Below are 57,671 nucleotides of genomic sequence, written 5' to 3'. Positions count from 1 at the left end.
GATCCAGGCCGGCGCTCGGCTCGTCCAGGATCAGCAGGTCCCGGTCGCGGCGCAGGAACGCCCGGGCCAGCGCCACCCGCTGCCACTGGCCGCCGGACAGCAGCACGCCGGTGGAGGACCTGGCGTCCTCCGGTTCGGCGTCGAAGGCGCGGCTCAGCATCGTCCGGTACCCGCGGGGCAGCGCGGACAGGGTGTCGTGCACCCCGGCCTCCCGGGCCGCGTCGGCGACGCGCCGCGGGTCGGCGGCGGCGGACAGGTCGCCGACCGCGATGTTCTCGGTGGCGGTCAGCTCGTAGGACACGAAGTCCTGGAAGGCCGCGCCGATCCTGGCCCGCAGCTCCGCCGGCGGCACGTCCCGGATGTCCACGCCGTCCCAGCGGATCTCGCCGCGGGTCGGGTCGTAGAACCGGCACAGCAGCTTCACCAGGGTGCTCTTGCCGCCGCCGTTGCGCCCGACCAGGGCGACCGTCTGCCCGCACGGGATGGTCAGGTTCAGCCCGCGCAGCACCCACGGGTGGTCGGGGCTGTAGCGGAACCACACGTCGCGCAGCTCGATCCCCCGGCGCAGCCGCGGCAGCGGCCGGGGCGACGCCGGCACCGGCAGGTCGGGCTCGGCCGTGACCACCGCGACGTAGTGGTGGAACGTCAGCAGGTGCTCATAGGCCATCACCCCGGCCGACACGACCGTGCCCAGGGACGCCTGTACGCCGGCCATCGCGGCCACGAACATCGAGACGTCACCCACGCCGAGCCGGCCGTCGCCCGCGGCGAGGATCGCCCACACCAGGCCGGCCCCGGCGACCACCGCCGAGCTGCCCGCCAGCCCGCCCTGGACCAGCAGTTCGCGGCGGTCCATGCGGCGCCGGGCCGCGTCGGCCGTGCGCTGCTCGGCGAGCATCCGGCCGCGCAGGAAGCCGCCGAGGTCGAAGAGCCGGATCTCCTTGGCGGCGTCCACGGTGGACAGCAGGTTGGAGTAGAACAGGCCGCGCCGCTCCACGGGCCCGATCCGCCACAGCATGCCGGTCCGCTGGCGCGACAGGCGCAGCTCGATGAGCAGCGCCGGCACCGCCGAGGCGAGGACGACGCCGGTGAACGCCGGGCTGATCAGGGCCAGCGAGCCGACGAACCCGGCGACCGTCAGCCCGCTGCGGACTCCCGCCAGCGCGGTGTCCACGAGCCGCCCGGGGTTGGCCGCGCTGAGCACGCCCAGCCGCAGCCGGTCGAGGAACGCCGGGCTCTCGAAGCGGGCCAGCCCGGGAAGGCTCGACACCGCGGCGAAGATCTCGTCCTTGCCGCGCAACGCGGCCCGCCGATCCACCTCGCTGCGGAGGTACTCCGCGGCCTGCGCGGCGACGGCGAGGGCGGCACCGGCGGCGGCCAGGGCCAGCGCCAGCCCGAGCAGCCCCGCGGCGGCGCCCGGGCGGCCGGGCCCGGCGACCCGGTCCAGCACCTCCCGGGTGAGCCAGGCCATCGCGACCGGGGCGGCCGCGGTGACCACGGTCGCGGCGACGTACCCGAGGACGTGGCCGCGGGCCGCGCGCCAGACCATGCCGGCGGCCCGGCCGGCGGCGCCGGCGAGGGCGCGCCGGCCCGGTCGCGGTTCGGCTGCCGCAGCGGTCACGCCGCGGTGCCGACCGGGAGCCGGGACACCGCCGCGACGACCGCGGACAGCGTCGCGTCGGCGCCGAGCACGCAGAACCGGGGGTACGAGGTCACCCCGAACGCGCGGGCGACCGGCGGCCTCGCGCCTTCCAGGACCACCCGCGCCACCGGCGCGAGCTGCGCGATGAGGGCGTCCGGGTCGCTGTCGTGGGCGTTCACGACGGCCAGGACCCGCTGGCGGTCCTGGCCGCTGGCCCAGGCGAGGAAGTCGGGCAGCTGCGCCTGGCAGCCCTTGCAGTCCGCGGCGAGGAAGGCCACGACGGTCGACGGCGCCAGGTCGTCCCGGCCGACCGGCTGACCGTCGGTGGTGGTGGCGTGGAAGTCGGCGACGGTGTCACCGGCCACCGGGTCGGATCCGGCCGGGCCCGCGGCGGGTGCGCTGCCGACGAACTCGTACACCGCGTCGATCAGCTGCGTCTGCTCGCGCAGCCGGCGGATCATCCCGAGGCACAGCAGCAGGTTCAGCACGCACAGGGCACCGACGAGCGCCACGACGACTATGAGGAGGGGCATGGAAACCGCCTTTGCATCTGCCGGTCGACCGGCGAACGGGTGGGAAGGACCGGGCCGCAGACCGCCGGTGCCCGCGGACACCGGCGATCCGCGGGGCTCACTGCCGGTTCAGCACGGGATGTACGTGATGCAGCTGCCGCAGTGGTGGGAACCGTTCGGGTAGTAGCAGCAGTACCTGCCACTGTTCCGCGCACTGCAGCACTCGTAGTCGCAGTCCGCTGCCCGGGCCACGGTGTGTGGCACGACCATGCCGAGGATCCGGTCGGCTACCGCGCCGACCACCTTCTTGGCTGCACGCATGTGCACCTTCCCTTCCGTCGTACGGATGAGTGGAGGCGCCGACCTGTGATCTTCGGCCGGCTGCCCACAGCATGCGACGGAGACCGAAGTCGATTCGTTAATGAATTGTTGGCATCCGGCCAGCACGAGTGTTAGATAGACATCGCTGAGTCAGGCATTGACGCCGGGCGCTGCCAACGGGGGCGGTGGCATGGAGATTCGGTTGCTCGGTCCGGTGGAACTGCGGCTCGACCACCACGTGGTGGACGCCGGGCCACCGCAGCAGCGGCACGTCCTGGCGGTGCTGGCCGCCGACGCCGGCCGCCCGGTCACCACCGAGCTGCTCATCGACCGGGTGTGGGACGAGGCGCCGTCCGGTGCCCGGCGCACCCTCCAGGTCTACCTCACCCGGCTGCGCCGGCTGCTGGCGCCCGACGGCGACGCGCCCGTGCTGCCCCGCCGCTCCGGCGGCTACGTGCTGGACGTCGCGCCCGAGCGGATCGACCTGAACCGCTTCCGCGACCTCATCGACCGGGCCCGCGGCCGCCCGGACGGCGAGGGAGTCGCGCTGCTGCGCCGGGCGCTGAACCTGTGGACCGGCGAGCCGCTCGCCGGGGTGCCGGGGAGCTGGGCCGAGCGGATGCGCAGGGCGTGGCGCCGCCAGTACGTCGACGCCCTGGTGCAGTGGGCCGAGGCGGAGCTGCGCTGCGGCAACGCCGGCACGGTCCTCGGCCCGCTGACCGAGGCGATCGGCGAGTATCCGCTGGTCGAGCCGCTCACCGCCGTCCTGATGCGGGCCCTGCACCTGACCGGCCGGACCGTCGACGCGCTGGACTGCTACGCCGAGCTGCGCTACCGGCTCGTCGAGGAGCTCGGCGCCGACCCGTCGCCGGAGGTGCGGGAGGTGTACCGGGCGATCCTGCGGCACGACGCACCCGACGGCGGGCTGCCCCGCCCGACCTGGCGGACGCCCGCGCAGCTCCCGGCGGACGTGCCGGGGTTCGTGCCCCGCGACCCGGAGCTGGCCCGCCTCGACGAGCCCGCCGCCCTGCTCGTGCTCTCCGGCACCGCCGGGGTCGGCAAGACCGCGCTCGCGGTGCACTGGGCGCACCGGGTCCGCGACCGGTTCCCCGACGGGCAGGTCTACCTCGACCTGCGCGGGTTCGGCGCCGGCGCGGCCCCGATGGGCAGCGCCGAAGCGGTGCGGCTGTGCCTGGACGCGCTCGGCGTGCGGGCCGAGTCCGTGCCCTCCGAGCCGTCCGCCGCGATCGCGCTGTACCGCACCCTCGTCGCCGGCCGGCGGATGCTGATGCTGCTCGACAACGCCCGCGACGCCGCCCAGGTGCGACCAATGCTGCCCGGCACCCCCGGCTGCCTGGTCGTGGTGACCAGCCGGGACCAGCTCACCGGCCTGGTGGCGGCCGAGGGCGCCCGGCCGGTGCCGGTCGACCTGTTCTCGCCCGGTCAGGCGCGGCAGTTCCTGGCGCGGCGGCTCGGCACCGACCGGGTGGCCGCCGAGCCCGGCGCCGCCGAGCTGATCGCCGAGCGGTGCGCGCGGCTGCCGCTGGCCCTGGGGGTGATGGCCGGCCGGGCCGCCGCCCATCCGGACTTCCCGCTCGCCCGCTGGGCCGACGAGCTGCGGGTCGACCGCCTCGACATGCTGGACGCCGGGGATCCGGCCACCGACGTGCGCAACGTGCTCTCCTGGTCCTACCGGGCGCTGCACCCGCCGGCCGCCCAGCTTTTCCGGCTGCTCGCGCTGCACCCGGGCCCGGACATCGGCGCCGCGGCGGCCGCCAGCCTGGCCGGGCTGCCGGCCGAGCGGACCAGGTCCCTGCTGGCCGACCTGACCCGCGCGCACCTGCTCACCGAGCACAGCCCCGGCCGGTACGCCATGCACGACCTGCTGCGCACGTACGCGGCGGAACTGACCGGCTGCTGCGACTCCGACACCGAGCGGGCCGCCGCGGTGGGCCGGATGCTCGACCACTACGTGTACTGCGGGCAGGCCGCGGCGCTGCGGCTGGAGCCGCACTGTCCCCGCCTGGTCGCGGACCCGCCGCCGGCCGGGGTGCTGGTCGAGCCGTGCACCTGCGAGCGGCGGGCGCTGGCCTGGTTCACCGAGCACCGGCAGGCGATGCTGGCCGCGGCGACGCTGGCCGCCGAGGCCGGGTTCGCCCGGCGCGCGTGGCAGCTGGCCCGGGTGCTCGCCGGGCTGCTGCACAACCAGGGACGGTGGCAGGATCTCATCGCGGTCGGGCGGCTCGCGATCGAGGCGACCGAGCGGCTCGGCGAGCACCGCGAACGCGCCTGGGCGCAGCGGTTCCTCGGGTGCGCCCAGGCGCACCTGCGGCGGTACGGCGAGGCCGAGGCGGCGTACCGGGCGGCGCTGGACGGATACGAGCGGCTCGGCGACACCGCGGGCCGCGCGGGCGTGCACTTCGCGCTCGCCCGCCTCGCCGAGTCGCGGGGCGAGTGGCCGCTGATGCGCTCGCACAGCGCGTCCGCGCTGCGGCTCTACACCGAGGCGGGGCACCACCTGGGCCGCGGCCGGGCGCTGAACCTGGTCGGCTGGGTGCACGCCAGGCAGCGCGAGTGGGCGGACAGCCTGACCCACTGCCGGCGCGCCCTGGCCCTCCAGGACGAGCTGGGTGACCGCAGCGGCCAGGCGGCCACCCTGGACAGCATCGGGTACGTGCACCACCATCAGGGCGAGTACGCCCGCGCGCTGGAGTGCTACGAGCGGGCGCTGGCGCTGTGCCGCCGGTTCGGCGACCGGTTCAGCGAAACCAAGGTGCTCACCCACCTCGGCGACACGCACCTGGCGTCCGGCCGGCCGGACGCCGCACAGGCCGCGTGGCGGATCGCCGGCCAGATCCTCGCCGACCTCGGCGACGCCGACGCGGAGCAGGTGCGCGCCCGGCTCACCACCCTGACCGGCGTGGCCGGCTGACCGTTTGAAGGTGACGATGTCATACCTGTCGTTGGGACTGCTGGCGGCGCTGTGCTGCGTGTTCGCCGCCTCCGCCTGGAGCAAGCTCCGCAGCCGCGCCGCCCAGCAGGCGTTCGCGGAGTCCCTGCGCCCCGTGCCGCTCGTCCCGGCCGGCCACCTGACCGGCGTGGCGATGGCGGCCACGGTGGCCGAGGCCGGCCTGGTGGCGGGGCTCGCCGCGGCGGCGGTGGCCGTGACCGGCGGCTGGCCGCCCGCGCGGCCCCTCGCGATGGCGGTGCTCGCCCTCACCGGCGCCCTGCTGGCCGTGTTCACCACCGGCGTGGCGCTCGCCGTGCGCCGTGGCACCGGCGCCCGCTGCGCCTGCTTCGGCGCCGCCGAACGCCCGCTGAGCGCCCGCCACCTGGTCCGCAACGGACTCCTGCTGGCGGCGACCGGCACCGCGGCGCTCGGCATCGCCATGACCGGGACCCAGCCGCCCGACCTGGCCGGCACGACGGTGGCCCTCGCGACGGGCGCCGTCTGCGGCCTGCTGGTGATCCGCCTGGACGACCTGGTGGACCTGTTCACGCCGCCCCCGGCCCGCCGACCCGCCGCACGACCCGGGCAGGACCGCCGCGCCTGACCTCCACGGGGCTGTGCCTAGAGGCGGGTGGTGCAGGTGGCGGCGTGATCGGTCAGCCACTGCAGCGCGGGCGCTATCCCATCCACGTCCTCGTCCGCGCCGCATCCGGTGCAGCGCTCAGTAAGGTATCCGGAGAGGTTCATCTCGATCCACGCCTCTGCTCCGCCGGCCGTCGTGACAATGTCCGACACGATCTCCCGATATTCCTCCATGCCCTCATCGTGCCGCCGCAGCCGCCTGCTACACCGCCGGAGTCCAGCGTCGTGCGTGCCGGACGGCGCAGCCACCCGATGAATAGCCCGGACGTTCTGCATCGCCGACGCGGACATCAAGGCCGGCGGCCGGGGTAGCTCCGACGGATGAAGACGATTGGTGGCGCAGCCTCGGCGATCGTCCTCGGGCTGCTGGGAACCTCGCTCACCGCCTCCGCGGCCCCCGCGGCGCCGGCGGGGTGCGGCGGGAAACCGACGATCGTGCTGGTGCACGGCGCGTGGGCGGGCACGTCAAGCTGGAGCGGGGAGGTCTCCCGCCTGCAGGGCAAGGGCTACACGGCGCGGGCGATCGCCAACCCGCTGCGCGGGCTGACCGGTGACGCGGCGTCCGTCTCCGAATTTCTCAAGTCGGTGCACGGGCCGGTGGTGCTGGTCGGGCACTCCTACGGCGGCGCGGTCATCACCAACGCGGCGGCCGGCAACACCAACGTGAAGGCGCTGGTCTACGTCGACGCCGCCGCGCCGGCCGTCGGGGAGACGACCGGCGGGCTGAGCGGGTCCGGTTCGGCGTTGAACCAGAACGCAACCGTGCTGTTCGACAAGGTGGGCACGGACCTGTACCTGAAGCAGCCGGTGTTCGTGCACTCGTTCGGGCCGGACCTCGCGCCCGGCCAGGCCGACGTGCTGTGGGCGAGCCAGCGCTCGGCCGCGACCGCCGCGTTCTCCACCCCGTCGAAGGCAGCCGCGTGGGAGAGCATCCCCTCGTGGTACGTCATCGGGGGCGCCGACAAGATCATCACGCCGGCGTCGCAGGAGTCGATGGCGCACCGGGCCAAGGCACACATCCGCACGGTGCCGGGCGGGTCGCACCTGACGCTGATCTCCCACCCCGACGCCGTGACCGACCAGATCCTGGCCGCCACCGAGCACGTCTGCTGAGGCCGGGTCGTTGCGCCGCGCCCGGGCGTCCACATGTGGCGCCGTCTCCTTGCGTGGCGCGAAGCACGTCCACGTTCGTTCACGGCGTCGGCAGGCTCCACACCGTCGTCATCGGCTCGTCGTCGACCCACAGCTGCGCGGCGAACAGGTCCTCGTCCAGCCCGACGGCCGCCTCGACCGCTTCGGCGTCGCCGGGCAGTGCGATCCAGGCCTCCGGTCGCAGGTCCGCGTCGCAGAGCAGGAGGCCGCTCTCGTACGTCTTGAGCACGGCCCGACGGTCGCCGAGAAAGAACCCGTGCCAGTCGAAGTGGTCACCGACGTCCAATGTGGACGGATCGAGGACCGCCACGCGCTGCCGACCGGGCCAGGACAGGACGCTCGCCCGTGCGTCGTAGGTCGGGCGTGGCGGCGAGCGCCCGGCCGCCGTCGGGGACGTCGAGCGCCCGGCTGACCGCCGTGCCGAGCCGGGCCACCCGCCCGCCGCTCAGCACGAGTCCGCCGTCGAGGACGAGCCCCGGGTGCTCCGCCACCAACTGTGGAACGATCATCCGCACCACACCAGCCTGGCACACCAGCGCCGCCGCTCCTGTACGCGGTGCGCGCCGGGGGTGTGCCCCGGCGCGACCGCTGTGGCGCTAGCTTCCGCAGATCAGGTAGAGGGTCAGGTTCCAGTTGCCGGCGTAGCCGGCGTGGAACTCGTCGGCGGCTGCGGACATGTCGTCGCTGCTGTAGATGTTCAGGGTGCTGGGCAGCACGTTGCCCAGGCCGCTGTCGATCGCGAACCCGCCGCCGAAGGTGCCCTTCGGGCTCGTGCTCTCGTCGCAGTGCCAGTTCAGCGACTGATGCGCCGTGCTGGTGAGCGGGCCGGTGTCCCACGACACCAGTTGCAGGCCCGCGGGGGTGTTCGCGCAGATCGCGTACGCGGTGAGGGTCCAGCCGCTGTGTGCGCTGCCCGGGACGCGGTACGCCTTGGCCGTCACGGTCTTGAGGTTCGCCGACGGGATGACGTCGTCCAGCACGACCTCGCCCTGACCGTTGTTGACCTTGGCGCCGGCCCCGATCACGCTCTTGCCCGCCGGGCAGGACGCCGTCGTGGCGGTGGCCGAGGTGGTGGCGGCCGCCGAGGTGGCGCTGACCCGCTGCCAGCCCGGCAACGGGGCGGCGCACTGGGCCCGCACCGTCAGCGACCAGTTGCCCGCGTAGCCGTCGACCTCGCGCAGGGTCGCCGTGAACCCCGAGCCGTCGGCGTTCGGCTCGAGCTGGTCGAGCCCGACCCAGCCCTGGGCCGCCGGGTTGGCGGTGAGATAGCCGGCGCCGCCGGTGACCACGGTGCCGGGCGGGCAGGCCTTCGAGTAGGTCTTGTCGCTGCTGTTCGCGGCCGTCGTGAAGCCGACCGTGACCAGGCCCGCCGGGTCGGCCGATGCCGGTGCCGGCCCGAGCGGGACGACCGCGGCGACCGCGACGACGGCGCCCACGCCCACGGTGACCAGGCGTCGGTGGATGTTCATCGGTTCCCCTTCCAGTTGAGGTGTGCCACCACGGTGGGCCCGGCCGCCGGGGCGCGCCGCCGAAGCTGAACCCTGCTGAACATCGACGGTTGAACATTGTTGAACTGTTGGGTTTGCGCGGACGCCTTGCCAGAAAGCCTGATGTACATCTATGAACTGTCGATGGCGGACGACCAGGCTGCGCCGGATCTTCCGGGGATGCTGCACCAGCTGCGGCGGCGGGAGGCCCGGCGGCGGGGCGGCGCGGAGCTGACCTACCGGGAGCTCGCCGCGGCCACCGGCTGGTCCCTCGGGATCGTCGCGCAGTACTTCTCCGGCAAGTCGCTGCCGCCCGTCGACCGGTTCGACGTCCTCGTCCGGCTGCTCGGCGCCTCGCCCGCCGAGCAGGGCGTCCTCGCCACCGCGCGGGACCGCGCGGAGGACCACCGCCGCCGGAACACCGGGCCGGTCCGGGCCCAGGAGCCGGCGCGGCGGGCCGAGGTGCGGCTGCTCGGGCCGCTGGAGGTGGCCGGGCCGAAGGGCTCGACGGTCCTGTCCGGGGCGCGCCAGCGGGCCCTGGTCGGTGTGCTGGCGCTGGCCGCCGGCCGGGTCGTCACGCAGACCCGGCTGCTCGACGCGCTCTGGGCGGAGGCGACGCCGCGGACCGCCGTCGCCACGCTGTACAGCCACGTCGCCCGGGTCCGGCAGTCCCTCGACGCGTGCGGGCTGCCGGGCGTGCTGCTCACCCAGGGCTCGGGGTACCTGCTCGCGGTCCGGCCCGACGAGGTGGACGCCCACCGCTTCGAGCGATGGGCCGCCGAGGCCCGCCGGGCGCTGGCCGCCGGTCAGGCGACCGAGGCGGCCAGCCGCCTGCGCCTGGCACTGGCGCTGTGGCGCGGCGAGGCGCTCGCCGACGCGGACCCGGTGGGCTGGGTCGCGGCCGAGGTGGACCGGCTGCACGAACTGCGGCTCGGGGCGCGGGAGGACCTGTGGGACGCCCGCCTGCGGCTCGGCGAGCACGCCGCCGCCGTCGACGAGCTGGAGAAGGCCCTGGTCACCCATCCGGTGCGGGAGCGGCTCGTCGAGCTGTCGATGCTCGCCATGTACCGGTGCGGCCGGCACACCGACGCCATCGAGGCGTACCAGCGGCTGCGGGGGCGGCTCGCGGAGCGGCTCGGGGTGGAGCCCGGTCCGCGGGCGGCGGCGCTGTACGCGTCGGTCCTGCGCCGGTCACCGGTGCTCGATCTCGAGATCTCCCAGCCCGGGGTGACCACCCCGGCGCAGCTGCCGCCGCGGGTCGGCCACTTCGTCGGGCGCACCGCCGAACAGTCCGCACTCGACGGGCTCCTCGGCGGCCCGTCGCAGGTCGGGGTGGTGTGCGGTCCGGCCGGCATGGGCAAGACCGCCCTGGCCGTGCAGTGGGCGCACCGGGTCGCCGGCCGGTTCCGCGACGGGCAGCTCTTCCTCGACCTGCGCGGTCACGACCCGGCGACCGCGACGCCGGCCGCCGAGGCGCTGACCCTGCTGCTGCTCGGGCTCGACGTGCCGGCCGCGCAGATCCCGGCCGACCCGGTGGCGCTGCTCGGCCTGTACCGGTCGGTGCTGCACCACCGCCAGGTCCTCATCCTGCTCGACAACGCCGCGACGGCGGCCCAGGTGACCTCGCTGGTGCCGCCGTCGGCCGGCAGCCGGCTGCTGGTGACCAGCCGCCACCAGCTGGCCGGCCTCACGATGGACCACGCGGTCACCCTCGTCGACCTCGACGTGCTCGCGGCCGGTGAGGCCCTGGCCCTGCTCGGCCGCGTGATCGGCACCGACCGGATCGCGCGGGAGCCCGGCCCGGCCGCGGCGCTCGTCGAGCTGTGCGGCCGGATGCCGCTGGCCCTGCGGATCGCCGCGGCGAAGCTGACCGTCCATCCGCCGCGACCGATCGCCGAGCTGGTCGCCGCGCTCGCCGGCACCGACCGGCTGGCCACCCTGACGGTCCCCGGCGACTCCCGCAGCGTCCGGACGGTGTTCACCAGCGCCTACGAGGCGTTGAGCCCGCTGGCCGCACGCACCTTCCGGCGGTTGGGCCGCCATCCCGGTGCCACGTTCACCCCGGCGCTGGCGTCCGCCGTCGCGGGTGCCCGCGAGGCCGAGGCACGGCAGGCCCTCGGCGAGCTGCTCGGCGCGCATCTCGTCGTGGACACCGGCGGCGGCCGGTTCCGGTTCCACGACCTGATCCGCCTGTACGCGGCGGAACGGGCCGGGCCGGAGGAGGCGGCCGCGGCCGACCGGCGCATCGTCGAGTGGTACCTCGTCGCCGCCGACGCCGCGAACCGCGTGTGCGACCCAGCGCGGGACCGGGCCGGAGCGGTGCCCGCCGAACCGCCGGTCGAGGTGCCGTTCCCGCCGGACCGGGGCCACGCGCTGGCCTTCCTCGACGCCGAGCGGGCCAACCTGCTCCCCGTCGTCCGGCACGCCGCCGAGCGGGGGCACGACCGGGCGGCCTGGCAGCTGGCATACCTGCTGACCGGCTTCCAGATGCTGCGCGGCTGCTGGCCCGACCAGCTCGAGACCTACCGCCTGGGCCTGTCCGCCGCCGAGCGCGACGACGACCTGGCCGCCCAGGCGCTGATGCGCGGCCTGCTCGGCATGGCCCTGAACACGGCCGGCCGGCACGAGGAGGCGCTGGAGCACCTACCGGCGGCGCTCGGGTTGCTGCGTGCCGTGGGGTACCGGCGCGACGAGGGCCTGGCGCTGAACAACATCGCCGTGGCCCACTGCGAGCTGGGCCGGCTCGACGCGGCGGCGGGCGCGTTCGGTCAGGCACTGGACCTGCACCGCACGGACGGCCACCTGCCGGGTGTCGCCCTCGCCCTGAACAATCTCGGTCACGTGTACACCCGGATGGGCGAGCCGGACCTCGCGCGCGAGCACCTCTGCCGGGCGCTCGCGCTCGCCCGCGAGATCGGTGACGCGCCCATGGAGGCGCTGACGCTGACCAGCCTCGGCGAGATCCACCTGGCCGCCGCCGACCACGAGGGCGCGCTCGAACAGTTCACGGCGTCGCTGGCGATCCGGCGGAGGATCGGCGCCCGGGGCGTGGAGGCCGAGACGCTCAGGTTCATCGGCCTCGCCCACCTGGGTCGCGGCGACCGCGCGGCCGCCGCGACCCAGTTCCGCCGGGCCCTGGCGCTCGCCCGCGAGCTCGCCGACCGGCACCTCGAGTCCGTCGTCCTGGCCCACCTACGGACCGTCGATGGTGACCACCGCGACCGCGTCGACGACGGTGCCGGACGAGACCGCGACGATCCGCACCGTGAACCAACGGCTCGGGGTGCCGGCCGGACGCGGTAGCAGGGTCACGTCGAACGGGACGCGCGTGGCCCCGGCCGGGACCGTCTGCGTCCGCTCGCCGACCGGGACGTAGTCGACGCCCGCCCTGGCCGTCCCGTCGCCGGTCTGCCACACGTAGGTCAGCGTTGTCGGCGGGGGCGGAGGCGGCGGCGGGCACAGGTAGCCGTGGCCCAGCATGGGGACGACGCCGTCGTCCACGGCCCAGACCAGGCCGGGGCCGTCGTCGTCGAGGATGCGCCCGTTCGCGGTGCCACGCTGCACGACGATGCCGGCGCTGGGTGCGGTGAGCCGCACCGTGAAGTCCTCGAGCGGGGCCTCCCGCACCCGGTCGTCGGCGATCCTCGCCACGATCGACCGGACACCGGTGTCACCGACGTCCCAGCGCAGCACCCCGTCCGGCAGCGCGTAGTCGGCCGACGGCAGGGCGCTGCCGGGCGTGACCGTGAACTCCACCGCGCCGGCGGCGGCGCACCCACCCGAATACACCAGGAAGGTCAGCGTGCCGGCGCGCTCGCCGGCCGTCACCTGCGGCTGGACGGCGACCGTGCGGCGGCACGGCTCGGCAGCGGCGCTCCGCCCGGGCGGTGCCGGCGCGACCGCGACGGCGAGGGACACGACGGCACCTGCGGTGAGTGCCTGCCTCAGTCTTGGCGTCATGTGACGCATCGTCGGCCGCCGGCCTTGTGCCGAGCTTGTGGCGGGCTGCCTCGCGCCGAGCTTGTGAAGGCTGCTTTTAGTGTGCGGGCGTGCCGGGCGCGAGCAGCGCTTGCAGGGCGGTGGCGGCGGCGGCCACGACCTGGGTCAGGTCCTCGTCGGCGAGGGTCGGCACGCGGACGATGCGGCGGGCGACGACGACGCCCATCAGCATGGCGGCGGCGAGAGCGACGCGCAGGCGGGTGTCCGGGTCGTCGCGCAGGTGGGCGTCGACGCCCTTCATGAGGCGGGCCTCGACGAAGTCGCGGAGCTGGGTGGCGGCCTGCTCCTGGGCGATCGCGCCGCGGAGCATCGCCAGCAGCGGCTCGGAGGCCTCCGGGTCATCCTCCCAGACGCCGAGGAACGCGCGGGCGACGCGCTCGCCGATCTCCTCCGACGGGCCCCGCCACGCGTCGGTCATGCGGTCGAGGGCGGCCGGCGGCACCGACATGACGGCGCCGAAGAGCTCGTCCTTGGACTTGAAGAACTGCATGGCGAGGGACGCGTCGACCTCGGCGTCGGCGGCGATGCGGCGGATCGTGGTGGCGGTGAAGCCGTCGGCGGCGAAGCGCGCCCGGGCGGCCTCGAGGATCGCCTGCCGGGTCGCGCTCTGCCCGGGCCGGCGGCCGCGTCGCACCGTCTCCTCCATCACGCCCAGTCCCAGCCCCTGCAGCCAGGCGACCGGTACGGGATCCTGAGCGATTTCGAGCCCGGCACCCGGACCCTGGAGGCGGGGTTCCAGATCGCGCCGCCGTTCAAGCCGATCCCGATCGACATCGTCCTGGAGAAGGACGTCGCCGTGACGCTCCGCGACGGGGTGACGATCTACGTGGACGTACTGCGGCCGGCCGGGACCGAACCGGTGCCGGTCATCGTCGCCTGGAGTCCGTACGGCAAGGGGCAGGGCACCTCCACCAGCGTGATGGGCGTGTTCGGGCTGGTCGGCCTGGACCACGGGATCGTGTCGGGGCTGGCGAAGTTCGAGGCGCCCGACCCGGCGTACCGGTGCGCGCAGGGCTACGCGATCTGCAACCCGGACATCCGGGGCGTCGCGAACTCAGAGGGCGACAGCGTCCTGTGGGACCGGCAGGAGGGCCGCGACTGCTGCGACCTGATCGAGTGGCTCGCCGTCCAGGAGTGGTGCACCGGCAAGGTCGCGATGAGCGGCACCTCCTACCTCGCGGCCTCGGGGCTCGCCCGGCAGCTGCGGGACCACAGCTTCCTCGGCCTCGGCCAGAAGGAGGACATCGTCGCCGAGGCCGAGCGGTTCCCGCAACCTCCTCGGCCCGATGATGCCCCGGCTGCTCGAGTACACCCCCGCCAGCACCGGCCGCCACGTCATCCACACCGGCGGCGAGCACGCCTCCTACCTCCAGCTGCCCGTCCAGGCGCGGTAGCCCGCTTGCCGGGACCGTGTCTCAGGGGTGAAGCTGGCCGCGACGGCGAACCTCGACCGATGGTGGTGGGGCACGATGCACGGCGAAGCGACCCGCACGGCGTTCCGGACCTGCCCGCTGTGCGAGGCCGTGTGCGGGCTGGAGCTCACCGTCGCCGGGGACAGGATCGTGGCGGCGCGGGGGGATCGGGAGCATGTGCTCAGCGCCGGGTTCGTGTGCCCGAAGGGGGCCACGTTCGGGCAGCTGGTGCACGACCCGGACCGGCTGCGCCGGCCGCTGGTGCGTGGCGCCGACGGCCGGCATCGCGAGGTGGGCTGGGACGAGGCGTTCGCGGCGGCCGCGGCGGGGCTCGCGAAGGTGCAGGCGCGGCACGGGGCGGACGCGGTCGCCGTGTACCTCGGCAACCCCAACGTCCACACGATGGCCGGGCCGCTCTACGGCGGGCCGCTCGTCAAGGCCCTCGCCAGCCGCAACGTCTACTCGGCCAGCACCGTCGACCAGATGCCGAAGCACGTCTCGTGCGGTTACCTGTACGGCAACCCCGACGCCATCCCGGTGCCCGACATCGACCGGACCGACCTGCTCGTCCTCATCGGCGCGAACCCCCTGGAGTCCAACGGCAGCCTGTGCACGGCGCCCGACTTCCCCGGGCGGCTCGCGGCCGTCCAGGCCCGGGGCGGGCGGGTCGTCGTCGTGGACCCCCGGCGGACCAGGACCGCGGCCGTCGCCGACGAGCACGTGTTCGTCCGGCCCGGCGGCGACGCGCTGCTGCTGTTCGCGCTCGTGCACACCCTGTTCGACGAGGACCTCGTCGCGCTCGGCCGCCTGGAGGGGCACGTCCGCGACGTGGAGCGGGTGGCGGGCCTCGCGAAGGACTTCCCGCCCGAGACCGTCGCCGCCGCGTGCGGGGTGCCGGCCGGGGACATCCGCCGGCTCGCCCGCGACCTCGCCGCCGCGCCGTCCGCCGCCGTGTACGGCCGGATCGGCACCTGCGCGGTCGAGTTCGGCACCCTGACGAGCTGGCTCGTCGACGTCGTCAACGTGCTCACCGGCAACCTCGACCGGCCCGGCGGCGTCATGTTCCCGCTCGCGCCGCACGCCCGGAAGGCCACGGAGCCGGGCGGCAAGGGCTTCCGGGTCGGGCGGTGGACCAGCCGGGTCCGCGGCCTGCCGGAGGTCAAGGGCGAGCTGCCGGTCGCGACCCTCGCCGACGAGATCACCACGCCCGGCGACGGGCAGGTGCGGGCGCTCGTCACCGTCGCCGGCAACCCGGTGCTGTCCACGCCCAACAGCGGGCAGCTCGACGCGGCCCTCGGCGGGCTCGAGTTCATGGTGAGCGTCGACCCGTACCTCAACGAGACCACACGGCACGCCGACGTGATCCTGCCGCCGACCGACCCCGCCCGGGTCGGCCACTACGACTTCGCGTTCCTGACCCTCGTCGTGCGCAACACGGCCGTGTACTCGCCGCCCGTGCTGCCGAAGGACCCCGGCGGCATGGACGAGGCCGACATCCTCGCCCGCCTCGCCGGGGTCGACCACGAGCGGCTGCTCCTGCAGCTGCTGCAGCGGGCCGTCGCCGACCCCGGCTCCCCCGTCCACGGCCGGGACGTCGCCGAGCTGCGGGCCCTCGTCGGCGGCGACGGACCCGCGGAGCGGCTGCTCGACGTGCGGTTGCGGCTCAGCTCGTACGGTGAAGGCTTCGGCGCCGACGAGTCCGGGCTGACGCTGCGGAAGCTCCTCGACCACCCGCACGGCGTCGACCTGGGCCCGTTGCAGCCACGGGTGCCTGAGGTGCTGCGGACCCCGAGCGGGCAGGTCGAGCTGTGCCCCGCGCCGATCGCCGAGGACGTCGACCGGCTGCGGGCGGCCCTCGACCGGCCGAGCGACGGGCTCGTCCTCGTCGGCCGGCGGCACCTGCGGTCCAACAACAGCTGGATGCACAACGTACCGGGGCTGATGAAGGGCAAGGACCGCTGCACGCTGCAGGTCCACCCGCACGACGCGGCCGCGCTGCGCCTCGACGACGGCGGCCGGGCGACGGTCGCGTCCCGCGTCGGCACGCTCACCGTCGCCGTCGAGATCACCGACACGGTCATGCCGGGCGTGGTCAGCCTGCCGCACGGCTGGGGGCACGGCGCGCCCGGCACGCGGGCCGCGGTCGCCGCCGCCACACCCGGCGTCAACAGCAACATCCTCACCGACGACCACGCCATCGACCCGCTGTCGGGCAACAGCGTCCTCAACGGCATCCCGGTGACCGTCTCCCCCGCCCCCTGAACAAGCCCCGCGACCGCGACACCGGGCCGGCGACCACAATCGCGACGCCAGGCCGGCGACCACAACCGCGGCGCCGGGCTGACGGCTACGACCGCGGAAGCGGGCCGGCGGCGGCCCGGCGCAGGAGGTACCGGCGCTCGGGGTCGGTGCGCACCAGCCGCAGCGACGCCTCCCAGGCCGCGCCGGCCTCGCCGGAACGGCCGAGGCGCTGCAGCAGCTCCGCCCGCACGGCCGGGACGAGGTGGTGGCCCGGCAGCCGCTCGCCCGCCTCGTCGGTCAGCGCCAGCGCCAGCGCGGGGTCGCCGGCCTCCGCGACCGCCACGGCCCGGTTGAGCCGCACGACCGGCGAACCGGTGCGCGCCTCCAGCCGCGCGTACAGCCCGGCGATCCGCGCCCAGTCGGTGCCGGCCGCCGTGACTGCCTTCGCGTGCTCCGCGGCGATCAGCGCCTCCAGCGCGTACCGGCCGGCGCCCTCGTCGTCGCGGACGAACGCCAGCAGCTCGAAGCCGTGCCGCAGCTCGGTCGGGTGCCAGCGGGACCGGTCCTGCTCGGACAGCCGGACCAGGTGCCCGTCGGCGTCGACGCGGGCGTCGCGGCGGGCGTGCTGCAGCACCATCAGCGCCAGCAGCGCGACCGGCTCCGGCTCGTCCGGCAGCAGGAGGCCCAGCTCGTAGCCGAGCCGGATCGCCTCCTGCGCCAGCCGCGGCCGCAGCAGCGCCGGCCCGCCGGTGGCCCGGTAGCCCTCGCTGAACAGCAGGTACACCGCCGTCAGCAGCCCGTCGAGGCGGCCGGCGAGGTCGGCCGGCGCCGGTGCCCGCAGCGGGATCCCGGCCTGCGCGATCTTCTTCTTCGCCCGGGTCAGGCGCGCCGCCATCGTCGGCTCCGGCACCAGGCACAGCCGCGCGATCTCGGCCGTGGTCAGGCCCGCCCCGAAGCGCAGCATCAGCGCGGTCCGCGCGTCGGGTGCCAGCGCCGGGTGGCAGCAGGCGAACAGCAGCCGCAGCCGCTCGTCGCCGACCTCGTCCCCGGCACAGGCTTCGGTGACGGCTTCGGTGACGGTGCCGGGCGCGTCGACGACCAGCAGCGGCAGCCGCTCCCGGTCCGCCTCCTCCCGCCGCACCCGGTCGAGGGCCCGCCGCCACGCGGCGGTCATCAGCCAGCCCGCCGGGTTCGCCGGCACGCCGTCCCGGTCCCACCGCTCGACCGCGGCCGCGAACGCGTCCTGCAGGCTCTCCTCGGCGAGGTCGAACCGCCGCAGCCGGGTGACGAGCAACGCGAGCAGGCGCGGCCAGTGCTCCCGGTACGCCTGCTCGACCGCACCGCTCAGCTGGACTCCTTCGGGCCCGGCACCATCGGCCGCACCTCGACCACCCCGGACGGCAGCGCCCGGGCCAGCGCCAGCGCCTCGTCCAGGTCCGCCGCCTCGATCAGGTAGAACCCGGCCAGCTGCTCCGCCGTCTCCGCGAACGGCCCGTCGGTGACGCTGACCTCCGCGCCGTCGCGCCGCAGCGTCGTCGCCGCCCCGGTCGGCGCCAGCTCCGCCCCGCCGACCAGCGCGCCGCGCTCCACGAGCAGCTTCATGAACCGCTCGTGCCTGGCGTAGATCTCCCGCCGGGCCGCCTCGTCGGCCTCCTGCCACACCCGTTCGTCCCCGTAGAGCAACAGCGCGTACTGCATGACTCCTCCTTCGTCCGTTGCCACCATGACGCGGCGACGGGCCCGAATTCGACAACCGGCCCGACAAATCACGCGGCCGGTCCGGTTGCACGCCGGCTGCACGCGCGGGGCGGCACAGTGCCGGCATGTTCGCACCCTTCCGGCGGCACCGGACGCACGCGCTGCTCCTGTCCTGCGCGGTCCTGCTCGGCACCACGGCCGCCTGCGGTGATCGCGAGGGGTCGCCGGGCTCGGGCGGCGGGGACACCGAGCTCGTCAAGGCGCTGGGCCGCCTCGCCGACACCGAGAACATCCGCACGACCGTCCGTTTCGCCGACGAGGCGGTCACGATGCACTTCCCGCGCAAGACCGGGTCGGTGAAGTGGCGCGGGCTCATCGGTCGCGGCAGCGCCCGGCTCCAGCCGGAGGTCATCAGGCTGCCCGACTACGACATCCGGCTGGACAACAGCGAATACGTCGTGACCGCCGGGACGTCGTCGCGCGACGTGTCGCTCGTCGCCGGCGGGCAGTTCCCGGTCGAGATCACCGGCAAGCTGGTCGCGGCGGGCTGGCGGGACGACGGCGGTGCCCTCGTCGCCCCGCCGGTCCTCACCGACGACGGCCTGCATTTCCTGAGCATCGCCCTGCCCCGCGTCCACGGCGAGGGCGGCGACCTGTTCGTCGGCGGCGACGACGCGAACTGGGACGACGTCCGGGCCGCTCCGGAGCGCTCGCTCGCGGCGAACCCGACGTTCCGCGCGCTGGCGGGCTGCCTCGGCGACGTGGTCGCCGCGTACTTCCGGACCCGGACGCGGGACGAACGGGCCTACGTGATCGCCGCCGGGGTGCGCCGGGCGGGCGCCGGCTCCGGCAAACCGGCGAAGGTCGTCGTGTGCTCGTCGTGGAGCACGGCCGAGGACATGGACCGCTCCGTCACCGAGCAGCGGCAGGAGTACGCGCACGACCGGCCGGCCGAGGTGTTCCGCGACGTCACGGTCACCGCGCTCGGCGGCGCGCTGAACATGGTCCGCGCGACGGCGGGCTCCGCCGAACCCGACGCGATCCTCGCCATGGTCGACGACGGCAACGCACCCGGCATGCAGTACGGCTGACCGCCCGGCCCGGCCACACTGGGAACGCTCCCATTGACAGGCCGATCGACATCGATCACCCTGCCTATCGGTATCCCCCGATGGAAGGATGTCATCGATGGTTCAAACCATGGGTCGGCTCGCCGACCGCGTGCTCGCGCGCCTCGCCCCGACCGCGGAGGCGGACGCGGGATGCACGTACGAATGGGAGACGTGCTACTGCAAGGGTGGCCTGCGGTACCGCCGCAAGTGCATGTACGGCTGCTCGGGCGTGCCGAATCACTGCTACTCCTGCACGGTCACCGGCACGTGCTGAACCACACGACGGCCGGGCGCGCCCCGGCGGGTCACCGATGCCGGTGACCGTGGTCGCCGCCGGCTCGGCCGTCGTGTTCGCGATGGCGGTCGCCGGGAAAGTTTCATCCCGGTCGTTCACCCGGCTCCGGCGCAGCGCGTCCGCGCTGTGGCCGGGGCCGGGACGCCCGCCGGCCGCCGCCGTCCCGCTCGCCGCGGCCGGCCGCCCCGACACCACCACCCCGTTCCTGGCCTGCGCGGTCGCCGGTGGCGCCGCCGGGCTCATCCTTGCGTCGCTGGAGGACATCGTGTCGTTGCTCAGCATCCCGCCGGTACCGGCGAAGGGAGCGGGCCGGTGACCACCGCGCTGCTCGTCGCGGTGCTGCTGCTCACCGCGCTGACCCTGTTCAACCTGGTCGTCGTCCTCGGGGTCGTGCGCCGGCTGCGCGCCTACGAGAACCGCCTCGGCGACATGGCCGAGCCGCCGCCGGTGTCGACCGCGACCCTCGGCGAACCCGTCGCCGACTTCGTGGCGTCCACTGTGGACGGCCGACGGGTCGACCGGGCCTCGCTCACCGGCCAGACCCTCATCGGGTTCTTCTCGCCCGACTGCCCCGCCTGCCATGAGCGGCTCGGCGACTTCCGCGCCGCGGCGGCCCGGCACCCCGGCGACGTCCTCGCGGTCGTCGTCGACGACGGCGGCGACCCGGCACCCGTCGTCGGCGCGCTCACCGGCACCGGCGGCGTCGCGGTCATCCTGGAGGACCCCGAGGGCCCGGTCGCGGGCGCGTTCGGCGTCCGGGGCTTCCCCGCGTTCGTGCTCGTGCGGGACGGGGGCGTGGTCGAGTCCGTCGGCTACCAGGTGCCCGTGCCGGCGTGACCGCCGTGCTGTCCCGTGCCGGCGCGGCGCTGCTGCTCGCGTGGCGGGCCCGCCCGGTGCTGCTGTGCGGGTACGTCGGCGCGCGCCTGCTGGCCGGCGCGCTGCCGGCGCTCGCCGCCTGGCTGACGAAGGTCGGCATCGACCGGGTCGTCGCGGGCGGCGCGGCCGCGGCGGTGCTCCCCGTCGCCGCCGCCCTCGCCGCCGCCGGGCTGCTCGCCGCGCTCGGTCCGCCCGTGCTGCGCTACGTCCAGGCGGAGCTCGGTCGCGCCGTCGCCGTCATCGCCAAGGACCGCCTGTACGCGGCCGTCGGCCGGTTCACGCTGCTGCAGACCCTCGAGGACCCGGCGTTCCGGGACCGGCTGCGGATGGCCGAACAGGCCGGGAACGGCGGCCCGAGCCAGGTCGTCGACAGCGTCCTCGGCGTCGCTCAGGCCGTCGTGACGATCGCCGGCATGGCCGGCGCGCTCGTCGTCGTCTCGCCGTGGCTGGCCGCGGGTCTCGCCGCCGCGACCGTCCCGGCGCTGGTGGCGGAGCTGCGGCTGAGCCGGCGCCGGGCCGCGCTCACCTTCAGCCTCAGCCCGGCCGAGCGGCGGGAGCTGTTCTACACCGACCTGCTCACCGACCTCAGCGCCGCCAAGGAGGTGCGGCTGTTCGGCGCCGGCGACCTGCTGCGCCACCGGATGCTCACCGAGCTGCGGACCGTCAACGCCGGGCACCGCCGGATGGACCGCGCCGAGCTCGGCAGCCAGGTGACCCTCGCGGCGCTGTCGGCCCTGTTCGCCGGCGCGGCGGTCGCCTGGACCCTCGTCGCGGCCGCCGCGGGCCGCCTCAGCGCCGGCGACGTCGGCGCCGTGATCCTCGCGGTCGCCGGCGTGCAGGCCGCGCTGTCGGGCGGCGTGCAGTACCTCGCCCTGGCCCATCATGCCGGGCTGCTGTTCGACCACTACCGCTCGCTGCTGGCCACCCCACCCGACGCCGCGACGGCGGTGGCGGTGGCGGTGGGCGGACCGGTCGCCGGCGAGACCGGGATCGTCCTGGACGACGTGTGGTTCCGCTACGGCGACGAGCATCCGTGGGTGCTGCGCGGCGTCAGCGTCGCCATCCCGCCCGGGTGCGCGGTGGCGGTCGTCGGCGAGAACGGCTCGGGCAAGAGCACCCTGGTGAAGCTGCTGTGCCGCCTGTACGACCCGACCCGCGGCGCGATCCGCTGGGACGGCGTCGACCTGCGCGACCTGCCCGTCGAGGACCTCCGCCGGCGGGTGGCGGCCGTCTTCCAGGACTTCATGTGCTACGAGCTGACGGCCGCGGAGAACATCGCGCTCGGCGACACCGACGGACGCACGACCCTGGACACCGACGCGTCCCGGCTCGCGGAACCGGCGACGCGGGCCGGCATCCACGACACGCTGCTGGCCCTGCCAGGCCGGTACGACACGCTGCTGTCCCGCACGTTCGTCGACTACGACCGGCCGGAGGGGGTGCTGCTGTCCGGCGGGCAGTGGCAGCGGCTGGCGCTGGCCAGGGCGTTGCTGCGCGGGCAGCGGGACCTGCTGATCCTGGACGAGCCGAGCTCCGGGCTGGACGCCGCCGCCGAGCACCGCATCCACCGGGCGATCGCCGCCCACCGCGACGGCCGCACCAGCGTGCTGGTCTCCCACCGGCTCAACACGGTCCGCGACGCCGACCGCATCGTGGTCCTCGCCGAGGGGCGGATCACCGAGACCGGGACGCACGCCTCGCTGATGGCGGCCGGCGGCACGTACGCCACGCTGTTCCGGCTGCAGGCCAGCGGCTACGACCTGGACCCGGCGGCGCCATGACGTGGCTGCTGCGGATCTTCCTCCGCCCCTGGTGGCTGGTGGTCAGGGTGCACGGCGGCAGCATGGAACCCGCGCTGCACGACGGCGACCTCGTGCTGGCCCGGCGGCGGGCCGGCCGCACCCCCCGCCGCGGCGACATCGTGGTGCTGCGGCGCCCGCCCGCGGCCCCGCCACCGCCCGGCGCCGAGCTAGTCCACAGTGGACCCGCACCGGCCGCACCGTCGCCGTGGCTGGTCAAGCGGGTCGCCGCCGTGCCGGGCGACCCCCTCCCACCGGACGTGCCGGCGGCGGCGCCGGGCCCGGTCCCGCCCGGCACGGTCGTCGTGCTCGGCGACCGCCCCGGCCTGGACTCCAGGCTGTTCGGCCCGGCACCGCTCGCCACCGTCCACGCCACGGTCGTGCGGACCATCGCCTCCGCCCGCTGACCAGCGGGCCGGCCACCACAGTCCGGCCGAACGGCTGCGGCAGGCGCCGGCGGCGACCCCGTACGATGGCGGCGGCCACACGGTGCGGGAGGTGAGGGCGACGGACCAGCGGCACGCGGGTCGCGCGCTCGTCGCCGTCTCGGCGGTCTCGTCGGGCGCGCTCGGCTGGAGCACCGCGCACCTGGTCACGTCGCGGCTGCTCGCGCACCGGCACGCGGCGGCGCACGGCATGGCCGACGGTGTCTCGCACGTCCACGCGGCCGAGCTGGCCGCGGTGGTCGTGGCCCTCGCCCTCACCGCGACGTCGCTGCTCGCGGTCACCGCTGCGGCGTTCGCGTCCGGTGGGCGGCTGACGGCGCCGCGCAAACGGCGGCTGGCCCGCACCGCCGGGCTCTGGTCGACCGGAGCGTTCCTCGCGGCCGAGACCGCCGCCTGGGCCGCCTCCGACACGCACGTGGTGCCGCCGCCGGTCGTGCTGCTGCTCGGCCTGGCGGTGCACGGCGCCGCCGGCGTGCTCGCCACGCTGCTGTGGCGCGGTGCCGTGCGGCGCATCAGCCTCGCCGCCGCGGCGGCGACCCCGCGGCGGTTCGATCCGCCTGTGCGGATGCGCGCCGTCGTGCGCGCGGCCGCGGGCGGCGACTCGGTCTGGTCCGTGCTCCGGGTGGCGGGCCGAGCCCCGCCGGCGTCGGGAACGCCCGCTTAGCGCCGTTTCCCACGTCCGTCCGGGCGTCGCTTCGCCGTGCCCGGGAAACCCCGAGAGGCCTCCATGCATCGACCCGCTCTGCGCCGGGGCACCGTCGTGCCCGCCGCCGCCCTGACCCTGCTGCTGCTCCTGCCGACCGCCGCGTCCGCGCACGGCGTCGACGACGCGGCCGGCAGGTCCGTCCCCGAGTTCGTCTGGCTCGGCATCACCCACATGCTGCTCGGCTGGGACCACCTGCTGTTCGTCGCCGGGGTCGCGCTCATCGCCGGCACCGTCCGCCGCGCCGCCGCATACGTGTCGCTGTTCGCGCTCGGCCACAGCGTCACCCTCATCGCCGCCGCGATCACCGAGTGGCGGGTCAGCCCCGCCAAGGTCGACCTCGTCATCGGCCTCAGCGTCGTCTTCGTCGGCGCCGTCGCCCTCCTCGCCCGGCCCAGGACGGCCCTGCACCGGCGGCTGTTCGGCGGCGCGGTGCTCGCCTTCGGCCTCGTCCACGGCCTCGGGCTCGCCACCCGGCTCCAGGACATCGACGTGCACGGCCTCGGCAGCCTCACCCGCATCGTCGCGTTCAACCTCGGCATCGAGGGCGGCCAGGTCATCGCGCTCGTCGTCGTCATGCTCGCCGCCGGCTACCTGCCGGCCCGGTACACGTCGGAGCGGGCGCGGCGGGTCGCCGCCACCGCGATCATCGTGCTCGGCGTCCTCGCCGCCGCGCTCGTCGTCGTCGACCGGGCCAACCGCCCCGCACCCGCCGCGGCCGGGCCGGCATCCATCCGGTCCGAGGTCGCGGAATAGGCCCGATGCCGCCCGTACGCGCCGCCGCCGGCGCCCCCACCCCGCGGGGCGCCGGCCCGTTACGGACGGGTGAACACGAAGAGTTCTGGCGGATCTCCGACACCGCCACGACCCGGCGGGCTGCCATCATCCGAGGCATGGGGCGGTGGTGGGTGTTGTGGCCGGCACGGGCCGGGCTGGCGTTCCTGATCCTCCTGTCGTTACTGCTCGCGCCGCTGGCCAGCGCGCAGTCGGCGCACCTCTTGCAGGGGCACCCCGACGGCCACGCGGCGTCGGCCGGGCACGACCATCACGGCGTCACCGGCGAACACTCCCACCAGCACCACCACAACGTGCTGCACACGGCCGGGGCACCGGCGTACCCGCAGCAGCCGAAGCTGCCCACCGGCTCCGCGACCGTCATCACGGTCCCGGCCGGCGTCGTCACCGAACCCCCACCACCGGCGGTCCCGGACCGGGACACCGGGCAACCTCGGCAATCGCACCTCCAGGTATGGCGGATCTAGGCCGGCACGGCGCTCGCGACGTGTCCTGACCGACGCAACACACCTGGAGCTTCCACATGCCCGCAACCGCCGGCCGGCGGCCGACGCACCATGCCCCCGACACCGAGACCCACACCGAACCCCGCACCGAGACCCACACCGAGACCCACACCGAGACCCACACTGGAACCCACGCCGGCGACCATGCCGACAGCCGCACCGGCAACCACGCACCGGGCGCCCCGCCGCGCGGTTACCGCCTCGCCCACGGCAGCCTCGCCGGGCGGTGGGACGGGCGCGACAACGGCATCGGCGCCATCCGCCTCGGCCTCGCCGTCGCGGTCGTCCTCGCCCACGCCACGTCGCTGGGCTTCGGCTGGGAGGACCTCGGCCGGAGCCTGTTCCGGTCCCAGACCAACGTCGGCACGCTCGCGGTCTTCGGCTTCTTCGTCCTGTCCGGGCTGCTCATCACCCGCTCCGCCGGGCACACGAGCGTCGGGCGGTTCGCCTGGCACCGCGCGCTGCGCATCCTGCCCGGCCTGTGGGTGTGCCTGCTCGTCACCGCGTTCGTCGCCGCGCCGGTCGTCGCGCTGCACCAGCGGGGCACCCTCGCCGGGTTCTGGGACGGGCCGAAGGGGCCGCTGCAGTACGTCGCCGGCAACTGGTTCACCGGCGTGCGCCAGTACGGCATCCAGGACCTCCTCGCCGACACCCCCTGGGGCCGCGAGATCGGCGGCAACAGCGTCTTCGACGGCGCGCTGTGGTCGCTCGTCTACGAGTCGACCTGTTACGCGGTCGTCGCGGTGCTCGCGGTGACGGCCGTGCTGCGCCGGGTGCGGTGGCTCGTGCCGGTGCTCGCCGCCGTGCTGTACGGCTGCATCGTCGCCGACCAGATCCGCGGCTGGACCCTGGAAGGGCCGCCGGCGCAGCACTACGGGGCGATCGTGCCGCCGCTGGTCGGCAGCGTCTCGGTGCAGTGGCTCATCTACCTCGGCGCGCTGTTCCTCACCGGAGCGACCATCGAGCTGTACCGCGACCGCGTCCCGATCCACGACGGCCTCGCCGCCGGCTGCCTCGTGATCCTGACCGCGTCGCTCCTGCTGGGCGGGTTCTTCGTCGCCGGCTTCCCCACCCTCGCCTACCTGCTGGTGTGGGCGGCGGTCCGGGCACCGCGGCGGCTGCGCCGCGTCGGCGCCGTCAACGACTACTCCTACGGCATCTACATCTACGGCTTCGTCGTCCAGCAGCTCCTGGCCACGTTCGGCGCCAACCGCTGGGGCTACCTGCCCTACACGGCGCTGAGCCTGACGATCACCGCCGCCGTCGCCTACGCGTCATGGCACCTCGTCGAGCGCCGCGCGCTGACGCTGAAGCACTGGCGGCGGCGTCAGTCGTGCTCGGGCGCGCCGGTCAGATGATGGTCGGCCGCGTGGAACACCTCGGTCACGAGCCGGCGGACGTGCCCGCCGGCCGCCCGGTACAGCACCCGCCGGCCGTCCCGCCGGGTGTGGACCAGGCCCGCGAGCAGCAGCTTGGCCAGGTGCTGCGACACCGCCGGGCGGGCGGCGCCGACCGCCGCCGTCAGGGTGCTGACGTCCTGCTCGCCGTCGCGCAGCACCCACAGCAGCCGGAGGCGGGTCGGGTCGGCGAGCATCCGTAGCGCGGTCACCGCGGTCGCGACCTGCACGTCGGTCGGCGCGTCGACCGTGGTTTCGTCGGGTGCGTACATGAGCACTCACGGTACCGCGTGAGCCCGGTGGTGGTGCGCGACGGCGGCGTGCGCGTCGGCACTGTCGGGGTCGGTGTGGATGGTGGCCCCGGTGAGCCGGGGCACCGCGTGCAGCAGCCGGTGCTCGGCGTCGAGGGCGATGGCGTGCGCCTCGACGACCGTCAGCGTGTCCGCCACGACGAGATCGGTCTCCGCGTGCAGCCGGTGGCCGATCCAGCGCATCCGCAGCGCGGCGACCCTCCGCACGCCGGGCGTGCCGGCGAGGGTCGCCTCGGCGGTGTCCATGAGTGCGGGGTCGACGGCGTCCATCAGCCTGCGGTACACCTCCCGCGCCGCGTCCTTGAGCACGAACAGGATCGCGACGGTGATGGCCAGGCCGACGACCGGGTCGGCCCACCGCCAGCCGACGGCCACGCCGCCGGCGCCGAGGAGCACGGCGAGGGAGGTGAAGCCGTCGGTGCGGGCGTGCAGGCCGTCCGCGACGAGCGCCGCCGAGCCGATCCTCCGGCCGATGCGGATGCGGTACCGCGCGACGATCTCGTTGCCCGCGAAACCGGTCACGGCCGCGACCGCCACCCACGGCAGGTGTGTCACCCCGGCCGGGTTGAGCAGCCGGTCGACGGCCTCGAGCCCGGCGAAGACCGCGGACGCGGCGATGGTGAGCACGATGACGATGCCGGCGATGTCCTCCCCGCGGCCGTATCCGTAGGTGTACCGCCGATCGGCGACCCGGCGCCCGACGATGAACGCCACCCCGAGCGGCACGGCGGTCAGCGCGTCGGCGATGTTGTGCAGCGTGTCGCCGAGCAGCGCCACCGACCCGGACACCAGCACGACCAGGACCTGGATCGCGGCGGTCGCCCCCAGCACCAGCAGCGAGACCCACAGCGCGCGGATCCCCTCCCGGGAGGTCTCCAGCGCGCTGTCGACCCTGTCCGCGGTGTCGTGCGAGTGCGGTGTCAGCAGATGCCCGACCCGGTGCCGTGCCGCCGCCCACCGGGAGCCCGCGTGGTGCTCGTGCCCGTGCTCGTGCCGATCGCCCATGCCTCCACTTTATGTGCTCATGTACGCACGCGACAACGTTGCAACTGCCACCGATGGGCAACTGCCACCCGCCGTTGACCTTGCCGCATACGATCGGGCGCCTACCGGGGGCGGGAGGGCGCGTGCCGGATCGGATCCGTGACGAGCTGCTGGCCGAGCTGGCCGGGCGGCCGCTGGACGGGCGGGCGGTCGCCGCCCAGCTGGTCGACGTGGCCGAGCGCGGGCTGGTGACGCTGCGCTGGCAGGAGCAGCCGGCCGGGTTGTGGGCGGTCGACGTGTCGCACGCGCGCGACCCCGCGAGCAGGATCGGCGCGGCCGACGCCGCGCTGCTCGGTGAGCTGTTCGGCCCGGAGCGGGAGGTGTCGCTGCACCGGCACGCCGCCGCCGGCGCCGCCCGGACGCTGTACGTGCGGGCCCGGCGAAGCGGCGAGACGGCGGGGCTCTGGCAGACGGTGCCGCCGGCGTGGGACCAGCTGCGCGGCGTCCTGGCCACCCTGGTGGTGGCGGTGACGGGCGTCATCGTCGGCGCGGCGCTCGTCGAGGGCGCGGCCACGGCGGCCACCGCGGCGGCCATCGGGTTGATCACCGCGGCCGGCCTGTACCTCGTCGTCCGCCGCCTGCTGACCGGGCCGCGGCTGACCGCACAGGGCCGGGCCGCGGCCGCCGAGGTGCTCGACCGGGCCGAGCGGTGCCACGCGCACGGCGGAAGCCTGGCCGACCACGTGGCCTTCGGCACGCTGCAACACCGGCCGGCCGGCGCGCACCCACCGCCGTGGGTCGACGGGCTGCCGTGGTGCGAGCCGCCCACTCCGCCACAGGACACGGCGCAGCAGAACACAGCGAAGCAGGACACGGCGCAGCAGGACACGGCGAACCGCCGGGCGATCGGCACCATGGCCGACCGGATCGCGGCGGCGTTCCGCCCGGCGCCCCGCTCCCCCGACATCGCCGGCGGCGGCGGCTCCTGACCCCAGCCGGCGCGGGCCGACGGCGCCGGATCAGTCTCGGCGCAGGGTGCTCTCGATCAGGTCGTGGCCGAGGTCGAACCGGACGCCGTCCGGGTTGGTGAGGCCGGCGTCGTCGTACCAGGACCGGTCCGCCTCCGGGTGCGGGCCGACCAGCCCGACGCGCCCGGAGCCGTAGCCGGTGACGACGGCCGCGGCCCCGCCGGAGTCGTACGTGGCCAGGACCGTCACCGGCGTGCCCGGCTTGGGGCGGAACAGCGCGCCGTCCTGGAAGAACATGTGCCGCCGCCGGCCCCGCCAATCGACGCCGACGACGGTGTCGTCCTGGTCGTGGACCGTCGCCTCAGCGCTGTAGATGTACCCCTCGACGCCGACCCCGGCCAGGCCGAAGCCGGGGTCGGCGCCGGCGAGGTAGGCGCCCAGACAGAACCCGAGATAGTTGCCGCCGCCGTGCACGAAGCCGCGGACCTCCTCGGCGTGCCCGCGCAGGCGGCGCCACGCCTGGCGGACGTCGCCGCCGCCGGGCTGCGCATACACGCTGGCCCCGGCGAGCGAGTCGGCGGACAGCGCCACCTGCTCGCCGGGGCCGCAGAACTCGGTCCGGAACCCGCTCGGCGCGCCGCGCAGCAGGGCCGCGACCGCCTCGGAGCAACCCGCGCAGGCGGCCGGACCGCGGTAGACGAGAGCGAGCGGCCGGTCGCCGGACCCGGACAGCATCATGTACCCGGTGCCGGCCGCCCCGCCGAGCGCGGCGAGGACACCGGCGCCACCCGCGCCGAGCAGCAACCGCCGCCGGTTCACCGGCCGCTGTCCTGCCCCGCCCCGGGTTGCGTCCGTCGCCGGGTGACGCGGCGGCGTCCGTCGCCGGGCCCACGCGGCCGTCGCGGCGCCCGCCGCGGCACCGGCCCACCTGGCCCAGAGCCACCTGCCCCTGACCCACCTGATGCCGAGCCATCAGGCACCGGTCCACCGGACCCCGACCCATCGAACGCCGTCGTCGAATCCGTCGAGGATTCCGAGGACTTCGCCTGCGCCGGTACCGGCGCCAAAGCCGGGGCCGAAGCCGGTGCCGGCGCCAAAGCCGGGACCGAAGCCGGTGCCGAAACCGCCGGCACAGCCGAGACCGGCGCCGGCGAGGCCTGGACCGGGATGGTGGCGGTAGCTGTGACGGTGGCGGCGACCCGGACCGCGCCGCGGGACGTGGTCAACCGCCGGGCGCGGTTGGCCAGCGCCGCGACGGCCGCCTCCAGCGGGCCGCGGCCGACCGTTCCCCTGACCGCGAGGCCGATGAGCACCGCGCCGACGACCTGCACGAGACAGCCGTTCCCGGCGCTGTACGTGTCGAAATCCGAGTTGATGAACAGGATGTGCGCGGAGTAGAAGGTCAGCGTCATGCTGCCGGCCGAGGCCAGCGACACCAGGATGACCGTGCACACCGGCCCCAGCACCCGGTGGGTGACGTGCGCGGCGAGCAGCATCAGGCCCAGCACCGCGACGGCGCAACCGGCGGCGCCGAACACCTCGGGCGGCGTGCCCGTGTGCGCGGTGTCGACCGCCAGCCACCACCACGTGTTGGACGGGACGTTGCCGTTGCCGCCGAACTTGAGCAGCTCGGTCGTCTGCGCCGCCGTCAGATCGCCGCGCGGCTGCGCGGCCCAGATGTGGGCCAGCCCCCCGTAGCGGTGCAGCAGCAGCGTGGAGGCCGTGTGCGCCGCGACGGCGACGACCGTGCCGACGGCCAGCAGCAGGGCGGCGAACCGCCGCCGGCTCAGGTTCTGCCGCCCGATGACGATGCCGGCACACACGTACGCCAGCCAGGTCGGCGACGGGTAGAAGCCGGTGAACGTCAGCTCGGTGAGCATCCCGATCGGGTCCTGGACGAGCCTCATGAACGACGGGTTGCCGAGCTCCGGCTCCGGCAGCCGTGGCAGCAGGAAGTAGTTGCCGACCGGGCCCGCGGTCGCCAGGAGCAGCCCCACCACGGCGACGGTCCAGGTGCGCAGGAACACCAGCGGGATCGCCAGCAGGAACACCACCGCCAGGTACGGCAGGATCACCGCCTTGAGCGTCGTGTCGGCGGCGCAGACCAGGAATCCGACCACACCGATGGCGACGGCCCGGGCGGCCATCCCGGCGGCCACGGCGGGACGGTCGGCCGCCAGGACCCGTCGCCGGCCGGACACGAACGCGATGCCGACACCGGCGAGCAGCGCGAAGGCCGCCGCCGCCCGCCCGCTGAACGCCCTGTCCGACCAGGTCGGGTTGCCTGCCGCGTCAGCCTCCCACAGCGAGTGCAGGGTGATCATGCCGAGCAGCGCGACACCCCTGGCGGCGTCGATGCCGATGAGCCGTTGCCGGGTGCGTGGCGCCGCGGCTCGCGCGGGCGGCGCGGACGTCGCCAGGTCGCCGGGGCGCACCGCGCCGTCCCCCGCGCCGTGCTGCACGGCGGTCATGCCGTCATCACCGCGTCCACCAGGTCGAGGCCCAGGTCGACGCCGAGCCGGTCCACGGACAGCCCGGCATCGGCGTACCAGTCGCCGGTCGCCTCCGGGTGGGGGCCGACGACCCCGACCCGGCCTTCCCCGAAGCCGGCGACGAGCGCGGCGACGGTGCCGTTGGGGTACGTGGCGACGACCGTCGCACCGGCGTCGGGCCGCACCCAGAAGTACGGGCCGTCCTGGAAGAACAGCGTCCGGGCGCGGCCCCGCCACGCGACCTCGACGAGCGTGTCGTGCGGCTCGACGACGGTGGCGGCGGCCGAGGCGATGTACTGGTCGGTGTCCCCCGGCAGCAGGCCGAAGCCGGGGGTCGCGCCGGCCAGGTACCCACCGAGGCAGAAGCCGAGGTACCGCCCGCCGTCGTGCACGAACTCGCGGATCGCGGCGCGGTGCCGGCGCAGGTGGCGGTAGCCGTGCGAGAGCAGGCCGCCGCCGGGCTGCGCGTACAGGACCGCACCGGACAGGGCCCGCGCCGACACCTGCACGTCCTCGCCGGGGCCGACGAAGCGCACGTCGAAGCCCCAGCGGCTGCCGCGCAGCAGTTCGGCCACCGCCTCGGGGCAGCCGGGCAGGGACGCCGGCCCGCGGTACACCAGCGCCACCGGCGCCCCGGCGGACCCGCCGGTGGGCTGCGCGGCCGGCAGGCGGCACGTCGCGGCCATGACGCGCCCGCCGCCGGTGCTCCGGACGCGCCGGGATGCGATCACCGCGACCCCTGTCGCGGCGGGTTGTCCAGGGTCAGGGCGGTGCAACGCACGCCGCCGCCGCCCTTGGCGAGCTGGGTCGTGTCGAGCTCGACCACGTGCAGCCTCCGCTCGCGCAGCGCGGCGGCCAGGCGCGGCACCCCGCGGGTCATCGTCACGGTGCGGCCGTCGCTGATCAGGTTGAGCGCGAGGCGGGACGCCTCGTCGAGGCCGACCTCGATCAGGTCCAGCCCCAGCGCGCGCAGGGTGCCGCGGCTCGGCTCGTCGAGCGCCATCGGGCAGTACGCCAGGGTGTGCGGGTCGATGACGGCGACGGCCAGGTCGAGGTCGTACCAGCGCGGGCCGACGGTGCGCAGCGGGATCACGTCGTAGTCGAGCTCCTTGGCCAGGACGGCGTGCATGCGCTGGTCGGTGCGCTGCCCGTAGCCGGCGAGCAGCAGGTCGCCGCAGGCGAGGGCGTCGCCCTGGCCGCTGAACGGGTACGGCGCCTCGACCACGTCGTAGCCGCGGTCGACCAACCACTCCTCGAAGTACGACACCTCCGCCTTGCGTTCCGGCGGCGGGAAGCCCAGCACGGCCCGCTCGCCGCGGACCACCGCGGCGTTCGCGGTGAACACCATGTCCGGGCACTCGGATGCGGCGGGGACGTACTCGACGAGGCGGCCGGCGGCCAGGTGCGCGGCAACGATCGCGTCGTGCTCGGCGTTGGCCGCGGCCGGGTCGGGTTGCACGTCTGTGTGCATGTACGGGTTGATCTCGTAGTCGATGCGGAAGTGGGTGGCGTCGGAGACGAGCAGTTCGGTGTTCACGGGGCGTGTCCTCCTTGATGTGTGACGGGATCTTGCGAAGCGGGCGGTGCGCACGCGACCGGCAGGCACGCGGACGGCGGGCGCCGGTGCGGGCCGGACGGCGGACGGTTCAGGCGGCGATCGCCGGGAGGGTGGCCGGCGCCGGGAGGGTGGCGAGCGCCGGAAGGGTGGCGACGCCCTGTGCGGGGATGCCGCGCCATCGGCTGCCGGGCGTGAGGTGTTCGCCCTTCATGAGCAGCGACAGCGAGCCGAGCGACACCTCGTCGCCGACGACGGCGTCGTACAGCACGATCGCCCGGGTGCCGATGCTGGCGCCGGCGCCGACGGTGACGACGGACATCTTCATCACCCGGTCCTCGAACAGGTGGGTCTGCAGCGACACCTCGGCGCCGACCGCGGCGTCGTCGCCGATCTCGACCAGGTCGAACTCGGTCAGGTACGTGGTGCCGATCCAGGTGCGCCGGCCGATGCGGGCGCCGAACCAGCGCAGCACCGGCGGCAGGAACGGGGTGCCGACGAGCATGCCGAGCCCGGCCGGGATCGCCGCGGCCTCGTACAGGCCGGTGACGAACTCGGTGCGCCGCACGAACGTGCTCCACAGCGGCTCGACCCTGGGCCGGTAGGCGCCGATGATGCTGCGTTTCGTGGCCGCGCAGCACCCGATCACGGCGGCGCCCGCGGCCATGACGACCAGTGGGGAGACCAGCGCCGGCACCGGCAGGTCACGGCCGCGGGCCAGCGCCGACAGCACCCACAGGTACAGGTAGACGCTCATGCCCAGCAGCGAGGCCGGCGCGGTCGCGCGGGCGAACTCGACGGCGAGGCGGTGCGCCACCACCTGCCGCGGCGGGCGGAACGTCTCCTGCTCGGAGAACGTGCCGCTGCTCTGCCGCCGCGGCAGGTGCATCGCGGGCGAGCCGAGCCACGAGGTGCCGTCGGGGACGTCCTCGTCCGGCGGCATGGTCTGCACGCCGACGAGGCTGCCGGCGCCGAGGGTGGTGCCGGCAGGCACGAACGCCGCGTTGCCGACGAACGCCCGGTGCCCGACCTTGGTCGGCAGCAGTGCCATCCGCCCGTTGGCGAACGTGGCGGCGCCGACGCTGGCCATGTCGGCCACGAAGCTGTCCGGGTCGAGGGTGAGCAGGTCCGGGTCGAGGTGCGCGGCGGTGGACACCTCGGCGCCCCGCCCGACGCGGGCGCCGAGCAGCCGCAGCCACGGCACCGTGTACAGCGTGGAGTACAGCGAGTTGGTGAACAGCAGGCTGAACTCCAGCAGCTTGTCGGCGATCCACTTGCGGATGCCGAGGCCGGAGCGGGCCGGGTGGATGCCGGCCGGGGCGTGCCGCAGCACGAGGCGTTTGCCGCCCGCGATGACCGCGCAGGTGGTCAGCACGTAGAGCGGCCCGGCCGGGACGGTGGCGACGAGACCGGCGAGCAGCCCCCACTTCAGCAGCGCCCACCAGACGAGGACCACGCTGGGCACGACGGTCGCGATGGCGCTCAGCTCGAGGCCGACGGCGCCGAGGCCGGCGGCGAGCAGGTGCTTCGGGTGCCAGTTCTGGCGGCGGCCCTTTGCCGACAGCATGACCTCCACCGTCGAGCCCAGCCCGTCGACGGGCGCCGCCGGGGAGCCCGCCCACCGCGCGCCGGGCGGCACGGTCTCGCCCTGCTCGAGCACGGACTGCTCGCCGAGCCCGGCGCCGGACCGCACCGACGACCCCGGCTCGAGCACGGCGTTGGCGCCCACGAACGCGTGCCGCGCGACCGTGATCGGCTCGACGACGACCCAGCCGTGCTCGACCCGCCACGGCCGCATCGACACGCCGTAGCCGACGGTGGCGTCGGACTCGATCTCGATCATGGTGGGAACGCCGATCGAGCTGGTCGCGATCGTGGTCCGGGCGCCGACGCGGGCGCCGAGCAGCCGCAGGTACACCGCCATCAGCGGCGAGCCGCTGAGCACGGTCATCGGCCCGAGCGCCAGCAGCAGGTCGAGCATCCACAGCCGCACGTAGGTCGGGCCCCATAGTCGGTACCGGCCGGGGCGGATGCCGGCGGCGACCGGCCGGGCGAGCAGGACCGGCACGATCCAGCGCACGCCGAGGTAGCTCACCAGGATCGCCATCATCAGCTGGGCGAGGACCTCGAAGGACACGCGGCCGTTGTTCCAGGTGTACACATAGGACACCGGCAGCGTGATGAGCAGCACCAGCAGGTAGATGACGAGCGCCTGGCCGGCGCCGGCGGCCGCGATGCGGCGGCTGCCGTGGCGCAGCGGCGCCGGGCGGCGCGGCGCGGCAAGTCCCGGCGTGGGCGCGGCGAGCCGGCCGGCCAGGCCGCGCACCGTCGGGTTGCTGTACAGGTCGCGCACGGCGGGGCTGGCGCCGATGCCGCGCGTGCGCAGCAGCGACACGACCCGCGCGGCGAGCAGCGAGTGCCCGCCCAGGTCGTCGAAGAAGTGCGCCTCGACCGACAGGGCCTGCGGTTCCAGCCCGAACGCCTCGGCCCACACCGCGCGGACCTGCTCCTCGAGCTCGGTGTCCGCGGCGACGACGGCGCCGCGGGCGGGGCGCCGGTGCACCGGGGCGGGCAGCCGCTTGCGGTCGACCTTGCCGCTCGGCATGGCGGGCAGCGCCTCGACCACGTCGAGGTACGCCGGCACCATGTACCCGGGCAGGCGCTCCTGCAACTGCTCGAACAGGCGGGGCACCAGCGAGTCGTCGGGCACCGGGCAGACGACGTACGCCGCGAGCTCCCGGGGCGCGTCGTCACCGGTGCCGACCGGGACGAGCGCCGCGACCGCCTCGCTCACGCCGGCGTCCTCCAGCAGCACGTTCTCGATCTCGCCGAGGTCGACCCGGTGGCCGCGGATCTTGACCTCGGCGTCGGCGCGGCCGAGGTACTCGACCTCGCCGTCGGCGGTGAGCCGTCCGAGGTCGCCGGTGCGGTACAGGCGGGATCCGGGCGGCGCGAGAGGGTGCTCGACGAACCGGTCGGCGGTCAGCTCGGGCCGGCCGACGTAGCCGCGGGCGACGCCGGGCCCGCCGATGCAGATCTCGCCGACCTCGCCGTCGCGGACCGGCCGGCGCTGCTCGTCCAGCAGCACGACGCTGTAGGTGGGCAGCGGCCGGCCGATGGTGACGATCCGCCCGGGCAGCAGCTCGCACCAGGTCGCGGTGACGGTCGCCTCGGTCGGCCCATAGGTGTTGAGGATGCGCCGGTCCGGCCGGCTCCACCGCTCGACGAGCTGGCCGGGGCAGGCCTCCCCACCGACGAGGACGCTGCGGATGCGGGGCAGCTCCCGGGGGATCGTCGCCAGCAGGGTCGGCACGCAGTACAGGACGGTGATGCCGGACGAGTCCAGGAAGTCGGCGAGTTCGGTGCCGAAGCGCCGCGAGTCGGTCGGCCCGGCGACGAGGGTGGCCCCGACGGACCACGTGGGCCAGATCTCCTCGATCGAGAAGTCGAACGCGATCGTCATGCCCTGGTAGACCCGGTCGCCGGGGCGCACGTCGTACACCCCCGGCACGACGTCGAGGAAGTTGCAGATGCTGGACTGGGCCACCTCCACGCCCTTCGGGCGGCCGCTGGAGCCCGAGGTGTAGATGATGTACGCGGCGGGGTCGCCGGCGGCGTCCGGCTCCGGGCGGGGCGCGGGTGCATCTGCGGCGCCGCCGTCCCCGCCGGCCTCCGCGGTCTCGTCGGGGCCGCCGGTGCTGTCGACGCGCAGCACCGGGCAGGGCAGCCCCTCGGCACGGTCGGCGAGCTCCGCCGACGTCAGCAGCAGCGCGATCGCCGAGTCCTCGGCGATGTACGCGACCCGGTCGGCGGGCGACTCCGGGTCGATCGGCACGAACGCCCCGCCGGCCTTGCCGACGGCGAGCAGCGCCACGTACGTCGCGACGGAGCGCTGCAGCAGGATCGCCGTCCGGGCGCCGCCGCGGATGCCGAGGCCGCGCAGCCGGTGCGCGAGACGGTTGGCGCGCTCGTCGAGGTCCTGGTAGGTGAGGCGGATCCCGTCGCACTCCAGTGCGACGGCGGTGGGGGTGCGGTCGCACGCGGTCTCGAACACGTGGTGCAGGCGTCGCGCCGTGATCTCGTGCTGCCGGGACGGCGGCGCTGTCGTCCTGGTGGTTGCCTGGATCAAAATTTCAGCCCTATCTCTGCTGATGCCGCCGCGGCACGGGTGCGGGCCGGCGGCGCGGCTGCCGCCAAGGCGCAGCGGGGCACCGCGGCCGGCGTGGAACCGGCCGCGGGTCTCAGCGACAGTCATGAACGGGGGCGCGCCGGGGGCGGACCCGGGCGTGCCGTGCCACAGCGTGACCGGGTGCGGTCCAACGGAGGCAGCGGCACCTGGGTGGGCGCCGCATCCTCAGATTGCCGCCCCGGTTCAGGTCGCGGGAGCGGCGTCGGTCAGTTCTCACCACGAGACCACCCATGGCACGCCGCCCCCACCCTCAGCGGCCGCGACGGTGGGCCGAGGTGCTCTGCGCGCGTCACACGCCGCCTCACCGGGGCACGCGGCCCGGGTTCGCGGTGCGGGGAATCCGGCGTGCCGGGGTCGATCCCGGACGCCTTCACCAGGTGCGGCGGGTCCGTGGCGGTGAGCAGCACCAGCGCGGCGCCGATCCACTTCGGACGGAGTCGGGCGGCGTGATCCGGCCCGCCGGCGCCACGACCTTCACGTGCGGGCGGGTCGGCCGGCCGGTCGCCGGAGTCGTGCTGGTCTGTGTGCGGGCCGCGCGTCGCCCTCGGCGCCGCGCATCCGCCGAGCGGGCTACCGACCCGTGCTCAGGTCCGGCGCTGCGCCGGCACCGTCGCCAGGGTCGCCCAGATCACCTTGCCCGCCGCGGTCCGCGTCGCCCCCCAGGCGCGCGCCGATCGCGCGACGATCCCGAGCCCGATGCCCCGGACGTCCAGCGGCACGTCCTCGCGCTGTACCGGCCTGATCATGCGGGGCAGCGCCGGATCGCCGTCCTCGACCGCGAGATGCAGCAGGTCCCAGCGGCGGGAGGCGGTCACGGTGAACGGCGTCCGCGCGTGCTGCACGGCGTTGGTCACGAGCTCCGAGATGATGGCCCGGGCCGGGTGCAGCAGCGCGCGCAGGTCCCAGGCCAGGACCGTGTCACCGACGAACGACCGCGCCGTCGACGGTGCCATCGCCTCGGGCTGCAGGTCGAGCCTGACCCGGCCGAACGGTGGCGTCCTGTGGCTGAGCGCGTCCTGCGCCGCGGCCATGGTGGTGTAGATCGGGATCCGTGTCATCAGCCCGGCGCCGACCAGCTTGCGCCAGGTGGCGTCCGACGCCACGAGCACCAGCGGGACCGGCGGCTGGATGGAGCCGCTGTGCCGCTCGGCCAGCAGGACCGCGCCGACGAGCGCGGGGCTGGGCTGCTCGACCGCCGTCAGGTTCAGCAGCAGCGCCCTCGGTTGCTCCGCCAGGCCCTTCCGGACCGCGGTGGCGAGGTCGGTCTTGACCCGCCCGTCCCACGGACCCTCGACGATGACCTCGACTGTGCCCTGCTCGATGTCGCTGCGCAGACCCACCCTTGACTCGATCACCGCCGCTCCACTTCTCTATCCATCCCGCTGGATCGCATTCCGCGCCCTCGGACCCGGAGTGTGGCCATCATCCAATAAGAATTACGTCGCGGCAGCGAAACGGCCAATCCAGTTGGATTTGGCCGGCACTGTGGTCCCGACGGATCGCCGCAAATCCATCGTTTTCCGGCAATTCACCTCCCGGCCGCGTTCCCGGCCCACGCCCCGGTCACCGCGCGGGGAACGGAACCCACAGCTCGACCTCGGTGCCGATGCCCGGGCGGCTCTTGACGGTCGCGGTGCCGCCGAGGTCGTGGATCCGGCCGCGGATCGACTGCTCCACCCCCAGGCGGCCGGCCCGGGCCGCGTCCCGCAGCCGGTGCGGCTCGAAGCCGGCACCGTCGTCGCGGACCGTCACGCGCACCCCGTCGTCCTCGTCCTCCAGGAGGATCCAGGCCCGCGCGCCGGGGCCGGCGTGCTGCCGGACGTTGTCCAGGGCCGCCTGGACCGCCGCGAACAGCTCGGCCGCGACGGCGGCCGGCAGCATGACCGGGTCGACCGGGGCGGCGACGTCGACGGCGGGCGAGGACAGCCCGGTGAGCTTGGCCCGCAGGTCGGCCTCGGAGCCCGCGCCGGGCGGCGACGGGTTGCCGCTGAGCAGGTTCCGCAGGGCCACCTCCTGCTCGCCGGCCAGCGCCGCCAGTTGGGCGCCGGCGCCGCCGAGCTCCGAGCCCTCGCGCTGGACCATGGCGAGGACCTGCAGCACGCCGTCGTGGATCGGCCGGGCCAGCCGGTCCCGCTCCGCGGCGGCCGCCTCCTGCCGGATCAGCTCGGCCTGCTTGCGCTCCGCCCAGCGCTCGGAGAGATAGTGCGCGATGCCCAGCCCGCCGATCGCCGCGGCCGACACCAGCAGCAGGATGCCGGCGGTGTCGAGGCGGAGCGACGTGCCGATCGACCGCGGCGCCGCGCCACCCAGCTCGATCACCGGGGCGGTCTTGACGCCGGCGACGACGAGCACGCCGGCGATCGGGCCGAGGACCGCGGGGAGCGAGCCGCGCGGGGCGAGCACCGGCGCGGTCGCCCCGGCGACCGCGGTCGCGGCCCCGGTGACCAGCACGATCATCAGCAGCGCCGGCGTCGCACCGTACTGCCCGGCGAGCTTCTGCGGGTCGCCGCTCGTGCCCGAGAACGCGATGAACAGGCACGTCGCCGCGCCCACCGTGAGCGCGACCGTGGCCGCGACCCGCCACCTGGTCGCCGCGGCGGCCACGCCGATCGCCACCCCCAGCAGCGCGGCGGACCAGCGGGCGGGGCCCGCGTCCCTGGTCGCGAGCAGCGCGATCGCCAGCGGCGCGGAGACCGCGATCTGCGCCGTCGCCGCGGTCAGCGCCCCGGCCAGCGACCACACCCCGGCCAGCGTGGCCAGGATCGCCGCCGCCGCGAGGGTCATCCCGCCGAGAATGGCGGTCCTGGCGTTCGGGGTGTTGGCGAGCGTCCGCCAGCTGACGCCCAGCAGGTCCGCGAGCCGCTCGGTGGAGAGCATGGCGAACGGCAGCGCCACGAGCGCCACCAGCCCGCCGGTGACGATCGGCCGCAGCCGCTTCCAGCTCCAGGCCTTCTCGTCCGGCTGCCCGACGGCGGCGGGATCGCCGCGCCGCCACCACCAGGTCGCCGGGGCGACGGCGGCGAGGCCGGCCACGACCAGCAACCCGCGCCAGATGGGCAGCGCCGGGTCCATGAACTGGTAGATGGTGCCCGGCAGGGCCTGGCCGAAGAGGCCGAACCCGATGACGAGGCCGGCCACGACGGCGCCCAGCCCCGGCGCGCCGGTGCACAGCAGCCGCTGCGCGGCGGCCAGCGCCCCGATGGCGAGGACCGGGAACGCCGCGCTGGACAGGTGGTAGAAGGTCATCGTGTCCGGATACGGGACCAGGTCCGGCCACGCGATCGGCACGCACAGCAGCCCGCCCGCCGTCAGCAGGTAGGGCCACCAGCGCAGCAGGCACAGCGCCAGCACGGTCGCCGCGGTGGGGATCAGCGGCGTGTACGGGTCGGGCCCGTAGTACGCGTCGGGCCCCTGCACGCCGAGCCGCGGCGAGAATCCTCCCCCGTGCGAGGACTGCACCACCGCGACCAGCAGACCGCCGCCCAGACCCGCCAGCGCGATCCACCACCGCAACGTCCGCTCATGCATGCCGATGATCATGACCGATGGGCCGCGTGCGCGGCGGCCGGGTGCGCCAGACGGGCCGGCCGGCCGTCCGGGTGGTATTCGAAATGCCACCATTCGTTGTCATACATCCGGTACAGGCCGTACCGCGCGCCGTACACCTCGAGCCAGCGCGCACCCTCCGACGGCCGCACGTCGAGGGCCAGGCCCGCGACGTGCCGCGACTCGTCCGGCGGCAGCGTCCACCGCCGGGCCAGCTCCTCCGAACCGCAGCGCTCGACCTGCGCGGCGTACAGCGCGGCCTGGGCGGCCGCGTCCCGGTGGCCGGAGGTCAGCCCGAGCAGCTCGCCGTGCCGCCACAACGCCCGCGTGCGGGCCGCCTCGAACGCCGCCCGCGTCGCAGGGGTGAGCCCGGCCAGGTCCTCGGCCGGGAAGCGCAGGGTCAGCGCCCACTGGCAGGCGGTGTGCCGCGCCCGCCCCGGCGCGACCAGAGCGGCGACCGGCGTCAGCGAGACGGCCAGCAGGCGGGTGACGGCGCGGTACAGCGGGTCACGGCGCCGGACGACGCCGTGCCGTTGGGCGACCACCATCGATTGGTTCAGGGCCATGCACAGAACATTCCGCACCGGCGGCGGCCGGGCATGAGTAGAAGTACTCAGTCGAGCCCGTGCTCGAGTGCGTAGCGCACCAGCGCGCTGCGGTTGTGCAGCTGCAGCTTCCCCAGCGTGTTCTGCACATGGTTCTGCACCGTGCGGACCGAGAGCCCCAGGTCCTCCGCCACCAGCTTGTACGGCAGGCCCTTGGCGACCAGCCGCAGGACCTCGGTCTCCCGCGCGGTCAGCTCGGGCCCGCCGCTCGTGGACCGGGCCAGCTTCCGGTACTCCCCGAGCACCAGGCCGGCCAGCCCGGCGGTGAACACGGCCTCGCCCTCCACGGTGCGGCGCACCGCCTCCAGGAACTCCTGCCGCCCCGCCGACTTCACCAGGTAGCCGGTGGCACCCGCCTTCAGCGCGTCGAGCACGTCGCGCTGCTCCCCGCTGGCGGACAGCATGAGGACGCGCACCTCGGGCAGCGCCTCGAGCAGCCCGCCGATCACCTCGACGCCGGACAGGTCGGTCAGCTGCAGGTCGAGCACGACCACGTCGGGGCGGGCCGCCCGCGCGACCCGCAGCGCCTGGGCTCCCTCGCCGATCACGGCGGTGACCAGGTAGCCGGCGTCGGTCAGATCCCGTGCCACCCCGTCCCGCCACATCGGGTGGTCGTCCACCACCATCACCCGTACAGGCACACCGATCACACCGGCAACCCTAGACGGCGGCACCCTCCGGTGGTTGCTGCAAGGCGTCGCGCAGGTCGCGGAGCAGCTCGACCGCCTCGCGGCCGTTGACGACCCGGTGGTCGTAGGCGACGCCGAGCTGCACGACGGTGCGCCGCACCACGGTGCCGGCGTCGTCGAGGTCGAGCTCCGTGGTGCGGCCGGCGAGGGAGAGTGCACACACGGTGCCGGGCTGGACGATCGGCACCGCGACCGTCACGTCGTCGTCGGTGTGCAGGGCCAGCATGATCGTGGCGCCGGTCAGGTCGCCGGCGCGGAACGTGCCGCGCAGCGCGGTCATCCGCAGCGCCATCAGCCGTTCGGCGATCTCCCGGATGCCCGCCGCCGCGGCGTCGCGGACCACCGGGACGTGCAGGCCGCGGCCGACGTCCATCGTCACGCCGACGTCGGCGGTCGCGGCGGGCCGGACGTGGTGCGGCGGTTCGAACGCCCCGAAGCAGCCGGGGTGCCTGGCGAGCTGGGCGCCGATCGCCGCGATGAGCAGCTCGGGCATGCCGATCATGCGCTTGTGCTCCCGGGTGAGCAGCTGCCCGCGCCGGATGGCGTTGTCCAGGTGTACCTTCACCGCCACGAACGCCGCGGGAATGCTCCGGTGGGACTCGGTGACGACGGCCACGACGGCCTGCTGGACGGGCGGCAGCGCCTGGGCACCGGCCGGCGCGGACGAGGCCACCGGGTCCGGCGGCAGGAGCGCCGCCAGGTCGGCGGTCCGCACGACCCGGGTGTCCAGGGCCCGCACGAGGGCGGGGTCGATCCCCCGCTCCGCGATCAGCCGCCGCGCCGGCTCCGTGATGATCTGCTCGTCCTGCACCGTGGCGGCGGCGGCGGTGTGCGCGGGCAGGGCCGGCGCGACGCGGCCGATCACGGCGCCGACCGCGCACTCGGCACCGGCCGCGAGGAGGTGCTGCACCACACCGTCGGCGGGGCTCGGCAGCTCCTCGGCGGCCTTCGACGTCTCCACGGTCGCGACCGGGTCGCCGGCCGCGACGGGGCCGCCGGGTTCGACCAGCCACTCGACGAGCGTGTAGGTCACGTCGTTGGCGTTCAGCTGCGGCACCCGGATCTCGGTCACGCGTCCTCCCTGAGCAGCTCCGCGGCGATGGCCGGCGCCTGGACGAGCACCGAGCGCTCCAGGTGCCGGGCCGCGGGCACGACGGCGTCGGCGGCCTGCAGCACGCGCACCGGGCGCCGCAGCCGACCCCACAGCGCGGTCTGCAGCTGGAACGCGACCTCGGTCGCCCAGCCGGCGCCGGGCGGGCCGTCCTCGACCACCAGCACCCGCCGGGCGGCGGCAACGGTCGCCAGCACGGGCGCCAGGTCCAGCGGGTACAGGCGGGCCGGGGTGAGCAGGGCCCCGCTGAGCTCGTGGGTGAGCAACGCCGAGCGCATCGCGGCCAGGGCACGCGAGGACAGCCCGCCGGGGGCGAGGACGGCGTAGTCGTCGCCCGGTCCGACGACCGTGGTGCGGGCCCAGCCGGGCCAGTCCCCGACGAGGTCGTGGCGCAGCAGGTCGTCGCCGGTGAACATCCGCTCGGTGTAGAGGACCTTGTCCTCGAAGAGCAGCCCGGGCCGGCCGGTGGCGAGCATGCCGGCGACGAGGTCGGTCGTGTCGTGGAACGGGGTCAGCTCGTACACGTCCAGCGACGGCACCCCGAGGAAGTGCTTCTGCGGGCTCTGGCTGTGGGTGGGGCCGTAGCCGCGGTTGCCGCCGGTCGGGCACCGCACCAGGAGCGGCATCGGCACGCGGTGGCCGTACATCGTGACGGACTTGGCGGCGAAGTTGACGAGCTGGTCGAAGGCGAGCGTCGCGAAGTCGGCGAACATGATCTCGACGATGGCGCTGGACCCGGCGAGGGCCAGCCCGTTGGCGAGGCCGACGATCGCGGCCTCGCTGATCGGCGTGCTGAGCACCTGGCCGGGGAAGGCCGTCGACAGGCCGCGGGTGACCTTGAACGCGCCACCGTACGGGTCGGCGAGGTCCTCGCCGATGAGGTAGCGCCGCGGGTCGTCGGCGAGCGCCTTGTACAGCGCCGCGTTCAGACTCTCGCTCACGCGCTGACCAGACATCTCGCCACCACCTCCTCGACGACGGCGGCGACCCGGTCCCGCTGCTCGGTGTCGGCGGGTGTGCCGGCGTGCGGCGGGTACCAGTCCCGGGCCCGGAGCCGGTCGAGCTCCGCGGCGGGGCGCGGGTCGTCGCCCTTGCTGTGCGGGCCGAGCCGGTGGGTGGCGAACTCGACGACGAGCGGGCCGCCGCCGTCGCGGACCCGCTGGAGCGGGCCGGCGAGCAGCGACCGCATGGCCGTCACGTCCTCGCAGGGCACGTGCAGGTGCGGGATGCCGAACGCGGCGGCGCGGCCGGCGATCGTCCCCGCGAGCTGGTCGGCGGTCGGGGTGCTCTGCGCGATCCCGTTGTGCTCCACGGCGACGACGAGCGGCAGGCGCCACAGCGCGGCGAGGTTGAGCGCCTCGTAGACGGCGCCCTCGCCCCAGGTGCCGTCGCCGATGTGGACGCAGGCGATCCGGCCGGGCTCGTGCCGGGACAGGTGCAGGGCGGTGCCGGCGGCGACCGGCACGCCGGCGCCCTGCACGCCGGTGGTGAGGAACCTGCCGCGTTTGAGGTGCTGGCTGCCGCCGACGCCGAGGTTGACGGCGCCGTCGCGGCCGAGGATCTCGGCCAGCAGGCCGGCCGGGTCGTCGAAGCGGGCCAGGTAGTGGCCGTGACCGCGGTGGTTGCTCAGCTGGAAGTCGTCGTCGTGCAGCAGCGCGCTGAGCGCGACCGGCACCGGCTCCTGCCCGAGGCAGGTGTGGGTGGTGCCGTGGACGAGCCCGCGCGCGAAGAGGTCGAGCAGGGCGAGCTCGAAGTGCCGGATCAGCAGCAGCATCCGCAGGTCGGCGCCGGTCATCCGCACTTCTCCAGCAGGTGCGGGAAGGCCTCGGCGTCCAGACCGTCCACAAAGGACCGGGCCGCGTGCCGCCCGGCGGCGGCGACCTCGGCGTGGTGCCCCGGGTCGTCGAGGCGGCGCAGGGCGTCGAGCCAGGGTGCCGGGTCCTGCGGCGGCAGGACGGGCTGCGGGAACAGCGTGCCCGGCTCATACCGGGTGATCGGGGTGACGGGCAGCAGGTAGGGCACGCCGAGCTTCGCCTCGCCGAGACCGCCGACGTCCGCGGCGAGGACCGGCACACCGTGCAGCATCGCCTCGACGGCGGTGTAGCCGAAGGTCTCGTCCCAAAGCGACGGCATCAGCAGCACCCGGGTGCGGGCGAAGAGCGTGCCGATGTCGTCGACGGGCGCGATGACGTCGATGTTGGGACGGGCCGCCAGCTGCTCCCGGTCCGCGGCGGTCGTCCCCCAGGTGGGCACGGCCAGGAACCGCCGGCCGGGCAGGGCGTCGGCGAGGCCGAGCAGGATCGGCAGCCCCTTGAACCCGCACGGGTTGACCATCGTCACCGCCCCGCCGCCGTCCGCCCGCGGCCACGGGCCGGTGCCGTAGACGGGCGGGTAAATCAGGGACGCGTCGATGCCGGCGTGCTGCCGGACGTAGTCCCGGCCGGCCCGGCTGATGGCGACGACCGCCGCCGCGCGGCGCACCAGCCGGACGCCGGACTCGCTGGGGTAGAACGCGCGCGGCCCGAAGGGCAGCTGCTGCAGGGTGTGCACCAGGTACACCACCCGGTCCGGGGCCGCCCGCAGCGCCGTGCCGAGCATGAGCAGCCCGGGGTCGTCGGACGGCACGAGCACCCGGTCGGGCTCCTCCTCGGCGGCGACGGCCCGCAGGTAGCGGGGCAGCTTCGGCCCGGCGAGCACGGCGTGGACCTCGACCCCGCGATGGGTGTAGACGAGGGCGTCGCCGGTGTCGGTGGCGGTGACGCCGAGCCCGGCGAGGTAGGCGGTCAAGTCCGCGGTGCTCAGCCGGTGCTCGGTGGCGTGCAGCGGGGTGACCGCCACGCACCGGTGGCCGCGAGCCGCGAGCCCCTCCATGAGGATCCGGTTGGCCCGGTTCGCGCCGCCGTGGCTGGGCAGGAACCGCATGTTCTGCGCGAGGAGGACCCGCATGCTCAGTCCGCCTCGACCAGCGCGGCGACCTCGGCGTCGCTCATGCCGTCGAGCTCGGCGAGGACCGCGGCGAGCTCGTCCGGCGGCAGGGCGGCGAGCTGCGCGTCGGTGACCACCCGGGCGGCGTAGGCGACGGTGAGGTCCTCGTCGAAGAGGGTGTCGACCGGCACCTCCACCCCGAGGGTCTCCTGGACGCGGGCCAGGAACGCCACGAGCGTCAGGGACTGCCCGCCGAGGGCGAAGAAGTCGTCGTCGAGGGACTCCGGGCGCAGCCCGAGCTCCGTCCAGATCTTCGCGACCGCCGCTTCGGTGGCGTCGGCACCGTCCAGTAAGGACATGTCGGGCTCCTCCTTCACCTGGCGCTGCGGGGGCGCATGTCGGTCCACACCGCGTCGATGTGCTGCAGGCACCACTCGCGCGTGCCGGCGGTGCCTTCGGCGTGCCAGCCCGCGGGCAGGTCGTCGCCCTCCGGCCAGATCGAGTACTGCTCCTCGTCGTTGCGGACGACGAGAAACGCGTCGCTCATGTCTTCTCCTTCTTCGCGGCGCGTGCCTGCGCGCCGATGAGGTCGTCGGGTGCAGCGTCCGGCACCCGGGCGTCGAACCCGGCGAGGCTGGGCAGCCGCAACGACACCAGGACCTGGGCCGCCATCACCGTGGCGAGGAGCAGGAACAGCAGGGCGGTGCCGCGGCCGGGTCCGGTGCCGATGAGGGCGCCGACGCTGCCGGCGAGCGCGCCGCCCGGGGCCATCAGCGGCTCGAGCAGCCTGCTGCCGAGCGGGCCGACGACGGCGTAGCCGATCGGGATGGTGGAGAACGCGATGACGGTGTTGACCGCGAAGACCCGCCCGTGGAACCGCTGCGGCACCTTGACCTGGACGATGGTGGTGTAGACGCCGTTGGTGACGGTCAGCCCGAGGGACATGCCGAGGGCGCCGGCGGCGATCAGCAGCTCGTTGGCGCGCAGGCCCGGCAGCGCGCTGCACACCGCCAGGGCGAGCACGAGCAGGAGCATCCCGCGGACCCGCTGTTGCCGCGGCCCGCCCCAGAAGCTCATGAGCAGGCCGCCCACGATCGCGCCCAGGCCGCCGGCCATGCTGACCCGCGCGACCGCGTCGAGGTCCGCGAAGGACAGCACCAGCGGCGACAGCAGCAGGAACAGCGGGGTCATGAACAGGTTGAGCACGGCGAAGAACACCAGGACGGGCCGCAGGCCGCCGGGGCCGAGGGCGTAGCGCCAGCCGCCGACGACCTCCTGCCAGAACGTCTCGCGCCGGACCCACGCCAGGGTGCGGGGGAACTTGACGGCGAGCAGCACGGCGACCGCGACGGTGTAGCTGGCGACGTCGAACAGCAGCACGCCGCGCAGCCCGACGGTCGCCATCAGCCCGGCCGCGGCGAGCGGCACGATGAACTGGCCGGCCCCGAAGGTGAGCTGGACGATGCCGTTGGCGTGGCCGAGGTACCGCTTCGGCACCAGCTGCGGCACCGCGGACGCGAACGCGAGGCGCTGGAAGGTCAGCGCGACCGACAGCACGACGAGCAGCACGTAGATGTGCCCGACCCGCAGCGTGCCGCTCAGCGCCAGCACGAGCAGGACGGCCTGGCTGGACCCGGCGGCGACGTCACCGAACAGCATCACCTTGCGCCGGTCGTAGCGGTCGACCACCGCCCCGGCGAACGGCGCGACGAGCATGCCGGGGACGAGGCCCAGGACGGCGAAGACCGCGAACCGCACCAGCGAACCGGTCTCCAGGTAGATCCACAGCGGAACGGCGAACTCGGTCAGCGCCGACCCGACGATCGACACGAGCTGACCGCCGGCGACGGTGAGGAACCGGCGCATGCTCGGCTGCGGGCCGTCGGGCGCGGCGGCCCGCCCACCGTCCGACGTGGACCGTTCGGCGACCTTCCAGCCGCCGTCTGGGTCGGCGAGCGGGACGTCCGTGGCGTGCACGGCGGTGACGATGCCGGCCAGCTCGGCCGAGCGGTACCGCAGGAAGAAGTGCCCGCCCTCGTCGAGGACGACCAGGGCGGCCGAGTCGGTGAGGAAGTGCCACTCCTTGAACCGTTCCCGGGCGAACTCGGTCTGCGGGTCGCGGTCGCCGACGACGGAGATGACCGGCGCCCGCAGCTTGTCGATCTTCGCCTCGAACAGGCCGGTGAAGTAGTCCTCGGCGATGCGGGAGTGCTCGCGCATCGTGCGGATGATCTCGTCGGCCTCGGCCGCGTCGAACTCGGCCATGTCGACGCCCATCGAGCGCATCCAGTTCTCGTAGACGCGGTTGCTCAGCAGCGCCTCGCGGCCGGCGAGCTTCGACAGCAGCCCGCTGAACCGGCCGGTGGGCCGCGCGAACGGGAACACCGCGCCGATGTAGACCGCCTCGACGGTGCGCCGCGCGGCCTCCAGGCGCCGCGCCAGCTCGACGGCGACGGACGAGCCGACGCCGCAGTGACCGTAGACGATCACCGGGCCGTCGACCTTCTCCAGGATCTCCTGGGTGCAGCGGGCGGCCAGCTCGTCCAGCGGCAGCGGCTCCTCCCGCAGGCCGATGTCCTGGCCGGGGATCGCGACGGCGAAGAGCGACCAGCCGGCCGGCAGGGCGTCGGCGAGCGGCTGGTAGACGACGGCGCTGCCGCCGCCGTACGGGACGCAGACCAGGGACCCGACGCGCTGGTCCGGCGGCACCGGGCGGGTCAGCTCGTTGAGCAGGGGCCGCGGTCCGCGGGCCGCGGCGGGCTGGTCGAGCAGCGCGGCCAGGTCCCGCACGGTGCGGTGCTGGAACGTGTCGAGGACGGAGATCCCGGCGCCGGCGGTCTTGCGCAGCCGCGCGACGACCTGCGTGGCGATGAGGGAGTGCCCGCCGAGGTCGAAGAAGTCGTCGTCGACGCCGATCCGGTCGACGTCGAGCAGCTCCCGCCAGATGCCGGCGACGAGGCGTTCGCTGTCCGTGGACGGCTCGACGAGGTCGGTGGCGTCCCGGCGGAGCTGCGGGGCGGGCAGCGCCTTGCGGTCGAGCTTGCCGTTGGGGCTCAGCGGCAGCGCCGGCAGCGTGACGAACGCGGCCGGGACCATGTAGTCCGGCAGCCGGTGTTTGAGTGCCGTGCGCAGCGCGGCGGTGCCGTCGCACTCCCCCACCAGGTACGCGACGAGCTTCTTGTCGCCGGGGCGGTCCTCGCGGACGATGACGGCCGCGTCGAGGACACCGGGCACGGCGCGCAGCGCCACCTCGATCTCGCCGAGCTCGATGCGCAGCCCGCGGAGCTTGACCTGGGTGTCGATCCGGCCGAGGAAGTCGATGGAACCGTCGGCGAGGCGGCGGGCGAGGTCGCCGGTGGCGTACATGCGGGTGCCGGGCGGCCCGTACGGGTCGGGACGGAACCGTTCCGCGGTCAGCGCCGGCCGGTGCAGGTAGCCGGTGGCGAGGCCGGCGCCGGCGATGAACAGCTGCCCGGGAACACCGACCGGGACGGGCCGCAGCCGGTCGTCCAGGACGTACAGGGCGATGTTCTGGATCGGGTGGCCGATCGGGACGCGAGCCTGGCCGGTGAGCGCGTCGCCGTCGCACTGCCACGCCGACACGTCGATCGCGGCCTCGGTCGGCCCGTACAGGTTGTGCAACTCGGCGGGGAGGGTGGCGACGCACCGGCGGGCCAGGTCGGCGGGCAGCTCCTCGCCGCTGCACACGATCCGGCGCAGCGACGTGCACCCGGCGACACCGTCGGCGGCGAGGAAGACCGCCAGCATCGACGGGACGAAGTGCACGGTGGTGACCCGCTCGGCGACGATGAGGTCACGCAGGTAGTCGGCGTCGCGGTGGCCGTCGGGCCGGGCGAGGACGAGCCGGGCGCCGGTCATCAGCGGCCAGAAGAACTCCCAGACCGAGACGTCGAACCCGGCCGGGGTCTTCTGCAGGACGGTGTCGCCGGGCCCGATCCGGAACCGGCGCTGCATCCAGTCCAGGCGGTTGACGATGCCCCGGTGGGTGTTCGGGACGCCCTTGGGCCGGCCGGTGGAGCCGGAGGTGTAGATGACGTACGCGACGTCGTCCGGGCGCGGCCCGCTCACGGAGCCGCCGCCGGCCGGTACGTCGTCGAGGTCGATGACGGTCGCGGTGCCGCCCGGGGGCAGCTTGCCGAGGTGCCGCCGCTGGACCAGCACGACCGGGGCCTTCGCGTCCTCGATCATGAACCGGAGCCGGTCGGCGGGGTAGCCGGGGTCGAGCGGCACGTAGGCCGCGCCGGCCCGCAGCACCGCGAGCAGCGCGACGACCAGCTCGAACGACCGGTCGGCGCACACCGCGACGAGGCTGCCCGCCGGCAGGTGCCGGGCCAGGGCGGCGGAGCGGGCGTCGAGCTCGGCGTAGGTCAGGTGCCGCCCGTCGAACGTGACGGCGGTCGCGCCGGCGTGCTCGACGAGCATGCGGTCGATCAGCGACGTCAGGGTGGCGTGCGGGTCGACGTCCACGTGGACCGGCGGGCGTACGAGGCCGGCGCGCTCCTCGCCGGTCAGCAGGTCCACATCGGACAGGCGAAGCCCCGGGTCGGCGGCGACCGCACGCAGGAACCTGTCCAGGTGCCCGGCGAAGCGGTGCGCGGTCGCCGGCGCGAACAGGTCGGTGTTGTACACCAGGGTCGCCCACAGCTCGCCGGGGCCCTCCTTGACGTACAGCTCCACCTCGAAGCGGGTCGCGGTGACCGGCGCCGGCCAGTGCCCGAACGTCAGCCCGCCCGGGCGCTCGCCGGTCGCCTCCTGGTAGTTCTGCATCGCGAACAGCGCCTGGAACAGCGGTGGGCGGCGCACGTCGCGCGGCACGTTCAGCTCCTGCACGAGCTGCTCGAACGGCAGTTCCTGGTGCGCGTACGCGTCCAGGCAGGTCTCCCGGGTCCGGTGCAGCAGCTCGGCGAAGGTCGGGTCGCCGGACAGGTCCGCGCGCAGCGTGAGGGTGTTGACGAACATCCCGACGAGCCGCTCCAGCTCGGGCCGCACCCGCCCGGCGACCGGTGAGCCGACCGCGAAGCCGGTCTGGCCGCCGGTGCGGCCGAGCACCGCCTGGAACGCGGCGAGCAGCACCATGCTCAGGGTCGCGCCGTGCGCGCGGGCGAGCTCGTGCAGCGCGTCGCGGAGGTCCCCGCCGAGGTCGACGGTGTGCTCGGCGCCGTGGAACGTCTGCCGGGCCGGCCTGGGGTGGTCCAGCGGCAGGTCCAGCGGCTCGACCCCGGCGACCGCCGCGCGCCAGTAGGCGAGGTCGGCGTCCTTCGCCGGGCCCGCCATCCGCTCGCGCTGCCAGGCGGCGTAGTCGCCGTAGGTGACGGGCAGCTCTGGCAGGTCGCCGCCGGCCGGCCCGGCGGCCTGCCCAGCTTCGAGGGCGGCCGGCCCGGCGTCCAGGGCGGCGGTCAGCTCGGCCGCGAACAGGTCCATCGACCAGCCGTCGGTGACGATGTGGTGCACGGCGAGGACGAGCAGGTGGTCGTCGTCGGCGAGCCGGACCAGGGCCGGGCGCAGCGGCGGGCCGGCGGCCAGGTCGAACGGCTCGGTGACGTGCCGGGCGACGATCGCGTGCGCCTCGTCGTGGTCGGCGGCGGCGAGCACCGGCAGGTGCACCGGGGCCGGCGGGTCGACGCGCAGCTGCGGGCGGCCGTCGCCGTCATCGACGAACCGGCTGCGCAGCGGCTCGTGCCGGGCGACGACGCGGGTGAGCGCGGCGGCGAGGGCGTCGGCGTCGAGCGGGCCGTGCAGGCGCAGCACGACCGGGATGGTGGCGGCGCCGCTGCCGGGGGCGAACTGCTCCAGGAACCAGAGCCGTTCCTGGGCGAACGACAGCGGCGCGGGGGCACCCGGGTCGCGGCGCGGGATGCCGGCCTCGGCCGGCGCCTGCCGGCGCAGCCGGCGTTCCAGCAGCGCCCGCCTGGTCGCCGACACGTCCTGGGTCGTGGTCACCGCTGTACCCCTTCCGCTGCCTCTTCCGCCTTCAGGAGCGCCTCGGCCTCGTCGTCGGTCAGATCCGACAGGTCCGCCAGAATCAGCTCCTCGACGGCCGCGGCGAGCCCCGCGAGATCCGGGTGGGTGAAGACGGTCCGCAGCGGCACGTCGGTGCCGGTCGCCGCCCGCAGCCGCCCGACGACCTTCATCGCGAGCAGCGAGTGGCCGCCGACGGCGAAGAAGTCGTCGTGGACCCCGGCCCGTGGCAGGCCGAGCACGTCGCACCAGATCTCCGCGACGAGCTCCTCCGCGGACGTGCGCGGCGGCACGTACCCCTGCACGGCCGGCGTCGTCGTCGCGTGTACGGGTCGCGGCCGCACCGCCAGCAACCGCAGCCGCTCGTCCCCGTCGCCGACCGCGTCCACTGTGGACAGCGGCGCGTCGGGCGCGTCGAGGACGGCGGCGCACAGGGCGGCGTACCGCTCGGCCAGGCCCGCGACGGTCCGGCGGTCGAACAGGTCGGTCCGGTAGCCGAACACCAGCCGCAGCCCCGAGGCGGTGCGCCACACGTCGAGGCTCAGCTCGAACTTGACCTGCCGGACCCCCGGATCGTAGAACTCCGCGACGACGCCCGGCAGCACGTCGGTGCCGGCGGCGTCCTCCGTGTGCAGGGTGAACATGGTCTGGAACAGCGGGGTGCGGTCCGGCAGCCGGGGCACGTCCACCGCCGTGAGCAGGCGGTCGAACGGCACCTCCTGGTGCGCCAGCCCGGCCAGGACGGCGTCCCGGGTGCGGGCGAGCAGCTGCCGGAAGGTCGGGTCGCCGGCGAGGTCGGCACGCAGGGCGAGGGTGTTGACGAAGAACCCGGCGACGTCGGCGACCTCGGCCCGCGTCCGGTGCTCGACGGGCGTGCCGACACAGAAGTCGTCCTGCCCGGCGAACCGGGCCAGCAGCACCTGGTACACGCTGAGCAGCACCATGAACGGGGTGCACCGGGCGTCGGCGGTGAGCCGCCGGATGCCTGCGGCCGCGGGGACGTCGTGGACGAGGAAATCACCGGCGAACCCCTCGCGGCGGGGCCGGTCGGTCGGCAGGTCCAGCACCGGGACCCCGCTGAGCCGGTCGCGCCAGTAGGCGGCCTCGTCGTCCGGCTGCGCCCGCTGCCACGCGGCGAAGTCCGCGTACCGCGCCCCGGGCTCGGGCAGCGGCTGCCCGGCGTACGCGGCGCGCAGGTCCCGCACGAGGATGCCGAGGGAGCGACCGTCGCCGGCGATGTGGTGCAGCACCAGGCTCAGCACGTGCTCGTCGGGCCCGACCTCGACCAGGCCGGCCCGCAGCAGCAGCCCTCCGGTGAGATCGAACGGGGTGTTGCTCCACGCCGAGACGACCGCGGCGGCGGACCCGCCGGTCGCCGTGTCCAGCGTGATGCGGGCGGGGGCGACGACCTGGACCGGCTCGTCGTCGACGGTCAGGAACCGGGTGCGCAGCGCGTCGTGCCGGTCGACGACGGCCTGCAGCGCGCGTTCCAGCGCGGGCACGTCGACCGGCCCGCGCAGCCGGTACGCGACGGGGATGTTGTAGGAGGCGTCGGCGGGGTCGAGCTGGTGCAGCAGCCACAGTCGTTGCTGGCCGAACGACAGCGGTGCCGGCCCGGCGGGGTCGGTGCGCGGCAGCGCGGCGGCGGCCGCACCGGCGCGGAGCCGGTCGACCTCGGCGGCGAGCCCGGCGACGGTCGGCTGCAGGAACAGTGCTCGCACCGGCACGTCGCGGCCGGTCGCCGCGCTGAGCCTGGCGACGACGGAGACGGCGAGGAGCGAGTGGCCGCCGAGGGCGAAGAAGTCGTCGTCGGCGCCGACCCGGTCCACGCCCAGGACTCCGGACCACACCTGCGCGACGAGGTCCTCGGTCGGGGTCCGCGGGGTGGTGTACCCGCCGGCGGCCGCGACCGGTGCCGGCAGGGCGCCCCGGTCGACCTTGCCGTTGACGGTGAGCGGCACCCGGTCCAGGACCATGAGGTGGGTCGGCACCAGGAACGGCGGGAGCACCTCGGCGAGCCCGGCGCGCAGCCCGCCGGTCGTGAGGGCGTCGCCGGCGGCGTACCCGGCCAGGACGAGGTGCCCGGCGCTGTCGGTGCGGGCGACGACCGCCGCCTGCCGCACGCCGGGCAGCGCGGCGAGGGCGGCCTCGACCTCGCCGGGCTCGACCCGGTAGCCGCGGATCTTCACCTGGTCGTCGAGGCGGCCGAGGAACTCGAGCCGGCCGTCGGTGCACAGCCGCACGCGGTCGCCGGTGCGGTACATGCGCTCGCCGGCCGGGCCGAACGGGTCGGGGCGGAACCGGTCGGCGGTGAGCCCGGGGTTGCCGAGGTAGCCGCGGGCCAGCCCGGGCCCGGCGATGCACAGCTCGCCCGGCACCCCGGCGGGGACGAGCCGCAGCCGGTCGTCGACGACGTACAGGCGGGTGCCGGCGATCGGGGTGCCGATCGGCGGCCGGTGCGCGGTGTCGGCGGCGGTGAGGGCCGCGGTGGTGGCGATGACCGTCGCCTCGGTCGGGCCGTAGGTGTTGAGGACCTCCACCCGGTCCCCGACCTGGTCGAACCAGGTGGCGAGGGCGTCGGCGCGGACCTGGTCGGCGCCGAGGATGAGCAGCCGCAGCGCCGCCGGCACCGGCGCCGCGTCGAGCGTGCCGACGAGCTCGTGCCAATAGGGTGTGGGCAGGTCCAGCACGGTGACGTCGGCGCGCAGCACGTCGTCGCCGGGTTCGAGCACGACGAGGCGGGCGCCGGCGGTCAGGGTCGGCCAGACCTCCTCGACGTGGGTGTCGAAGCTGACGGACGCGAACTGCGCGACCCGGTCGGCGGGGGTCAGCGCGTACCGGTGCCGCATCCACGCGACCCGGCTGCTCAGGGCGCCGCGGGGCACCGCGACACCCTTCGGGGTGCCGGTCGAGCCGGACGTGAAGATCACGTAGGCGAGCCCGTCGGTGGGTTGCCCGGCGGCCGCCGCGACCTCGCGGTGCAGCAGGTCCCGGCGTTCGTCCGGGTAGGCGGGGTCGATCGGTACATAGGCCGCACCGGCACGCAGCACCGCCAGGAGCGTGACGACGAGGTCGATCCCGCGCGGCAGGCTGACCGGCACCAGGCCGGACCGTCCCGCCGGCGCCGAGCGGCGCCACAGCTCGGCGTAGGTCAGCTCGGTGCCGCCGCACGACACCGCGACCGCCTGCGGCGTGTGCCGGGCCCAGTGCCCGATCAGGTCGGTCACGTCACCGGCGTCCGGCAGGTCGTCGCGGGCACCGGCGGCCAGCAGCGCCCGCCGCTCCCCCGGCCCGAACAGGTCCAGTGTGGACAGTCGCCGGGACGGGTCCTCGACGACCGCCTCGAGGAGCCGGCCGAACCTGGCCAGGAGCCGGTCGGCGGTGGCCGGGTCGAACAGGTCGGTGCGGTAGTTCAGGGCCAGCTGCATGCCGCCCGGCTCGCGCCACGCGTCGAGCATGAGGTCGAACTTCGCCTGTTCGAGGCCGTCGTCGAACAGCTCGGCGGTGGTGCCGGGCAGCACGTCGGTGCCCGCGCCGGTCTCGGTGTGCAGGATCAGCATCGTCTGGAACAGCGCGGTGCGGCTCGGGTCGCGGGGCAGGTCGAGCCGCGCGGTGAGCCGCTCGAACGGGATGTCCGGGTGGGCGTAGGCGGCGAGGGCAGCGTCGCGGCCGCGGAGCAGCAGCTCGTCGAAGGTCGGGTCGCCGGACAGGTCGGTGCGCAGCACGATCGTGTTGACGAACATCCCGATCAGTCCGGCGAGCTCCGGCCGGGCCCGGTCGGAGATCGAGGAGCCGACGGTGATGTCGGTCTGGCCCGTGTACCGGGCGAGCAGCCCCTGGTAGGCGGCGAGCAGCAGCATGTACAGGGTGCAGCGGCGGGTCTCCGCGAGCCGTTCGACCGCGGCGGTCAGCGACTCGCTCAGCCGCAGCCGGGCGAACGCGCCCCGGGCCGTCTGCGTGGCCGGCCGGGGCCGGTCGGTGGGCAGCTCCAGCGCGGGCACGCCGTCGAGCCGCCCGGCCCAGTGCTCCAGCGCCGCCTCGTCGTGCTCCGCCGGCAACGCCCGCTGCCAGGCGGCGAAGTCCGCGTAGCGCACCGGCAGGTCCGGCAGCGTGTCGTCGCGGTACGCGGCGTGCAGCTCCTCCTGCAGGATGCCGAGGGAGCGGCCGTCGCCGGCGATGTGGTGCAGCACCAGGCACAGCACGTGGTCCTCGGGGCCGAGCCGCACGAGCCCGGCGCGCAGCAGCGGGCCGGATTCGAGGTCGAACGGCGCGTTCGCCCACCCGGCGACGGCGGCCCGGGCCTCGTCCACCCCGGCGGCGCCGGCCCGCGACAGGTGCACGGCCGCCGGCCCGGGCACCTGGACGAGGTCACCGTCCTGCTCGAAGATCCGGGCGCGGACGACGTCGTGCCGGTCCGCGACCACGCCGAGCGCGCGTTCGAGGCGGGCGGCGTCGACCGGTCCGCGCAGGCGGTGGACGGCGGCCATGTTGTAGGCGGCCGGGTCGAGCTGGTGCAGGAACCACAGCCGCTGCTGGTTCACCGACAACGGCGCCGGGGCCGCCGGGTCCGGGCGCGGGCCGATCGGCGCCGCCCTCGTGCCGCCGCCCTCGCTCGTGCGGCGGTCCACCTCCTCGGCGAGCGCGGCGACGGCCGGGCAGGCGAACACCGCGCGGACCGGCACCCCGAGGCGGGCGGCCACGGTCATCGCCGGCAGCGAGTGCCCGCCGAGGGAGAAGAAGTCGTCGTCGACGCCGACCGCGGCGAGGCCGAGCACGTCGGCCCACACGTCCGCGACGAGCCGCTCGGTGGCGGTCCGCGGGGCCACCCCGCGCGGCTGCCCGGCGAGGACCGGGGCGGGCAGGGCGGCGCGGTCGAGCTTGCCGTTCGGGGTCAGCGGCAGGCGGTCCAGCATCACGAAGTGGCGCGGCACCATGTACGCCGGCAGCACCTCGGCGAGCGCGTCGCGGAGCTGGTCGGCGGTCGCGCCGGTCACCACGTACGCGACCAGGCGGTCGTCGTGGACGGTGACCGCCGCGTCCCGCACCGGGGGCAGGGCGGTCAGGCACGCCTCGATCTCGCCCAGCTCGATGCGGTGGCCGGCGAGCTTCACCTGGTTGTCGGCGCGGCCGAGGAACTGCAGCCGGCCGTCGGCGCGCCATCTCGCCCGGTCGCCGGTGCGGTAGAGCCGGGCGCCGGGCGGGCCCCACGGGTCGGGGCGGAACCGGTCGGCGGTCAGTCCCGGCCGGTCGAGGTACCCCTGGGCGACGCCGAGGCCGCCGATGCACAGCTCGCCGACTGCGCCGGTCGGCAGCTCACGCCCGGCGTCGTCGCAGACGTGCACGCGGGTGTTGGCGATCGGCCGGCCGATCAGCACCTCGCCGGGGTCGGCGGGCACCTCCCAGGCGGTCGACCAGATGGTCGTCTCCGTCGGGCCGTAGACGTTCGTCAACCGGCCGACCCTGCCGCGCAGCTGCCGGGCCAGGGCGGGCGGCAGCGCCTCCCCGCCGACCAGCGCGGTGCAGCCCGGCCGGTCGAAGCCGGCGGCGAGCAGCAGCCGCCACCGCGACGGGGTGGTCTGCACGTGGGTGACGCCGGCCCGCTCGACCAGCGCGGCGAGGCCGTGGCCGTCGCGCAGCAGGTCGTCGCCGGCCAGGACGATCGTGGCGCCGGTGACCAGCGGCAGGAACAGTTCGAGCCCGGCGATGTCGAACGCGAGGGACGTGACGGCGAGCCAGCGCGCGGCGGCGGTCGTGCCGGTCCGCTCGCGCATGTCGGCGATGAAGTTGCTCAGCGCGGCATGGCCGACGGCGACGCCTTTGGGGCGGCCGGTCGAGCCGGACGTGTAGAGGACGTAGGCGATCCCGGGTAGCGCGGCGGTCGCCGTGCCGGTGACGCCGTCGCCGGTCACGACGATCCCAGCGCCGCAGTCCCGCAGGACCATGGCCTGCCGTGCCGGCGGGTAGTCGGGGTCCACCGGGACGTACGCGCCGCCGGCCAGCCACACGCCGAGGACCGTCTCGACCAGGCGCACCGACCGGGGCAGGCTGACCGCGACGAGGGTGCCGTCGGCGCACCCGGCCGCCCGCAGCCGCCCGGCCAGCTCGCCGGCCCGCTGGAGCAGCTGCGCGTATGTCGTCCGCCCGTCGTGGTCCTCGACGGCGACGGCGTCGGGGGTAGCCGCCACCTGCCGCGCGATGAGGTCCAGGACGGTGGCGTCGGGGACGGCGGCGGCCGTGTCGTGCCAGGCGGGCGGCGGTGCGGGCGCCGCGCGCCCCTCTGCCCCCTTCGCCTCGTAGGCGTCGTTGAACATGGCCCGGGCCCGTTCGGCGGC

Annotated in this window: 46 protein-coding genes and 1 pseudogene (1 of these 47 running past the window's edge); 17 read left to right on the top strand and 30 right to left on the bottom strand. The window is 75.2% G+C overall.

The annotated features are described in order from the left end of the window. The 3 genes from AB0J72_RS49250 to AB0J72_RS49240 form a co-directional block, all read right to left on the bottom strand. On the bottom strand, positions 1-1,621 hold the 5' portion of the coding sequence (locus tag AB0J72_RS49250) for an ABC transporter ATP-binding protein (RefSeq protein WP_363412978.1). The gene continues 254 nt to the left of window position 1, outside the view; the window shows 1,621 of its 1,875 coding nt (coding positions 1-1,621); it begins with the start codon at positions 1,619-1,621; its stop codon lies off the left edge, out of view. Beyond that, positions 1,618-2,175, bottom strand: a complete 558-nt coding sequence (locus AB0J72_RS49245) for a hypothetical protein (RefSeq protein ID WP_363412977.1) — start codon at positions 2,173-2,175, stop codon at positions 1,618-1,620. The genes AB0J72_RS49250 and AB0J72_RS49245 overlap by 4 nt, the downstream gene beginning before the upstream one ends. A 108-nt stretch (positions 2,176-2,283) precedes the next feature. After that, entirely contained in the window at positions 2,284-2,475 is a 192-nt protein-coding gene (locus tag AB0J72_RS49240) for a hypothetical protein (protein WP_363412976.1), read from the bottom strand. Between the two features lie 190 nt (positions 2,476-2,665). On the opposite strand from AB0J72_RS49240, the gene AB0J72_RS49235 reads away from it, so the two are divergent. Next, the gene (locus tag AB0J72_RS49235; RefSeq protein WP_363412974.1) at positions 2,666-5,407 is read left to right on the top strand and encodes a BTAD domain-containing putative transcriptional regulator; all 2,742 of its coding nucleotides are present in this window, start codon (positions 2,666-2,668) and stop codon (positions 5,405-5,407) included. A 16-nt stretch (positions 5,408-5,423) separates the two neighbouring features. Next, entirely contained in the window at positions 5,424-6,029 is a 606-nt protein-coding gene (locus tag AB0J72_RS49230; RefSeq protein WP_363412995.1) for a MauE/DoxX family redox-associated membrane protein, read from the top strand. 17 nt (positions 6,030-6,046) lie between these two features. Here the strand turns inward: AB0J72_RS49230 and AB0J72_RS49225 are convergent, their stop codons facing one another. After that, the gene (locus AB0J72_RS49225; protein ID WP_363412973.1) at positions 6,047-6,241 is read right to left on the bottom strand and encodes a hypothetical protein; all 195 of its coding nucleotides are present in this window, start codon (positions 6,239-6,241) and stop codon (positions 6,047-6,049) included. A gap of 147 nt (positions 6,242-6,388) precedes the next feature. On the opposite strand from AB0J72_RS49225, the gene AB0J72_RS49220 reads away from it, so the two are divergent. Continuing rightward, entirely contained in the window at positions 6,389-7,180 is a 792-nt protein-coding gene (locus tag AB0J72_RS49220; RefSeq protein ID WP_363412972.1) for an alpha/beta hydrolase, read from the top strand. Between the two features lie 79 nt (positions 7,181-7,259). Here the strand turns inward: AB0J72_RS49220 and AB0J72_RS49215 are convergent, their stop codons facing one another. The 3 genes from AB0J72_RS49215 to AB0J72_RS49205 form a co-directional block, all read right to left on the bottom strand. Continuing rightward, positions 7,260-7,529: a hypothetical protein gene (locus AB0J72_RS49215; protein WP_363412970.1), complete on the bottom strand. Its 270-nt coding sequence runs from the start codon at positions 7,527-7,529 to the stop codon at positions 7,260-7,262. Beyond that, entirely contained in the window at positions 7,492-7,728 is a 237-nt protein-coding gene (locus tag AB0J72_RS49210; RefSeq protein ID WP_363412968.1) for a hypothetical protein, read from the bottom strand. Before AB0J72_RS49210 ends, AB0J72_RS49215 begins: the two co-directional genes overlap by 38 nt. A gap of 87 nt (positions 7,729-7,815) precedes the next feature. Further along, the gene (locus AB0J72_RS49205) at positions 7,816-8,688 is read right to left on the bottom strand and encodes a hypothetical protein (RefSeq protein WP_363412967.1); all 873 of its coding nucleotides are present in this window, start codon (positions 8,686-8,688) and stop codon (positions 7,816-7,818) included. A gap of 141 nt (positions 8,689-8,829) precedes the next feature. Between AB0J72_RS49205 and AB0J72_RS49200 the strand changes: the two genes are divergently transcribed. Beyond that, positions 8,830-12,009 (top strand): BTAD domain-containing putative transcriptional regulator, encoded by a 3,180-nt coding sequence (locus AB0J72_RS49200; RefSeq protein ID WP_363412965.1) that lies wholly within the window; start codon positions 8,830-8,832, stop codon positions 12,007-12,009. Here AB0J72_RS49200 and AB0J72_RS49195 read toward each other — a convergent pair. Continuing rightward, entirely contained in the window at positions 11,899-12,666 is a 768-nt protein-coding gene (locus tag AB0J72_RS49195) for a Calx-beta domain-containing protein (RefSeq protein ID WP_363412964.1), read from the bottom strand. The genes AB0J72_RS49200 and AB0J72_RS49195 overlap by 111 nt on opposite strands. A 76-nt stretch (positions 12,667-12,742) precedes the next feature. Beyond that, a complete protein-coding gene (locus AB0J72_RS49190; protein ID WP_363412962.1) occupies positions 12,743-13,339 on the bottom strand; it encodes a TetR family transcriptional regulator in 597 nt (198 codons plus the stop codon). 162 nt (positions 13,340-13,501) lie between these two features. Between AB0J72_RS49190 and AB0J72_RS49185 the strand changes: the two are divergent. Beyond that, positions 13,502-13,903 (top strand): annotated as a pseudogene (locus AB0J72_RS49185) (CocE/NonD family hydrolase); the annotation flags it as partial. A 223-nt stretch (positions 13,904-14,126) separates the two neighbouring features. After that, positions 14,127-16,379, top strand: a complete 2,253-nt coding sequence (locus AB0J72_RS49180; protein ID WP_363412960.1) for a molybdopterin-dependent oxidoreductase — start codon at positions 14,127-14,129, stop codon at positions 16,377-16,379. A gap of 85 nt (positions 16,380-16,464) precedes the next feature. Here AB0J72_RS49180 and AB0J72_RS49175 read toward each other — a convergent pair whose 3' ends face one another. Both AB0J72_RS49175 and AB0J72_RS49170 read right to left on the bottom strand, forming a co-directional pair. Next, positions 16,465-17,706 (bottom strand): sigma-70 family RNA polymerase sigma factor, encoded by a 1,242-nt coding sequence (locus AB0J72_RS49175; RefSeq protein ID WP_363412993.1) that lies wholly within the window; start codon positions 17,704-17,706, stop codon positions 16,465-16,467. Beyond that, positions 17,703-18,056 carry a YciI family protein gene (locus AB0J72_RS49170; protein WP_363412958.1) on the bottom strand — a complete coding sequence of 118 codons (354 nt, stop codon included), beginning with the start codon at positions 18,054-18,056 and terminating at the stop codon, positions 17,703-17,705. Before AB0J72_RS49170 ends, AB0J72_RS49175 begins: the two co-directional genes overlap by 4 nt. A 125-nt stretch (positions 18,057-18,181) precedes the next feature. On the opposite strand from AB0J72_RS49170, the gene AB0J72_RS49165 reads away from it, so the two are divergent. From AB0J72_RS49165 to AB0J72_RS49120, 10 genes are all read left to right on the top strand, one after another. After that, on the top strand, positions 18,182-19,147 hold the full coding sequence (locus AB0J72_RS49165) for a hypothetical protein (protein ID WP_363412957.1): 966 nt from the start codon (positions 18,182-18,184) through the stop codon (positions 19,145-19,147). A gap of 97 nt (positions 19,148-19,244) precedes the next feature. Further along, a complete protein-coding gene (locus AB0J72_RS49160) occupies positions 19,245-19,442 on the top strand; it encodes a hypothetical protein (RefSeq protein WP_363412955.1) in 198 nt (65 codons plus the stop codon). Between the two features lie 37 nt (positions 19,443-19,479). Continuing rightward, the gene (locus AB0J72_RS49155) at positions 19,480-19,779 is read left to right on the top strand and encodes a hypothetical protein (protein WP_363412953.1); all 300 of its coding nucleotides are present in this window, start codon (positions 19,480-19,482) and stop codon (positions 19,777-19,779) included. Next, the gene (locus tag AB0J72_RS49150; protein WP_344514652.1) at positions 19,776-20,300 is read left to right on the top strand and encodes a TlpA disulfide reductase family protein; all 525 of its coding nucleotides are present in this window, start codon (positions 19,776-19,778) and stop codon (positions 20,298-20,300) included. The genes AB0J72_RS49155 and AB0J72_RS49150 overlap by 4 nt, the downstream gene beginning before the upstream one ends. Further along, complete coding sequence (locus tag AB0J72_RS49145) at positions 20,297-22,120, top strand: ABC transporter ATP-binding protein (protein WP_363412951.1); 1,824 nt, start codon at positions 20,297-20,299, stop codon at positions 22,118-22,120. The genes AB0J72_RS49150 and AB0J72_RS49145 overlap by 4 nt, the downstream gene beginning before the upstream one ends. Further along, positions 22,117-22,545 (top strand): S26 family signal peptidase, encoded by a 429-nt coding sequence (locus AB0J72_RS49140; RefSeq protein WP_363412949.1) that lies wholly within the window; start codon positions 22,117-22,119, stop codon positions 22,543-22,545. Before AB0J72_RS49145 ends, AB0J72_RS49140 begins: the two co-directional genes overlap by 4 nt. A gap of 91 nt (positions 22,546-22,636) precedes the next feature. Further along, positions 22,637-23,248, top strand: a complete 612-nt coding sequence (locus AB0J72_RS49135) for a hypothetical protein (protein ID WP_363412947.1) — start codon at positions 22,637-22,639, stop codon at positions 23,246-23,248. Between the two features lie 63 nt (positions 23,249-23,311). Continuing rightward, on the top strand, positions 23,312-24,043 hold the full coding sequence (locus tag AB0J72_RS49130; RefSeq protein WP_363412945.1) for a HupE/UreJ family protein: 732 nt from the start codon (positions 23,312-23,314) through the stop codon (positions 24,041-24,043). Positions 24,044-24,180: 137 nt separating this feature from the next. Further along, positions 24,181-24,549 (top strand): hypothetical protein, encoded by a 369-nt coding sequence (locus tag AB0J72_RS49125; RefSeq protein WP_363412943.1) that lies wholly within the window; start codon positions 24,181-24,183, stop codon positions 24,547-24,549. Positions 24,550-24,605: 56 nt separating this feature from the next. Next, on the top strand, positions 24,606-25,946 hold the full coding sequence (locus AB0J72_RS49120; protein WP_363412941.1) for an acyltransferase: 1,341 nt from the start codon (positions 24,606-24,608) through the stop codon (positions 25,944-25,946). On the opposite strand, the gene AB0J72_RS49115 is transcribed toward AB0J72_RS49120, so the two are convergent. Together AB0J72_RS49115 and AB0J72_RS49110 are read right to left on the bottom strand one after the other, a co-directional pair. Beyond that, on the bottom strand, positions 25,916-26,257 hold the full coding sequence (locus tag AB0J72_RS49115; RefSeq protein ID WP_363412939.1) for a metalloregulator ArsR/SmtB family transcription factor: 342 nt from the start codon (positions 26,255-26,257) through the stop codon (positions 25,916-25,918). The genes AB0J72_RS49120 and AB0J72_RS49115 overlap by 31 nt on opposite strands. 6 nt (positions 26,258-26,263) lie before the next feature. Continuing rightward, entirely contained in the window at positions 26,264-27,301 is a 1,038-nt protein-coding gene (locus AB0J72_RS49110; RefSeq protein WP_363412937.1) for a cation diffusion facilitator family transporter, read from the bottom strand. A gap of 122 nt (positions 27,302-27,423) precedes the next feature. On the opposite strand from AB0J72_RS49110, the gene AB0J72_RS49105 reads away from it, so the two are divergent. After that, positions 27,424-28,269, top strand: a complete 846-nt coding sequence (locus tag AB0J72_RS49105; RefSeq protein ID WP_363412935.1) for a hypothetical protein — start codon at positions 27,424-27,426, stop codon at positions 28,267-28,269. A gap of 30 nt (positions 28,270-28,299) precedes the next feature. Here the strand turns inward: AB0J72_RS49105 and AB0J72_RS49100 are convergent, their stop codons facing one another. The 17 genes from AB0J72_RS49100 to AB0J72_RS49020 all read right to left on the bottom strand — a co-directional run bounded on the left by AB0J72_RS49100 (position 28,300) and on the right by AB0J72_RS49020 (position 57,650). Then, positions 28,300-29,067, bottom strand: coding sequence for a BPL-N domain-containing protein (locus AB0J72_RS49100; RefSeq protein ID WP_363412933.1), 768 nt, complete (start codon positions 29,065-29,067; stop codon positions 28,300-28,302). Next, entirely contained in the window at positions 29,064-30,719 is a 1,656-nt protein-coding gene (locus AB0J72_RS49095; RefSeq protein ID WP_363412931.1) for a heparan-alpha-glucosaminide N-acetyltransferase domain-containing protein, read from the bottom strand. Before AB0J72_RS49095 ends, AB0J72_RS49100 begins: the two co-directional genes overlap by 4 nt. Beyond that, positions 30,716-31,471, bottom strand: coding sequence for a BPL-N domain-containing protein (locus AB0J72_RS49090; RefSeq protein ID WP_363412929.1), 756 nt, complete (start codon positions 31,469-31,471; stop codon positions 30,716-30,718). Before AB0J72_RS49090 ends, AB0J72_RS49095 begins: the two co-directional genes overlap by 4 nt. Then, the gene (locus AB0J72_RS49085; RefSeq protein WP_363412927.1) at positions 31,468-32,277 is read right to left on the bottom strand and encodes an arginine deiminase-related protein; all 810 of its coding nucleotides are present in this window, start codon (positions 32,275-32,277) and stop codon (positions 31,468-31,470) included. Before AB0J72_RS49085 ends, AB0J72_RS49090 begins: the two co-directional genes overlap by 4 nt. Before the next feature lie 109 nt (positions 32,278-32,386). Further along, entirely contained in the window at positions 32,387-36,424 is a 4,038-nt protein-coding gene (locus AB0J72_RS49080) for a Pls/PosA family non-ribosomal peptide synthetase (RefSeq protein WP_363412925.1), read from the bottom strand. Between the two features lie 644 nt (positions 36,425-37,068). Then, entirely contained in the window at positions 37,069-37,839 is a 771-nt protein-coding gene (locus AB0J72_RS49075; RefSeq protein ID WP_363412923.1) for an ATP-binding protein, read from the bottom strand. A gap of 208 nt (positions 37,840-38,047) precedes the next feature. After that, positions 38,048-40,012, bottom strand: coding sequence for an ATP-binding protein (locus AB0J72_RS49070; RefSeq protein WP_363412921.1), 1,965 nt, complete (start codon positions 40,010-40,012; stop codon positions 38,048-38,050). Positions 40,013-40,020: 8 nt separating this feature from the next. Beyond that, positions 40,021-40,596, bottom strand: coding sequence for a D-alanyl-D-alanine carboxypeptidase family protein (locus AB0J72_RS49065; protein WP_363412919.1), 576 nt, complete (start codon positions 40,594-40,596; stop codon positions 40,021-40,023). Positions 40,597-40,643: 47 nt separating this feature from the next. Next, a complete protein-coding gene (locus AB0J72_RS49060; protein ID WP_363412991.1) occupies positions 40,644-41,261 on the bottom strand; it encodes a response regulator transcription factor in 618 nt (205 codons plus the stop codon). A 34-nt stretch (positions 41,262-41,295) separates the two neighbouring features. Further along, positions 41,296-42,396 carry a 2-oxo acid dehydrogenase subunit E2 gene (locus tag AB0J72_RS49055; RefSeq protein ID WP_363412917.1) on the bottom strand — a complete coding sequence of 367 codons (1,101 nt, stop codon included), beginning with the start codon at positions 42,394-42,396 and terminating at the stop codon, positions 41,296-41,298. Next, positions 42,393-43,376, bottom strand: a complete 984-nt coding sequence (locus AB0J72_RS49050) for a transketolase C-terminal domain-containing protein (protein ID WP_363412915.1) — start codon at positions 43,374-43,376, stop codon at positions 42,393-42,395. The genes AB0J72_RS49055 and AB0J72_RS49050 overlap by 4 nt, the downstream gene beginning before the upstream one ends. Beyond that, positions 43,373-44,230 carry a thiamine pyrophosphate-dependent dehydrogenase E1 component subunit alpha gene (locus tag AB0J72_RS49045; RefSeq protein WP_363412913.1) on the bottom strand — a complete coding sequence of 286 codons (858 nt, stop codon included), beginning with the start codon at positions 44,228-44,230 and terminating at the stop codon, positions 43,373-43,375. The genes AB0J72_RS49050 and AB0J72_RS49045 overlap by 4 nt, the downstream gene beginning before the upstream one ends. Then, a complete protein-coding gene (locus AB0J72_RS49040; RefSeq protein ID WP_363412911.1) occupies positions 44,227-45,381 on the bottom strand; it encodes a glycosyltransferase family 4 protein in 1,155 nt (384 codons plus the stop codon). The genes AB0J72_RS49045 and AB0J72_RS49040 overlap by 4 nt, the downstream gene beginning before the upstream one ends. A 2-nt stretch (positions 45,382-45,383) precedes the next feature. After that, positions 45,384-45,719: a phosphopantetheine-binding protein gene (locus AB0J72_RS49035; RefSeq protein WP_363412909.1), complete on the bottom strand. Its 336-nt coding sequence runs from the start codon at positions 45,717-45,719 to the stop codon at positions 45,384-45,386. A 14-nt stretch (positions 45,720-45,733) separates the two neighbouring features. Beyond that, a complete protein-coding gene (locus AB0J72_RS49030; RefSeq protein WP_363412907.1) occupies positions 45,734-45,907 on the bottom strand; it encodes an MbtH family NRPS accessory protein in 174 nt (57 codons plus the stop codon). Continuing rightward, positions 45,904-51,321: an amino acid adenylation domain-containing protein gene (locus tag AB0J72_RS49025; RefSeq protein ID WP_363412905.1), complete on the bottom strand. Its 5,418-nt coding sequence runs from the start codon at positions 51,319-51,321 to the stop codon at positions 45,904-45,906. The genes AB0J72_RS49030 and AB0J72_RS49025 overlap by 4 nt, the downstream gene beginning before the upstream one ends. Continuing rightward, complete coding sequence (locus AB0J72_RS49020) at positions 51,318-57,650, bottom strand: amino acid adenylation domain-containing protein (RefSeq protein WP_363412903.1); 6,333 nt, start codon at positions 57,648-57,650, stop codon at positions 51,318-51,320. The genes AB0J72_RS49025 and AB0J72_RS49020 overlap by 4 nt, the downstream gene beginning before the upstream one ends. Positions 57,651-57,671 lie beyond the last annotated feature (21 nt).

Source organism: Dactylosporangium sp. NPDC049742, from assembly GCF_040674675.1.
Lineage (GTDB): Bacteria > Actinomycetota > Actinomycetes > Mycobacteriales > Micromonosporaceae > Dactylosporangium > Dactylosporangium maewongense.
Note: the sequence above shows the minus strand (reverse complement) of the source record. Positions and strands in the feature narration are given on the sequence as shown.

Coding starts and splice junctions, on each gene's coding strand:
- AB0J72_RS49245 (WP_363412977.1), bottom strand. CDS start 2,175: ATGCCCCTCCTCATAGTCGTCGTGGCGCTCGTCGGTGCCCTGTGCGTG.
- AB0J72_RS49240 (WP_363412976.1), bottom strand. CDS start 2,475: ATGCGTGCAGCCAAGAAGGTGGTCGGCGCGGTAGCCGACCGGATCCTC.
- AB0J72_RS49235 (WP_363412974.1), top strand. CDS start 2,666: ATGGAGATTCGGTTGCTCGGTCCGGTGGAACTGCGGCTCGACCACCAC.
- AB0J72_RS49230 (WP_363412995.1), top strand. CDS start 5,424: ATGTCATACCTGTCGTTGGGACTGCTGGCGGCGCTGTGCTGCGTGTTC.
- AB0J72_RS49225 (WP_363412973.1), bottom strand. CDS start 6,241: ATGGAGGAATATCGGGAGATCGTGTCGGACATTGTCACGACGGCCGGC.
- AB0J72_RS49220 (WP_363412972.1), top strand. CDS start 6,389: ATGAAGACGATTGGTGGCGCAGCCTCGGCGATCGTCCTCGGGCTGCTG.
- AB0J72_RS49210 (WP_363412968.1), bottom strand. CDS start 7,728: ATGATCGTTCCACAGTTGGTGGCGGAGCACCCGGGGCTCGTCCTCGAC.
- AB0J72_RS49205 (WP_363412967.1), bottom strand. CDS start 8,688: ATGAACATCCACCGACGCCTGGTCACCGTGGGCGTGGGCGCCGTCGTC.
- AB0J72_RS49200 (WP_363412965.1), top strand. CDS start 8,830: ATGTACATCTATGAACTGTCGATGGCGGACGACCAGGCTGCGCCGGAT.
- AB0J72_RS49195 (WP_363412964.1), bottom strand. CDS start 12,666: ATGACGCCAAGACTGAGGCAGGCACTCACCGCAGGTGCCGTCGTGTCC.
- AB0J72_RS49170 (WP_363412958.1), bottom strand. CDS start 18,056: ATGCAGTACGCGCTGTTGCTCTACGGGGACGAACGGGTGTGGCAGGAG.
- AB0J72_RS49165 (WP_363412957.1), top strand. CDS start 18,182: ATGTTCGCACCCTTCCGGCGGCACCGGACGCACGCGCTGCTCCTGTCC.
- AB0J72_RS49160 (WP_363412955.1), top strand. CDS start 19,245: ATGGTTCAAACCATGGGTCGGCTCGCCGACCGCGTGCTCGCGCGCCTC.
- AB0J72_RS49155 (WP_363412953.1), top strand. CDS start 19,480: ATGCCGGTGACCGTGGTCGCCGCCGGCTCGGCCGTCGTGTTCGCGATG.
- AB0J72_RS49140 (WP_363412949.1), top strand. CDS start 22,117: ATGACGTGGCTGCTGCGGATCTTCCTCCGCCCCTGGTGGCTGGTGGTC.
- AB0J72_RS49130 (WP_363412945.1), top strand. CDS start 23,312: ATGCATCGACCCGCTCTGCGCCGGGGCACCGTCGTGCCCGCCGCCGCC.
- AB0J72_RS49125 (WP_363412943.1), top strand. CDS start 24,181: ATGGGGCGGTGGTGGGTGTTGTGGCCGGCACGGGCCGGGCTGGCGTTC.
- AB0J72_RS49120 (WP_363412941.1), top strand. CDS start 24,606: ATGCCCGCAACCGCCGGCCGGCGGCCGACGCACCATGCCCCCGACACC.
- AB0J72_RS49115 (WP_363412939.1), bottom strand. CDS start 26,257: ATGTACGCACCCGACGAAACCACGGTCGACGCGCCGACCGACGTGCAG.
- AB0J72_RS49110 (WP_363412937.1), bottom strand. CDS start 27,301: ATGGGCGATCGGCACGAGCACGGGCACGAGCACCACGCGGGCTCCCGG.
- AB0J72_RS49095 (WP_363412931.1), bottom strand. CDS start 30,719: ATGACCGCCGTGCAGCACGGCGCGGGGGACGGCGCGGTGCGCCCCGGC.
- AB0J72_RS49070 (WP_363412921.1), bottom strand. CDS start 40,012: ATGCATGAGCGGACGTTGCGGTGGTGGATCGCGCTGGCGGGTCTGGGC.
- AB0J72_RS49065 (WP_363412919.1), bottom strand. CDS start 40,596: ATGGCCCTGAACCAATCGATGGTGGTCGCCCAACGGCACGGCGTCGTC.
- AB0J72_RS49060 (WP_363412991.1), bottom strand. CDS start 41,261: ATGGTGGTGGACGACCACCCGATGTGGCGGGACGGGGTGGCACGGGAT.
- AB0J72_RS49045 (WP_363412913.1), bottom strand. CDS start 44,230: ATGACCGGCGCCGACCTGCGGATGCTGCTGCTGATCCGGCACTTCGAG.
- AB0J72_RS49040 (WP_363412911.1), bottom strand. CDS start 45,381: ATGCGGGTCCTCCTCGCGCAGAACATGCGGTTCCTGCCCAGCCACGGC.
- AB0J72_RS49035 (WP_363412909.1), bottom strand. CDS start 45,719: ATGTCCTTACTGGACGGTGCCGACGCCACCGAAGCGGCGGTCGCGAAG.
- AB0J72_RS49030 (WP_363412907.1), bottom strand. CDS start 45,907: ATGAGCGACGCGTTTCTCGTCGTCCGCAACGACGAGGAGCAGTACTCG.
- AB0J72_RS49020 (WP_363412903.1), bottom strand. CDS start 57,650: ATGTTCAACGACGCCTACGAGGCGAAGGGGGCAGAGGGGCGCGCGGCG.